General features: G+C 56.2%; 46 protein-coding genes (1 of these 46 cut by a window edge). 25 read left to right on the top strand and 21 right to left on the bottom strand.

What is annotated here, in order from left to right; all coding sequences use genetic code 11:
• On the top strand, positions 1–696 hold a 696-nt coding region (locus tag LARV_RS14115; protein WP_201785925.1), incomplete at its 5' end, for a peptidylprolyl isomerase.
• 71 nt (positions 697–767) lie between these two features.
• Here the strand turns inward: LARV_RS14115 and smc are convergent.
• The 5 genes from smc to moaC form a co-directional block, all read right to left on the bottom strand.
• Positions 768–4,373 (bottom strand): chromosome segregation protein SMC, encoded by a 3,606-nt coding sequence (gene smc / locus LARV_RS14120; protein ID WP_075074235.1) that lies wholly within the window; start codon positions 4,371–4,373, stop codon positions 768–770.
• Positions 4,374–4,405: 32 nt separating this feature from the next.
• Positions 4,406–5,128 (bottom strand): ribonuclease III, encoded by a 723-nt coding sequence (gene rnc / locus LARV_RS14125; RefSeq protein ID WP_236709982.1) that lies wholly within the window; start codon positions 5,126–5,128, stop codon positions 4,406–4,408.
• Positions 5,129–5,210: 82 nt separating this feature from the next.
• Entirely contained in the window at positions 5,211–6,314 is a 1,104-nt protein-coding gene (locus tag LARV_RS14130; RefSeq protein WP_075074236.1) for a pyridoxal-phosphate dependent enzyme, read from the bottom strand.
• Positions 6,315–6,317: 3 nt separating this feature from the next.
• Entirely contained in the window at positions 6,318–7,019 is a 702-nt protein-coding gene (locus LARV_RS14135; protein WP_075074237.1) for a molybdenum cofactor biosynthesis protein MoaE, read from the bottom strand.
• Positions 7,020–7,042: 23 nt separating this feature from the next.
• The gene (gene moaC / locus LARV_RS14140; RefSeq protein ID WP_075074238.1) at positions 7,043–7,531 is read right to left on the bottom strand and encodes a cyclic pyranopterin monophosphate synthase MoaC; all 489 of its coding nucleotides are present in this window, start codon (positions 7,529–7,531) and stop codon (positions 7,043–7,045) included.
• Positions 7,532–7,703: 172 nt separating this feature from the next.
• Between moaC and LARV_RS14145 the strand changes: the two genes are divergently transcribed.
• On the top strand, positions 7,704–8,495 hold the full coding sequence (locus LARV_RS14145; RefSeq protein ID WP_075074239.1) for a segregation and condensation protein A: 792 nt from the start codon (positions 7,704–7,706) through the stop codon (positions 8,493–8,495).
• A 33-nt stretch (positions 8,496–8,528) separates the two neighbouring features.
• Here LARV_RS14145 and LARV_RS14150 read toward each other — a convergent pair whose 3' ends face one another.
• The 3 genes from LARV_RS14150 to LARV_RS14160 all read right to left on the bottom strand — a co-directional run bounded on the left by LARV_RS14150 (position 8,529) and on the right by LARV_RS14160 (position 10,364).
• Positions 8,529–9,083, bottom strand: a complete 555-nt coding sequence (locus LARV_RS14150; RefSeq protein ID WP_075074240.1) for a hypothetical protein — start codon at positions 9,081–9,083, stop codon at positions 8,529–8,531.
• Between the two features lie 72 nt (positions 9,084–9,155).
• Positions 9,156–9,353 (bottom strand): PspC domain-containing protein, encoded by a 198-nt coding sequence (locus tag LARV_RS14155; protein WP_075074241.1) that lies wholly within the window; start codon positions 9,351–9,353, stop codon positions 9,156–9,158.
• A 66-nt stretch (positions 9,354–9,419) separates the two neighbouring features.
• Complete coding sequence (locus LARV_RS14160; RefSeq protein WP_201785926.1) at positions 9,420–10,364, bottom strand: aldo/keto reductase; 945 nt, start codon at positions 10,362–10,364, stop codon at positions 9,420–9,422.
• Positions 10,365–10,507: 143 nt separating this feature from the next.
• Here LARV_RS14160 and LARV_RS14165 point away from each other — a divergent pair, with 143 nt between their 5' ends.
• The gene (locus tag LARV_RS14165; protein ID WP_075074242.1) at positions 10,508–11,152 is read left to right on the top strand and encodes a zinc ribbon domain-containing protein; all 645 of its coding nucleotides are present in this window, start codon (positions 10,508–10,510) and stop codon (positions 11,150–11,152) included.
• A 148-nt stretch (positions 11,153–11,300) separates the two neighbouring features.
• The gene (mutS, locus tag LARV_RS14170; protein WP_075074243.1) at positions 11,301–13,901 is read left to right on the top strand and encodes a DNA mismatch repair protein MutS; all 2,601 of its coding nucleotides are present in this window, start codon (positions 11,301–11,303) and stop codon (positions 13,899–13,901) included.
• A 195-nt stretch (positions 13,902–14,096) separates the two neighbouring features.
• On the opposite strand, the gene LARV_RS14175 is transcribed toward mutS, so the two are convergent.
• From LARV_RS14175 to LARV_RS14185, 3 genes are all read right to left on the bottom strand, one after another.
• The gene (locus LARV_RS14175) at positions 14,097–14,930 is read right to left on the bottom strand and encodes a class I SAM-dependent methyltransferase (protein WP_075074244.1); all 834 of its coding nucleotides are present in this window, start codon (positions 14,928–14,930) and stop codon (positions 14,097–14,099) included.
• A 382-nt stretch (positions 14,931–15,312) separates the two neighbouring features.
• The gene (locus LARV_RS14180; protein WP_075074245.1) at positions 15,313–16,782 is read right to left on the bottom strand and encodes a DUF3536 domain-containing protein; all 1,470 of its coding nucleotides are present in this window, start codon (positions 16,780–16,782) and stop codon (positions 15,313–15,315) included.
• Positions 16,783–16,786: 4 nt separating this feature from the next.
• Positions 16,787–17,707, bottom strand: a complete 921-nt coding sequence (locus tag LARV_RS14185) for an SDR family oxidoreductase (RefSeq protein ID WP_075074246.1) — start codon at positions 17,705–17,707, stop codon at positions 16,787–16,789.
• Positions 17,708–17,868: 161 nt separating this feature from the next.
• Between LARV_RS14185 and LARV_RS14190 the strand changes: the two genes are divergently transcribed.
• The 10 genes from LARV_RS14190 to LARV_RS20605 all read left to right on the top strand — a co-directional run bounded on the left by LARV_RS14190 (position 17,869) and on the right by LARV_RS20605 (position 25,799).
• Complete coding sequence (locus LARV_RS14190) at positions 17,869–19,218, top strand: hypothetical protein (RefSeq protein WP_075074247.1); 1,350 nt, start codon at positions 17,869–17,871, stop codon at positions 19,216–19,218.
• Positions 19,219–19,236: 18 nt separating this feature from the next.
• Positions 19,237–20,379, top strand: coding sequence for a cell division protein FtsZ (gene ftsZ / locus LARV_RS14195; RefSeq protein WP_075075252.1), 1,143 nt, complete (start codon positions 19,237–19,239; stop codon positions 20,377–20,379).
• Positions 20,380–20,383: 4 nt separating this feature from the next.
• Positions 20,384–20,602, top strand: coding sequence for a hypothetical protein (locus tag LARV_RS14200; protein WP_152031803.1), 219 nt, complete (start codon positions 20,384–20,386; stop codon positions 20,600–20,602).
• Between the two features lie 17 nt (positions 20,603–20,619).
• Positions 20,620–20,841 carry a hypothetical protein gene (locus LARV_RS14205; RefSeq protein ID WP_075074249.1) on the top strand — a complete coding sequence of 74 codons (222 nt, stop codon included), beginning with the start codon at positions 20,620–20,622 and terminating at the stop codon, positions 20,839–20,841.
• Positions 20,842–20,846: 5 nt separating this feature from the next.
• On the top strand, positions 20,847–21,947 hold the full coding sequence (locus LARV_RS14210) for a hypothetical protein (protein WP_075074250.1): 1,101 nt from the start codon (positions 20,847–20,849) through the stop codon (positions 21,945–21,947).
• Positions 21,948–22,060: 113 nt separating this feature from the next.
• On the top strand, positions 22,061–22,615 hold the full coding sequence (locus LARV_RS14215; protein WP_152031804.1) for a hypothetical protein: 555 nt from the start codon (positions 22,061–22,063) through the stop codon (positions 22,613–22,615).
• Positions 22,616–22,760: 145 nt separating this feature from the next.
• Complete coding sequence (locus tag LARV_RS14220; RefSeq protein ID WP_075074252.1) at positions 22,761–23,318, top strand: YceI family protein; 558 nt, start codon at positions 22,761–22,763, stop codon at positions 23,316–23,318.
• 115 nt (positions 23,319–23,433) lie between these two features.
• Positions 23,434–23,997 (top strand): FKBP-type peptidyl-prolyl cis-trans isomerase, encoded by a 564-nt coding sequence (locus LARV_RS14225; protein ID WP_075074253.1) that lies wholly within the window; start codon positions 23,434–23,436, stop codon positions 23,995–23,997.
• A 100-nt stretch (positions 23,998–24,097) separates the two neighbouring features.
• Positions 24,098–25,057 (top strand): prenyltransferase/squalene oxidase repeat-containing protein, encoded by a 960-nt coding sequence (locus LARV_RS14230; RefSeq protein WP_075074254.1) that lies wholly within the window; start codon positions 24,098–24,100, stop codon positions 25,055–25,057.
• An 85-nt stretch (positions 25,058–25,142) separates the two neighbouring features.
• The gene (locus tag LARV_RS20605) at positions 25,143–25,799 is read left to right on the top strand and encodes a PH domain-containing protein (protein ID WP_075074255.1); all 657 of its coding nucleotides are present in this window, start codon (positions 25,143–25,145) and stop codon (positions 25,797–25,799) included.
• A 527-nt stretch (positions 25,800–26,326) separates the two neighbouring features.
• Here the strand turns inward: LARV_RS20605 and hpt are convergent.
• Genes hpt through LARV_RS14250 form a run of 3 tightly spaced genes read right to left on the bottom strand, consistent with a single transcriptional unit; the run spans position 26,327 to position 27,889 of the window.
• Entirely contained in the window at positions 26,327–26,905 is a 579-nt protein-coding gene (gene hpt / locus LARV_RS14240) for a hypoxanthine phosphoribosyltransferase (RefSeq protein WP_075074256.1), read from the bottom strand.
• Positions 26,902–27,285, bottom strand: coding sequence for a hypothetical protein (locus LARV_RS14245; protein WP_152031805.1), 384 nt, complete (start codon positions 27,283–27,285; stop codon positions 26,902–26,904). The genes hpt and LARV_RS14245 overlap by 4 nt, the downstream gene beginning before the upstream one ends.
• A gap of 28 nt (positions 27,286–27,313) precedes the next feature.
• Positions 27,314–27,889: a cytidylate kinase-like family protein gene (locus LARV_RS14250; protein ID WP_075074258.1), complete on the bottom strand. Its 576-nt coding sequence runs from the start codon at positions 27,887–27,889 to the stop codon at positions 27,314–27,316.
• 137 nt (positions 27,890–28,026) lie between these two features.
• On the opposite strand from LARV_RS14250, the gene LARV_RS14255 reads away from it, so the two are divergent.
• Positions 28,027–29,682 (top strand): phosphodiester glycosidase family protein, encoded by a 1,656-nt coding sequence (locus LARV_RS14255; protein WP_075074259.1) that lies wholly within the window; start codon positions 28,027–28,029, stop codon positions 29,680–29,682.
• Here LARV_RS14255 and LARV_RS14260 read toward each other — a convergent pair.
• Entirely contained in the window at positions 29,679–30,938 is a 1,260-nt protein-coding gene (locus LARV_RS14260) for an MFS transporter (RefSeq protein ID WP_075074260.1), read from the bottom strand. The genes LARV_RS14255 and LARV_RS14260 overlap by 4 nt on opposite strands.
• A gap of 170 nt (positions 30,939–31,108) precedes the next feature.
• Here LARV_RS14260 and LARV_RS14265 point away from each other — a divergent pair, with 170 nt between their 5' ends.
• The 6 genes from LARV_RS14265 to LARV_RS14290 all read left to right on the top strand — a co-directional run bounded on the left by LARV_RS14265 (position 31,109) and on the right by LARV_RS14290 (position 46,398).
• Entirely contained in the window at positions 31,109–32,227 is a 1,119-nt protein-coding gene (locus tag LARV_RS14265; RefSeq protein ID WP_075074261.1) for a 6-phosphofructokinase, read from the top strand.
• A 27-nt stretch (positions 32,228–32,254) separates the two neighbouring features.
• The gene (locus tag LARV_RS14270; protein ID WP_075074262.1) at positions 32,255–33,964 is read left to right on the top strand and encodes a YgiQ family radical SAM protein; all 1,710 of its coding nucleotides are present in this window, start codon (positions 32,255–32,257) and stop codon (positions 33,962–33,964) included.
• Positions 33,961–35,100, top strand: a complete 1,140-nt coding sequence (locus LARV_RS14275) for a THUMP domain-containing class I SAM-dependent RNA methyltransferase (protein ID WP_075074263.1) — start codon at positions 33,961–33,963, stop codon at positions 35,098–35,100. Before LARV_RS14270 ends, LARV_RS14275 begins: the two co-directional genes overlap by 4 nt.
• A 52-nt stretch (positions 35,101–35,152) precedes the next feature.
• Positions 35,153–36,622 carry a DUF6056 family protein gene (locus tag LARV_RS14280; RefSeq protein WP_075074264.1) on the top strand — a complete coding sequence of 490 codons (1,470 nt, stop codon included), beginning with the start codon at positions 35,153–35,155 and terminating at the stop codon, positions 36,620–36,622.
• Positions 36,623–37,009: 387 nt separating this feature from the next.
• Positions 37,010–39,964 carry a S8 family peptidase gene (locus LARV_RS14285; RefSeq protein WP_075074265.1) on the top strand — a complete coding sequence of 985 codons (2,955 nt, stop codon included), beginning with the start codon at positions 37,010–37,012 and terminating at the stop codon, positions 39,962–39,964.
• Positions 39,965–41,460: 1,496 nt separating this feature from the next.
• Positions 41,461–46,398, top strand: coding sequence for an Ig-like domain-containing protein (locus tag LARV_RS14290; protein ID WP_075074266.1), 4,938 nt, complete (start codon positions 41,461–41,463; stop codon positions 46,396–46,398).
• 112 nt (positions 46,399–46,510) lie between these two features.
• Here LARV_RS14290 and LARV_RS14295 read toward each other — a convergent pair whose 3' ends face one another.
• The 6 genes from LARV_RS14295 to LARV_RS14320 form a co-directional block, all read right to left on the bottom strand.
• On the bottom strand, positions 46,511–46,867 hold the full coding sequence (locus LARV_RS14295) for a response regulator (RefSeq protein ID WP_075074267.1): 357 nt from the start codon (positions 46,865–46,867) through the stop codon (positions 46,511–46,513).
• A 13-nt stretch (positions 46,868–46,880) separates the two neighbouring features.
• Positions 46,881–48,548, bottom strand: a complete 1,668-nt coding sequence (locus LARV_RS14300; protein WP_075074268.1) for a sensor histidine kinase — start codon at positions 48,546–48,548, stop codon at positions 46,881–46,883.
• Between the two features lies 1 nt (position 48,549).
• Positions 48,550–50,028, bottom strand: coding sequence for a prenyltransferase/squalene oxidase repeat-containing protein (locus LARV_RS14305; protein WP_075074269.1), 1,479 nt, complete (start codon positions 50,026–50,028; stop codon positions 48,550–48,552).
• Positions 50,025–50,969 (bottom strand): hypothetical protein, encoded by a 945-nt coding sequence (locus LARV_RS14310; RefSeq protein WP_075074270.1) that lies wholly within the window; start codon positions 50,967–50,969, stop codon positions 50,025–50,027. Before LARV_RS14310 ends, LARV_RS14305 begins: the two co-directional genes overlap by 4 nt.
• A 154-nt stretch (positions 50,970–51,123) precedes the next feature.
• The gene (locus LARV_RS14315; protein WP_075074271.1) at positions 51,124–52,161 is read right to left on the bottom strand and encodes a GNAT family N-acetyltransferase; all 1,038 of its coding nucleotides are present in this window, start codon (positions 52,159–52,161) and stop codon (positions 51,124–51,126) included.
• A gap of 142 nt (positions 52,162–52,303) precedes the next feature.
• Entirely contained in the window at positions 52,304–53,635 is a 1,332-nt protein-coding gene (locus LARV_RS14320) for an MFS transporter (protein ID WP_075074272.1), read from the bottom strand.
• A 265-nt stretch (positions 53,636–53,900) separates the two neighbouring features.
• Here LARV_RS14320 and LARV_RS14325 point away from each other — a divergent pair, with 265 nt between their 5' ends.
• The 4 genes from LARV_RS14325 to LARV_RS14340 all read left to right on the top strand — a co-directional run.
• On the top strand, positions 53,901–55,217 hold the full coding sequence (locus tag LARV_RS14325; protein ID WP_152031807.1) for a hypothetical protein: 1,317 nt from the start codon (positions 53,901–53,903) through the stop codon (positions 55,215–55,217).
• Between the two features lie 231 nt (positions 55,218–55,448).
• Positions 55,449–56,438, top strand: coding sequence for a diphosphomevalonate decarboxylase (gene mvaD, locus LARV_RS14330; RefSeq protein WP_075074274.1), 990 nt, complete (start codon positions 55,449–55,451; stop codon positions 56,436–56,438).
• A gap of 90 nt (positions 56,439–56,528) precedes the next feature.
• On the top strand, positions 56,529–57,617 hold the full coding sequence (locus LARV_RS14335) for a M50 family metallopeptidase (protein ID WP_075074275.1): 1,089 nt from the start codon (positions 56,529–56,531) through the stop codon (positions 57,615–57,617).
• Between the two features lie 15 nt (positions 57,618–57,632).
• Positions 57,633–57,671: the 5' portion of a HEAT repeat domain-containing protein gene (locus tag LARV_RS14340; RefSeq protein ID WP_075074276.1), read on the top strand. It continues 1,203 nt past the right edge of the window; 39 of the gene's 1,242 nt are visible here — the first part of the coding sequence; the start codon lies at positions 57,633–57,635; its stop codon lies off the right edge, out of view.

A 57,671-nucleotide genomic window follows, 5' to 3' on the forward strand; every position in this document is an offset into this window, starting at 1 on the left:
CCGGCCATCACGGAGACTCCCACCGCTGCTCCCACCGCGACCGCAGCCCCCACCGAAGGTCCCACTCCGACTACCGAACCCACCATCACCCCTTATCCAACTTCCACACCGGTAACGATGGATGGGTACAAGCAGTTGTACAGCGATTATGTGAAGACGATTTCGGATGTCAAAATTCCTGAAAGCACCTTACGGGATTTGTATCGGGCGAACCTGATCCAAAAGAAAATGTACGAGAAGGTTACCGCCGATATCACCCCGATTCAGGAACAGGTCTGGGCGCGTCACATCCTGGTCGCCACGGAAGATGAAGCCAAAGCCGTGCTGGACCGCCTGAACAAAGGCGAAAGCTGGAATGCGATTGCGGCTGAGGTTTCCACGGATACCGCCAACAAAGACAACGGCGGAGATCTGGGTTGGTTCCCGCGCGGCGTCATGGAGACTGCCTTCGAAGACGCTGCTTTTTCGATGAAAGTGGGCGAGATCAGCCAGCCGATTAAATCCGATAGCGGCTATCACATCATCCAGCTGGTCGATCACGAACAGGAACGACCGCTGACCGCTTCCATGCTCGATCAACTCAAGCAGAGCACCTGGACGAAATGGTTGGATGGCATCAAAGCCAACAAGAAGATCGAAACCTTCGACCTTTGGAAACAACTCGTTCCCACCGAACCGACCGTTCCCGCCAGCTAAGATCGTTGATCTAGAAGACAAAACGGAGCCTGAAAATACAGGCTCCGTTTTTTGTTGTTATCAATATGGCTTTAGTGAACCATGTCTTCGCTGAGTTCGTCCAACCGCAGACTAATCATCTGGCTGGCCGAATCGCGTCCCATGGTGATGCCGTAGATGACATCCGCAGTTTGGACCGTATTCCGGTTGTGCGTGATCACGATGAACTGCGTGGTCTCACTCAGTTCGCGCAGCAGGTCACAAAAACGGCCCACGTTGGCTTCATCCAGCATGGCATCCACTTCGTCCATGACACAAAACGGCGTCGGTGAAACCTTGAGCAACGAGAAGATCAGTGCAACGGCGGTCAGACTGCGCTCGCCGCCGGAGAGCAGGGAGAGTCCCTGTTCGCGTTTTCCGGGCAGGCGCGTCTCAATATCGATGCCGGTCTCGGCCACGTTTTCAGCGTCTGTCAAAATCAATTTCGCAGACCCGCCGCCGAACAGCCGGGTGAACATCTCCTTGAATTCGATCGCAACAGCGTCGAAGGTCTTTCGGAACTCCCGGCGCATCAATTCATCCAGTTCGGTGATGACCTCGCGCAAATCCTGGTCGGCTTTTTTCAAATCCCCGACCTGATTGGTCAGAAAGTCATAGCGCTCCTTGACCGAATGATATTCCGCCTGCGCTTCAGGGTTGATGGCGCCCAGGCGGCGCAACTGAGCCCGCTGGCGGCTGATGGTGTCTTCCAGTTCCGGGGAGAGCTCGTTGACCTTGGGCAGTTCCTGCACCATGCCGTCCAGCGGCAGGGGCGTAGGCCCGACATTCTCACCCGTATATTCCAACGCCACCAGACCGAAATCTTCCTCGATGCGTCGGCGCAGCGACTCAATGGATTCGCTCACGCGTGTCATTTCCAACTGCGCCTGGGTGGAATACCGATCCGCCACCGAGACGCCCTGCTGGGCGGCCATCTGGTCTCCCTGCAGGTCGCTGTATTGCTTTTCCAGGCCCGTCAGGGCCTTTTCAGCCGGCTCGATTTGTTGCTGCAGGGCCTCGATGGCCGCGTTGATCCGGTTTTCGTCCTGATGGTACTGGGCCTTTTCCTGGTCCAGTTTTCCGAGCGCGGTCTGCAATTCCACTTTTCGCTGCTGTAAAGCCTTCTGCTGGTTGCGGCCGGTATCCACCGCCTGCTGGTATTCGTCCAGGCGGCGCGAGGTATCCTTGAGGGCGCGTTCGACTACGGCCGCATTCGTCGACCAGTGAGAGACCTGTTCTTGCAGTTCATCCATCGGTAACCCGGCCAGGGCGCGGCTGTGTTCGCGCACCTGTTCGTTGAAGCTTTCGATCTCGGTTACGATCTTCTTCAAATTCGCGCCGGACTGCTTCAATTCTTCATCCGAACGCCGAATCTGATCTTCCAGACCGCTCACCTGTCCGCGTTGGAAATCCCGGCGCTGGCGAGCCTGTTCGTGTTCCAATGTGGCCTGCTGCAGTACCTGGTTGGACTGATTCAATTCCTGCCCGGCCTGGCGAACGGCTCGATCCATCTCCTCCTGCAGGGACCTTTCGCGCGCCAGGGCTTCATCGAACCGCTGGGCGGCTTCCTTGGCCTCGGTGAGCTGTTTCTCGGCGTCGGCCAGGGCGTCCTGCAGTTCCCGTTTCTGGCGTGGGCGGCCGATGACGCTGGCGCGCGGTTCGCGTCCGGCCACGATGCTGCCGTTTCCGGAGAACACCTCGCCTTTCAGGGTGACCACGCGCGCGTACGGCGGCAGGTTGGCTGCCAGGCGGCGCGCGCCGGCGCGGCTGCGCGATACCAACACCTGCCCCAGCAACAGGTGAACGGCCGGTTTCAATTCTTGAGGTGCATTGACCAATTTACTGGCCAGGCCGATCAGATCCTCATCCTTCAGATCGGCCAAATCCTTGGGGGTTTTGACCCAATCGATCGGCAGCAGTTCGGCCCGACCGTTCTCATTTTTTTCCAGATATTCCAGAGCGCTTTCGGGGTCCGTGCCGGCTTCGATGAGAATGGCATCCAGATGTTCGCCCAACGCGCCGGCGATGGCGGATTCGTATTCGGCCGGCACATCCAGCAGTCCGCTCAAAGCGCGAAATTTGCCGTTCAACTTCTTCTGGTTTACGGCCTGCAGGAGCATTCTGGCGCCCTGATTCAGGCCGGCCATGGAGCGTTCAGCCTGCTCCAGCACATCGATCTGGGCGGCAAAACGCAACCGCTCGGTTTCGAAATGCGCCCGCTGATCTTGATAACGTTTCCGATTGGCTTCGAGTTCGCCCAACCGCTGCTGGTGCTGCTGTTGGGTTTCTTCGGCCGCATGCAGATTGGTTTCGGAGCGGTCGCGGTCGCCCTTGGCCTGCGATTGTTTGACCTGCGCCTGGTGAAGGGTGTTCTCAAGCGTCTCAATCGTCTTCAACAATCCTTCGCGATTGCGCTGCAGATTGGCGACCCGGTTTTGCAACTCGTCCTGATGGGCCTTGAACTGAACCTGGCGGGTTTCCGCTCCCGCCATCTGGCGGCGCGCATCCCGCAATTTCTGTTCAATCGCCTCCCGTTCGCGCTGGCGAGCCGACAGCGCCTTCCGGGCCGCTTCGACCTGGGAGCGCGCATCGGCCAGTTCGGTTTGCAGGCGTTCCTCCTCCAGGATCAGGCCGTCCAGACGATTCTGGCGCGACTTTTCCTCTTCCTCCTGGTGGGCCAGATCGGCTTCCAGGGTATTGCTTTGCTCGACGAGCGCGCGTTGGCGTTCATCCAGCACAGCCAGCCCGCGGCTGACGCGCTCGCGTTGATTGTGCAGCTCCGCTGACTGGCCGTGCCAGCCGTTCAATTGGTCGCGCACCTGCTGGAGCTGGGCCCGAACTGCGTTTAATTTTCCTTCCACGCCGGACAACTTCTCACGCGCCTGACCAAGCCGGGTTTCCTGGGCGCGTACGGTTTCACGGGTCTGGGAAAGGTCGCGTTGCACGCGGTGCCAGTGGAAGCCGTACCATTCGCGCAGGGAGACGCGCAGGTCGGCCATGATGCGGTCGTATTCGATGGCGCGCTGGGCCTGCTTCTCCAGGCTTTTCAGGCGGGGTTCCAATTCGCTGAGGATGTCCAGCACGCGCTCCAGGTTGCGGCGGGTCTGGTCCAACCGGTTGAGCGATTCCTCGCGCCGGCTGCGGTACAGGCCGATGCCCGCAGCTTCTTCGAAGAAGCGCCGGCGTTCATCCGGTTTGAGCGACAATGCCGCGTCCACCAGGCCCTGGCCGATGATGGTGTAAGTGCGTTCCGCCAGGCCGGACTGCGCGAGAAGTTCGGAGATCTCCTTCAGGCGCACGCGTTGCCCGTTGAGCAGATATTCATTGTTCCCGTCGCGATACGCGCGGCGCGTAATTTCAACCTCGGAAAAATCGATGGGCAACCAGCCGTCTTCATTGTCGAAGACAATCGCCGCGGAAGCCATGCCGGCTCGGGGCCTGAATTCCGAGCCGGAGAAAATCATGTCCTCGGTTTTTCGGCCGCGCAGCAGGCTGTAGGATTGCTCTCCCAGCACCCAGCGCAGCGAATCGGCGATGTTCGATTTGCCCGAACCATTCGGCCCGACAACAGCGGTAATTCGTCCCGGAAATTCAAATAACGTCCGGCTGGCGAATGTTTTATACCCATGCAGTTCAAGTTTCTTTAGCCGAGAGGTCATGCAACTCCTGATGATAAAAGATGGGTCCCGGCTTACTCTACCAGCCCCAATTGCTTCAATGCATTTTGCGCGGCGGCCTTCGCGGCGGCCTGTTTGCTGTGTCCCATTCCGTTGCCCTTCACCTCACCGGTGATGAGCACGTCCACAGAAAACATCTTGGAATGATCCGGACCGGTCGCGCTGCGGGTGATGTACTGCGGCGCCGGAAAGCCCTGCGATTGCGCCCATTCCTGCAGCATGCTTTTGGAATCTTCATTCTTGTGGTTGGCCAGGATGTCATCTGACGAGGCCTCGAGCAGGGGCTCGATAAAGTGCATGACACCATCGAGGTCCGAATCCAGGTAAATGGCGCCGATCACCGCCTCGAAGGTATCGCACAACAGGGCTGGCCGCTCGCGTCCGCCGGCCGCGGTTTCACCGCGTCCCAGGCGCATCGCCCCACCCAGGTTGATCTGCTTGGCGAACTCGGCCAATTGCTCGGTATGGACCAGCGCCGAGCGCATTCGCGTCAGGTCACCCTCGTGCATCTCCGGGTAGCGGTTGTACAGCCAGGCCCCGACGACGAAATCCAGAACGGCGTCGCCCAAGAATTCGAGCCGTTCGTTATCCTCCAACGCCTCTGAATGTTCATTCAAATAGGAGCGGTGCGTCAATGCCCGGCTCAATAAGAGCCAGTCGTTAAATTTCAAATTCAAGCGGGCAGCAAGTTCTTGCGGTGTTTCACGCACACCCACCGAATTGGGCGAATTGTCCACGGGTTCCTCCCCGGAACTCAGGGGTCGCCAGCCACCTCAACCGGTTCTGGTTCAGGTAGCTTGCGATCCATCAGTTCACAAATCAAGAATGGATTGGTTGAACTTTGAAACCGGAGCCTGACAGAATCAGAATGACCGGCTCAGGTATTTTACCCGATAATTGCTTAAAAGCGGCCCAAACCAGGGCAGAAGTTGGTTCGACATAAATGCCTTTGTGGGCGAGCTCGCTGGCGGCCGGAAGGATTTTCTCTTCCGCCACCCCGAGGAAGGTCCCATCCGCCGGCGGAATCTCATTCAACAGGGCTTCCGCGCGCACCGGACGGCTCACGCGCACGCCTTCGGCTACCGTCGGCCCTTCCCGGGTCGCGTCGATGGCCTCCATTCCATGCTCGAAAGCGTTCACCAGCGGCGCGCAGGCGGCCGCCTGAACCCCGACGAAATAGGGCCGGCGTTCGATCAGGCCGCGATTTTTCAAGGCCGCAAAACCCCGCACCAGGCCCAGCAGCAGCCCACCGTGCCCCACCGGCGCGAGGATCGAACCCACCACACCGGCCTGCTCCCAGAGCTCATAGGCAATGCTGGCGATGCCGGCCAATCCAAATGGAAGATAGGCATGGCTGGCATAAGGCACGCCCCGCTGAGCCTCTTCCAATACAGCCTGCGCCGCCGCGGACCGCGGTCCCTGAATGGGACGCAATTCGGCACCGTAGCGTTCGATCTGAATCCGCTTGGGGCCGGAAGCCGATTCCGGCACATACACCCGCGCCCGCAGCCCGGCCCGCGCCGCGTACGCCGCAAAGGATGCCCCGGCGTTGCCGGAGGAATCTTCCACGGCCTCCCGCACGCCGCGCGCCAGCAGTTGGCTGACCAGCACCGCGCTGCCGCGGTCTTTATACGACCCGCTGGAATTTAAATATTCGAGTTTGAAACCGATCTTTTGTCCTTCGAATTCGTCCCACAACAGCGGCGTAAGGCCTTCACCCAGGCTGACCAACGGCGCCGCGGCGGGCAAATCGAATGCACTCCGATAACGCCACATTCCGGGCAGGCTGCGATCGACCTGATCCGGATCGAAGTCCGGCGGAGTCGCGAAATCATAAATGCCGCCGCAGTCCGGGCAGCGGTAAGGGACGCCACTGGCTGGGTAGGGATGAAAACAGGATGTGCAGTGGATGACACTCAGCATGGCTCAATCGCCTTTTTGGGGCTGGTATTTACCCGCCACCCAATCCTCGCCGTCCGGCCCGATCTCTTTTTTCCACACCGGGACGATCTCTTTCAAACGGTCGATGCCGTAACGCGCCGCCTCGAAACAGCCCGTGTCGCGGTGCGCCGCTGAGCAGGCAATGAGCACAGTGGGCGTGCCGGGGTCCAATAACCCGACCCGTTGGACGATCGCGATCCCTTCCACGGCCGGCCAGCGTTCCCGAATTTCCTCGGCCACCTGCGCCATTTTGGCTTCAGCCATAGGTTTGTAGGCTTCGTATTCCAGCCGAGCCGTCTCATGCGCCTGACCCCGCAGCGTGCTGCCGCGGACCACGCCCGTAAATACTGCCACCGCGCCGGTGGTCGGGAGCGTGACCTGCTGAACCAGGTCGTTCAGGTCCAGCACATCGTTCGTGATGTGTAAAATTGTCGGCAGACCGCTGCCGCCGGACACCGGCGGAAATACTGCGACTTCCGCCCCGTCCGGGATCCTGTCGCCGTCAAAGGCGAAATGCTGGTTGACCGATACGACCGAATTACCCATAAGCTGGGCCGTACCAGGAAACTGGCCGGCCAGGGTGGCTTTCAACGCCCCCACCGTCGAGCCATCCGGCAGGTTTAGTGTCACCTTCGGAGTTCCAGCTTTCTCTTTGAAATGTGCAAAAAAGAGGACTTGAATTTCCATGCCTTGAATTTCTCTATCTTTCTTTACTCGTTAATCACGTCGCCGCTGGTTCCACCGTGCTTTTCGACCAGACGAATATTCTGGATGCGCCCGGTTTTCTCCACGGCCTTAACCATATCGTAAACGGCCAGCGCGGCCACGGATACGGCGGTCAGCGCCTCCATCTCCACGCCGGTCTTGCCGATCGTCACCACGCGCGAGCTGATCTTGACTCCCGGCAGCGCGTCATCCAGTTCCAGGTCCACGCTGATCTGGTGAATCGGGATCGGGTGGCACAGCGGGATCAATTCGGACGTCCGCTTGGCGCCCATGATGCCGGCCAACTGCGCGACCGTCAGCACATCGCCTTTTTTCATCAAACCCTGGCGGATCAAAGCGACGGTTTCGGGTTTCAGGACGACCTCGCCGCGGGCGATGGCCGTGCGTTCGGTTTCAGGCTTGGCGGCCACGTTTACCATGTGCGCCCTGCCGGTTTCATCGATATGGGTTAATTTGTGTTCTCTTTCTGGCATAGCGCTATTATACCCTGTTCAAAAAACATTTTAGAAATTTGGAAATCGATCCGGCGGATCGTGAACCAACCATCATCCATCGATCGCGCGAATTGTTCTCATTATTTCGTGGGTTTCGGGGTCCTAAAATCCGGTCGGCAGGATCGTGACGAATTCTGCTATAATAGCCAGCGTGAGTCTCCAGGTAGCCGAGCATCAAACCGAAGGATACACGATCTCCACGGAAGTCTATGCGGGACCGTTGGACCTGTTGTTGGAATTGATCGAATCCGCGGAGCTGGATATCACCCGGCTGGCTCTGGCCCAGGTCACCGATCAATATCTCGCCTATCTGCATAAGCTGGAAGACCGCAGCGCCGCGGAAGTGTCCGCCTTTCTGGTCATCGCCGCGCGCTTGGTGCAGATCAAATCCGCCGCCCTGCTGCCGCGTCCCAGCCTGGACCTGGCCGGAGCAACTCCTGAGGACGACGGCGAAGCCCTGGCCAGACAGTTGATCCTCTACAAACGCTTCAAAGAGCTGGCTGTGTACCTCGATAAACAGGATGTAGCTGGCTTACACACCTACCTGCGCATGGCGCCGCCCCCCAAGGTCAACCTGCCTGCTCACGTCGATTTGACCGGGGTCACGCTGGCCGACCTGCTTCAGGCTGCACGGGACGTGTTTCACAGCCAGCATATGCTGGCGCCGCTCAGCCAGGTGGTCACCATGCCGCGCGTCACCATCCGCGAAAAGATCACCAAATTGCTCGAAATCCTGCGTCGGGCCGGCCAGGCCACCTTCCGATCCATTCTTGCGCCGGATTCGACCCGGATAGAAGTTGTGGTCACCTTCCTGGCCATGCTCGAACTGATCAAGCGCCGCATCGTCGAAGCCCGCCAGGATGACCTGTTTGGGGATATTTCCATTCAACCCCAGGGCGATCTTTCGGCGGATGTCGATACAGAAATCGAATTCACAGAATAACAAACGCGGAGGAAATTTCCTCCGCGTTTGTGATCACTGCGCCTTTGTTTCTTCGTCCACCTGATCGACCAACTCGTAAGGCAGCCGGGTGCTCAACCAGACCGCCATCAGGCTGATATCATCCTTGCTGTGGGTCGTCTCCGGGTGCAAAGACCGGAAGGTTTCGTCTAGCATATCGAACTGTTCCGCCTTCGGCCAGCGCGTCAAAAAACCGGGCAATTTCGTGCGGTCGGCGTCCAACGGTAAGATCGTCCAGCCGCGGGCCGTCAAGAAGTCGAAGATCTGCTGGCGCAATTCGATGTTCAATTCACTCCAGGCGGCCAGCACATTGGCGGCAAACTGTGGGCTGCGTTCGAATGCCTGAACGGCGGAACGGGCTTTGACCTGCACGGGCGCCAGGCTGCTGTTACGAAAACCCGGCACTTTGACCAACTGACGGATTTGCCCGTTCAAACGCGAACGAAGATCCGCTGGAAGCGACTCCAGGTTCGACATCACCTGAGTCAAAACCTGCTGCCGGTACTCCGGGAGCATGAATTCATTGATGGCATGAAATTGAAGAAATTGAGTTTGCTGCTTTTCATTCATGGGACCAATTATAAAGAACCCGCCCCATTTCGGAAAGGGCGGGTTCCAAAAGTCGGGTAAACAATCGTCGATTTACTCCGATGGAATGATGATCCAGCAGATCAAATACAGCAGCAGCCCGGGCACACCGCCGGGCAAGAATGTTACCAAGAAACCGAGTCGAAACCAGACCGGGTCGATACCGAAGAACGCGCCCAACCCGCCGCAAACACCAGCAATCACCCGGTCGGTGCGGGACCTGCGTAAGGCATTTCGTGTGTTATTATTCATGGATATTCATCTCCTTTTGAACGATCACACTCTATATACGCAGATTCCTTTATCGCGTTGCAATGCCTATTTTTCTTTAGCAACCTGGTCGCTGACCTGGTCCAGGCGGGCAACTTCATCCTCCGTCAGCCGCCAGCCCAGGGCGCCGGTATTTTGCTGCTGCTGCCCGGGCGTCTTTGCCCCGGCAATCGGGACCGCGCCTTTGCAGATCACCCAGTTCAACGCCACCTGGGCGGCCGTCTTGCCGGCGTGATCGGAACCGATCTTATAAAGCAACTGGATCAAGGGTTTGATGCGCGCCAGCGTGCGCTGACTGTACATGGCCGAGCGGATGCCCCGCACCGGTTTCTCGGGAGAATATTTTCCGGTCAGCACGCCCATCGCCAGCGGACTGTAGGCCAAGACCGTGATTCCCTGCTGCTGGCAGTGCTGCAAAAGGCCGTTCTTCTCGATCTCGCGGTTGAGCAGGCTGTATTCCACCTGATTTGCGGCCAGCCGAAAACCGGAACGGATCAAAGCGTTTTGGGCGCGATCCATCCAGGCCCGCGAATAATTGGAGACCCCGGCCGCCGAAATCCAGCCCGCATGCAAAGCCTCGACCAAGCCGTCCATCCAGACCTCGGGTTGAAGGGGCGGCATGGGTTGGTGGATCTGGTACAAGTCCACCCGTTCCACCCCCAGGCGTTTTAAACTGGCCTTCAACGCGCGCAGCAGAAACCCGCGCCCCAGCCGCCACGGATAGGGCATGAACTTCGTGGCTATGCGAAAATTGCAGGGGATTTCCTTGATGAATTCACCCAGCAATTGTTCCGATTTCCCCTGCCCGTACACTTCCGCCGTGTCGAAAAAAACTGTACCGTTTTCACAGCACATCTCGAATGTCGCTTCGATTTCCGGTCGCCCATATTCCTGACCGTATCCCCACAGGTACCGGTCCCCCCAGGCCCACGTACCCACCATATACTCGACACCCTGCAACACAGGATGACGCTCCGGCAATGCTTCAGTCATGCAGTCCTCCTAGACAGACTATCCTTGTTATTATACACATGCGGCCAGAAGGATTGCAGGATTTTAATATCTAATCCATGGCAGGAGCATCTTTCTTGAAGACTACGTTATAATATGCCCGTCAACCATTCTGGAGGAGACGCATGTCTGAAACCATCGAATTTAGCCGCAATTACAACGACCTCAGCACCGACAACGGTTTTCAATTCGAATTTTACTGTGACCGTTGCGGATCAGGCCACCGCACAACGTTTGTCTCCTGGACAACGGGGAACATCGCCAATGTGCTCAATACCGCATCCAATTTATTCGGGGGTGTATTTTCCAGCGCCGCCTCGGTCGGCGAATCGGTCCGCTCGTCGGCCTGGCAAAAGGCCCACGATGATGCCTTCGTGAGCGCCTGCCGTGAAATCCGCTCGAATTTCGTCCAGTGCCCGCGCTGCCAAAATTGGGTTTGCAGGAAGAGCTGCTGGAATAACAAACGCGGTTTGTGCAAGGAATGCGCACCGGACCTGGGAGTCGAAATGAGCGCTGCTCAGGCTTCGCGTTCGGTGGAGGAAGTCTGGGCGCACGCCGCGATGGCCGAAGAAGACAAGAAGCTGGCGGAAGGCAATTGGCGGGAGACCATCCGCGCCACCTGCCCGCAGTGCAACGAACCCCTGGCGACCAACGCCAAATTCTGCCCAAGCTGCGGCGCAAAGGTAAAATTCGACGACAAATGCCCCAAGTGCGGCGCCAAACTCCAACCGGGCGCAAAGTTCTGCGGGGAATGCGGTACAAAAATATAATCAAGCCATAGCTTAATCCCTGGCCCGGGCGAATCGCCCGGGCTTTTTGTTCTTTTCGTGTCTTTCGTGGTAAACCATCTTTCCGGCCAGCTTTTCGCGCAAACAAATAACCTTGTGAAAATTCCAGCCTGAATATAGAATGAAGCTCATGTCCGAAGACATTACCCCCATTCGCCAGCAGTATCTGGATATCAAACGCCAGCATCCAGACGCCATTCTCTTCTTTCGCCTGGGCGATTTCTACGAAACCTTCGATGACGATGCCGAAATCGCCTCGCGCGAACTCGACATCGTCCTGACTTCGCGCGGCGTCGCCAAAGGCACGCGCATCCCCATGGCCGGTATCCCCTACCATGCGGTCGAAAATTACCTGGCCCGCCTGATCGACAAGGGCTATCACGTCGCCATCTGCGAACAGATGGGCGACCAGCCGGTGAAGGGACTGTTTCCGCGCAAAGTCATCCGCGTGGTGACCCCGGGCACGGTCGTCGAGCCCGGACTGCTCAAAGGTGACCGCAACAATTACCTGGTCGGAGTCTTCTCGGACGAAAACCGCGCCGGCGTGGCCTATGTGGATATCACCACCGGTGAGTTCGCCGCCACCGAACTGGAGGGCGAGGATATCGCCGGGATGCTGCGGGCGGAATTGATCCGTTTGAATCCGGCCGAAGTCCTGCTGCCCGAAACGATCGAAATCCAGAATGGGTTCCCCGGGCACATCACCCACTGGCCGGATTGGCGCTTCGAGAGTGGGCGCTGCCAGGAAACGCTGCTGCGCCAGTTCGAGGCCGGCACGCTGGACGGCTTCGGCCTGCACGGGCTGGGCGATGCCATTCGCGCCGCCGGCGCCGTGCTGCAATACCTGCAGGAGACCCAGCCGACCGCGCTGCAGCTTCTGAACTCGCTGTCCACCTATTCGTTGAATGAGTTCATGACGTTGGACGCCGCCACGCGCCGCAACCTCGAGTTGACCGAAACCATTCGCACCGGCGAGACGCAGGGTTCCCTGCTCTCCGTGCTCGACCACACCACCACGCCCATGGGCAAGCGCCTGATGCGCCAGTGGGTCAGTAAACCCCTGCTCGACCCGGCCGCCATTCGCCGCCGCCAGGACGGTGTGGCGTACCTGGTGACGCAGGGCCTGCTGCGCGCCGAGTTGCGCACCGCGCTGCGCCCGCTGGGCGATCTGGAACGCCTGATCAACCGGGTGATCTCAGGTCACGCCGGGCCGCGCGACCTGACCGCCATCCGCGCCACCCTGCAGCACCTGCCCGGCGTGCTGGCCTTGTTCGCCGCGCAGCCGTCCGAGCTGGCCGATCCGCTGACGGGGCTGGATTTGTGCAGCGAGGAACTGCAACTGCTCGAAACGGCCGTCAGCGAGGAGCCGCCGGCCACGCTGCAAAACTCGGGCATCATCCGTTCGGGTTATTCCGGCGAACTGGACAACGTCATCGAAGCCTCGGGCCACGCCCGGGATTGGATCGCCAACCTCGAATCGGTCGAGCGCGAGCGGACCGGCGTCAAGAATCTCAAGGTCGGTTACAACAAGGTCTTCGGCTATTACATCGAGATCAGCAACAGCAACACCGCCAACGCGCCCCAGGATTACATTCGCAAGCAGACCCTGGTCAACGCCGAACGTTACATCACCCCCGAAATGAAAGAATACGAAGCGCTGGTGCTGAACGCCGAGGAACGCATCCGCGAAATCGAAGGCCGCCTGTTCAAGGAAATTTGCGCCCGGTTGGCCGCCGCCAGCGCCAGGATGCTTTCCACGGCCCGCAGTCTGGCCAACCTGGACGTGCTGGCCTCGCTCGCCGAAGCCGCCGCGGTCGGCAACTACGTGCGTCCCGAGTTATCTGAAGATACCCGCCTGGAGATCCGCGACGGGCGCCACCCGGTGGTCGAGAACACCCTGAGCGGCGACCGCTTCGTGCCCAACGACGCGACTTTCGAACCCGGCGAGATGGTGCGCGTCATCACCGGGCCCAATATGAGCGGCAAGAGCACCTTCCTGCGCCAGGTGGCCCTGATCGTGCTGATGGCCCAGATCGGCAGTTTCGTCCCGGCTTCATCGGCGCACATCGGTCTGGTCGACCGCATCTTCACCCGCATCGGTGCCCAGGACGAGATCCACGCCGGCCAATCGACGTTCATGGTCGAAATGATCGAGGCGGCCAACATCCTCAACCACGCCACCGCGCGCAGCCTGCTCATTTTGGATGAAATCGGTCGCGGCACCAGCACCTACGACGGCGTCTCCATCGCCTGGGCGGTGGTCGAGTACATCCACAACCACCCCGGCCTGCGCTCGCGCACCCTGTTCGCCACCCACTACCACGAACTGACCCAACTGGCCGACCTGCTACCCGGCGTGCGCAACTACAACGTCGCCGTCAGCGAAGCCGGCGGCAAGGTCGTCTTCCTGCACAAGATCGTCCCCGGCGGCGCGGACCGCTCCTACGGCATCCACGTGGCCCAACTGGCCGGGCTGCCCAAGCCGGTCATCCAGCGCGCCAGCGAGATCATGCACACCCTCGAGCAGTCCTCCGGCAAAGCGGTCAAGATCGCGCCCGGACTCTCGCAGCAGATGGCGCTCTTCCCGGAGACCAATCCAATGCTGGATGAATTGGAGGAATTGGATATCAATTCGATGTCGCCAATCGAGGCGTTGAATAAGTTGTACGAATGGCAAAGAAAATTTGGTTCAAAAGAGAAGAAGACTGATCGACCGGGGAATAAGTTGTAGGGAGTGTTCCGGAGCGATTGGTAAGTTGCCTTCCTGAGAATCCCTGCCCCTACACCACCTCGCTTTTAAATCGCCATGGGCGAGGCTTTTGCCCCGCCCATCGTATGCGCACAATGTTGAGAATGTGCTCTGAATGCTTCGAATGTCAATCTGAAGCAATACAACTTCTGACTATGTCTGAATGATCTGCAGCTGCTACTTTGTAAAAACGCCGCAGATCGTTTCTCCGCCCTCTGAATATTCCTCCCCCGCAATATCACCATAAATTTCAAATGCCTTGAAACCCGCGGGGAGGATTTCTGAGATCAGTGCATCCTTTGTAAAAAAATGATCCCAGATGTTGTAGCAATTGACCGCGTCTTCGGTTATCACAATGGATTGCCGCAGCTCGGTGTGATCATCGTCATCGTACTGATAAACGGAGTCCAATACAATATGCGGCTTTTCGCTAAAAAATCCATCTTCTCCACTGGAGAACCATGAACGGCTTTCATTTTTTCTCATCCGAGGGGTAAATACATCGAGGATGAATTTCCCATTCGGCTTTAATGCTCGATAAATTTTCTTCAATAATATTTGCCTGTCCGTAATCGACAACACGGGATAATCGCAATAGATCAAGGTTACGACATCGAACTGATCCTCATAATCAATCGTCAAATAATCCTGGTAGTAATATTCGATATTACTTTGATTGAGCGACGTCTGTTCTTTTGCGTATGCGATGGACCGTTTGGAATAATCCAATCCGGTCACAGAATATCCCGCCTTACTGAAACGCTCCGCATATAGGCCGGGGCCGCAACCCAAATCAAGCAATAACCGGTATTGAGGCGGCGGCGCAATTCGCGAAATCCAATTTACGGATTTTTCTAGAAATTCAGGTTTACGGGTTGCCGCATCCCAATTGGGATTCAGGTGAGCCTCCAGCATCCCTTTCGAGATGTGGTCATCATCCCAGAATTTGTTGGTGCTCGGAGCATACAAATTTGGTTTGGTTGTAAATTTGCCAAGTTCCTTGAACAGCATCGAATCTCCTTATATCAATCCATTTCCCCGGTAACAAAGAGGGTGAGTAAGATGTTCTGTGACATTATGGATTTGTCCAGTAATTGATATACGGATAATATTCATAAATGGTTGCATGATTAATCAACAGCAGCCGAAGATGTGGGCTGAAGCCCACCTTACAGACGATGGATGGTGCAGCGCATGGTGTTACGGCAGGGAACAGCCGAAGATGTGGGCTGAAGCCCACCCTACGGCTTGGATGGGTTTGACTCCCCTCGCTCCGGCGCTCTTACCCCCAAAATCGCGCTCTCTCGATCGAAGGTCCCCACGCCATTAGTGATCCACGTTGGAAAAAAAATGACGGGCTCCTCAGGCCGCGTCCGGGAGTCCGTCTTCTCATTCAATCCGCGTAGGCTTCACTGCTCCATTGCGGCAGCGTTCGCCTGGGCAGCGCCCAATCCTTGTAGAACTGGCTGGTCTTGCGGAACTGGCGCACGAAGATGATATCCGCGCACAACCCCGAGCGACAGCTCGTGACCGCGTGAAGCCGGTCGAGCATGCCCTCGGTCAGATCCTCGCCGCTGGCCAGCAACGTCCACCAGGCCGCCTGAGCGGCGTAGGCGACGTTATTGCGCGGTTCGATGCGGTCGAAATCCTCAAAGAACCAGCCGCACGAGGTGAACATGCGCTGGCGTTCGAACTGCGCGCGCAGGATCAAGTCCAGCGAGCGCGCCTGTTCTTCATCCAGCGGCGGCAGGACGTGTTCCCGGAGCAGATCGTCCACCCGGGTTTGCCCCAGGCGCACCCGGATATACTGGTGGCGCAGCTCCCATGGATCGCGGACCAGAGTGGATGTCACTTGCAGATAAATGCGGTCGATCTCCTGGCCCAGCCATTGCATGGCCGCGAAGAACGGCTGCTTCCAGGCGCTGCGCGGGGTGCAATCGCAGCCCGTCGACCAGCGCGCCACGCCGTGGTGGCAACTCCAGGAAGTCCGGTCATGGATGGCAATGGTCTGGGTGGCGGGATTTTCCTGCAGCCACAGTGCGGGGAAGGTTGTCCGCAGCGGCGTTCCGCTGAGCGCGCCGTCCGTCAGGCGCGCCAGGAACCGGTCGCGGAAAGGCTGGTGGTGGCCGTAGAGTTCGCCGTCGGAGGCGATGGTAAGCAGGCTGGACTGCCCTTTGCGCGGGAAATATTCCCGGCCCAGCAAACTTTGCGCGAAATCATCCGCGTTGACGGTGGCCTGGGGGTTGAAGCTCACATTCGAGCTGAGTTCGGCCTGGTAGAAGATGACTGTAATTTCCTTGCCGTTGGGCAATTCCACCCGGTACGGCCGGGTGACGTCCACGTTGGGCACGCCGGCCTGCCAGGGCGCCAGGATAGTGAACTGGATGCCGCAATCGGCCAGCACGGCCAGCGTTTCCAGGTCCACGGCGGCTTCGGGCAGCCACATGCCCTGGGGTTTGAAGCCAAAGCGTTGTTCGAAATCGGCGATTCCCCAGCGCACCTGGGTCACCTTATCTTCAAAACCGCCCAGCGGCAGGATGGTATGGTGATAAGGCTGCGCCAGCGCGTTGGTGACGCCAAAGTGCTCCAGGTTGGCGTGCGCCTGGGCAATGATCTGTTGGCTGGTATCCGGATGGTTTTCCGCCATCCAATCGAACAGGGTCGGGCCGATATTGAAACTGACCCGTTCGAACACGCCCAATTCGGCGTTCGGACGGTAGCAGCGATCGTAAATTTTTTCGTTCCAGTCATGGTAAGGTGCCGCGCCAGGTTCCTGGGGAATTTTCCCCGTCAGCGGATCCTCGCGGGTGGGTTGGTAGAAGTGCGCGTGGATGCATAACCCTAACGAATTGGAGATCGACATACCTTTATTGTTTCCTTTTTGTTTTAGGGTTCGAAACATACTTGAGATATTCGGATTGCTGGTTGAAGCGCGCCGGCATCAGGCCGAACATGCGCGGGATGGTATCCACCGGACAGGTTCGATCAGAAGACAGGTAATCCAGCCAGAATAACGATAATGGAAAATGGTGAAAGGTTTGTTCATACCAGAGTGCAAAAACGCGAACGGTCGCCGGATACACTTCGACGGGGATACGGCGCATCCCGGTGGCGTTTTCGATGATCTTCAGGATCTCACGCAACGACAGGTATTCAGCGCCACCGATCGATAACACCTGATTTTCATAAGCGTTGCTTTCCAGGGCCATCAACATGCAGGTCACCAGGTCTTCGACCCAGATCGGCTGAACCAGATGGCCGCCGTCGCCCGGCAGGAAGAAAGCGATCGGCAGCATGCGCATCAGGCGTGTCAGCCCGCTGAACAGGTAATCGCCGGGTCCAAAAACGGCTCCACTGCGAAAGATCGTGTAAGGAACGCCGCTGTGGACAATGGCCGATTCGGCCAGGGCCTTGGCGCGCAGGACCGGGTAAGCAGAGGCTCGATCCGCCCCCAGATGGCTCAGGAAGAAGAAATGCTCAATGCCGGCCTGCGCTGCGGCCAGCGCCACCTGGTGAGTTCCTTCCACATCCACCTGGGTCAAATCCGCGCCGGTGCTTTGATGTTCTGCGCTGGCCAGATGAAACACGGTGTCCACCCCCTTCATGGCAGCCCTCAGCCCGCGCTCATCCAGTAAACTACAAACGGCCACCTCGACCGGCACACCTTTGGGCAATGCAGGCGAATTTGTAGATGGCCGCAGTAAGGTACGTACGGGTTTTCCCATCGACACTAGCTGGCGCACCAATTCGCGTCCGATAAAACCCGTGCCACCGGTAACAAGAATCATTGAATGAAATTATATCAGAAGTACAAAAATGAATCAGTAGAGCTCATCATCAATCAAATCTTACAATCTTCCTCTCTTTTAAAACCGAAAAAATCCTTCAAGGGCGATTTCTCTGGCATGCTAGTTGCACCTTAACGAGCAGTTCATTCAGCGAGGACAATATGGATGCATCTGATTTGACCATCGATTACCAGAACCGGCTCGGCTGCCATTATTTTCAAGATACGAAACATTTCCGAGAAATCGATTTACAGACCTGGCTGCCGCCTCTCAAGAAACTGGGCGCATCCTGGCTGGTTTTGCAAGCAGAGGGTGAACGAGCCGCCATTCCCGAACCCTTTATCAGCGGGTTATTCGAAGCAGGCATCCAACCCATTTTACAAATGTCCATGCCGCTCGGAACTGCCATCGATATGCCCGGATTCGAATTGTTGTTCGGCGCTTATGCGCGCTGGGGTGTACGCCACGTCGTCCTCTTCGACAGCCCGAACAGCCGCACGGCCTGGCCATGCGGCGGATGGACGCAGCAGGGTCTGGTCGATCGTTTCCTCGATCGTTACCTGCCGCCCGCCAACCTGGCCCTCCAATCCGGGCTCACCCCGGTGTTTCCGCCCCTCGAACCCGGCGGTAACTTTTGGGACACGGCTTTTCTGCGTCTTTCGCTGGAAGCGCTCGAACGCCGCAAGCAAACCGGCCTGTTGGATCATCTGATGCTGGGCGCTTACGCCTGGACGCACGGCCGCCCCCTGGATTGGGGCGCCGGCGGTCCGGAACGCTGGCCCGAAGCACATCCGTATTTCACTCCGGACGGCGCACAGGATCAGCTCGGTTTCCGGATTGGCGACTGGTACCAGGCGATCGTTCAGACCGTGCTGCAAAAGCAGGTCCCGCTGATCTTATTCGGCGCTGGTCTGACGGGTGATCCGATTCACTCCCGGGAAACAGCCGGCGCCCCTGAAATGGTCGATTTATATCTGGAAATTGCCAATTTATGCGCCGGAATCACCAACGCTGAAGCGGAACCGGGTGAGACTTCCCGGGAACCCCTCCTGGATCAGGTCGTGGCCTGTAATTTCTGGCTGCTGAGCGCCGAGGAAGCGGATCCCTGCCAGAAACAGGCCCTCTTCGACGCGCAAGGTACTCCTCGCCCGGCCGGCCAGGCGCTGCTGGACTGGGCTGAAAAGAACCACTTCACAGGTTCCAAGGACAATGCGGACGCGAAAGTTGTTCCCGCCGGCATCCGCCCGATCCACCATTATCTCCTGCTGCCCAGCTACCCGGACGGCATTTCGGATTGGGATTGGAACGTCATCCGCGGTTTCGTCAAGAAATACCAGCCCACAGTGGGCTTTCAGATGACCGAAGCGGCTATTGCCGAACAGGTAACCCTGGTCGGGAGCGACAAGGCCTTCAGCGAGGACGATCTGGATCAACTTCGCCATGCCGGTTGCCAGGTCGAATGGATTCGCGGGGATGGCATGAGTATTGCAACACAACTGGCAGAGAGGTAACACACCATGAACATAACGATGCCCGCAAAACCCATCCAGCAAGTACCCCTCAACGTCAAACCGCCGGTATTAAAAGTGATCGGTTTGGGTGGCGGGGGGTCCAATGCCATCAATCGCATGATCGAATTGGGATTGTCCGGAGTCGATTTTATCGCCGCAAACACCGATGCCCAGGCTCTGCGAAATTCGCTTGCGCCAGTCAAAATTCAGCTCGGCCCGCAGCTCACGCGCGGATTGGGCGCCGGCGGCAACCCCGAAATGGGTGAAGGCGCCGCCGAGGAAAGCATCAAAGAACTCAAAGCCGCCATGCAGGGCGCCGACATGGTCTTCCTGGCAGCCGGCATGGGCGGCGGGACCGGCACCGGTGCGATCTCGATTGCCGCTCGGGTGGCCCGTTCCCTGGGCGCGGTGACCGTCGCGGTCGTCACCATGCCGTTTGCCTTCGAAGTCGGCCGGCGTCAGAAGAACGCCCGCGCTGGCCTGGCCAAGCTGCGTCCCTTCACTGACACACTCATCAGCATTCCAAACGATCGCCTGCTCAGCATCGCCCGCCCGGATCTGACCCTCGAGATGGCCTTCCGCCTGGCGGATGACGTACTGCGCCAGGGCATCCAGGGCATCACCGAACTGATCACCGAACCCGGGCTGATCAACGTCGATTTCGCCCACATCCGCAAGATCATGCAGATGGGCGGCGGCGCGCTGCTCTCGATTGGCATCGGTGAAGGTGAAGGCAAGGCGCGCAAGGCCATCGAATACGCGCTGCATCATCCGCTGCTGGAATCGATCAACCTGGAAAACGCCAACGGCATCATCGCCAATTTCACCGGCGGATCGGATTTGACTTTCTTCGAGGTGATGGACGCGCTCAACGAACTCCAGAACCGCACCAATGGCCAGGCCGAGATTGTCCCGGGCGTCATCAACGACGACCGTATGCACGACCGCACCCAGGTCATTCTGATCATCACCGGTCTGGGCGCCACCGCTATGCCGGTTTCCCTGCAGCCGCAGCCGGCCCAGGCCCAGGCTCACCCGGCCGCTGCGGAGGAAAAGCCCATTTGCGTCGGCACATTGCCCCAACGCGAATCCGTCGAGGCCGGCGTCGGCGCCGCCTCTGATCTGGATCTGCCGGCATTCATGCGTCGCCGGGTACACTAACCGTATGGAAAAATCATTGGTTTCTGCGATTTGCAAACAGGTCTACCGCCGTTTTCCAGAAATGGAAGGGCGGCAGCCCAGAGTTAAGGCTCAAGGAGAGGAACAGGTATTGCTGATCTTCTCTGCGAAGGTCGCCAGCGAAAGCGGACATTCGATCGAAAAAACGGTTCGCGTTGTTGCCAACAGCGGGGGCAAGATCATCAAAATGTCCGAATCTCGGTGAAAAAAAGAGGTAGTAACATGAACATTAATGTCCCAATCACCCAACGCGTCGAAATCTTATTCTGGGATTTTGTGATCAATACTCTGACGAAATCCGAATTTGTGCGCCACAATCTGCCCCGGTTTTATCGATTGCTGGAACCGCGGGCCGTTCGCCAGGCCATGACCTGGATTCTATGCGCCTCAGCCGCAGGTTTTGTTACCGGACTCGTCGCCAATCTGTACCTTCTCACGAGGTAAAACCGATGCGTCTTCGCTGGCCGGTCCTCTTCCTCATCCTGGTCGTCCTGGTTTCGTCGATCCATACACAGCCCGTTCAGGCCGCTCGGGGCATCCCCGGTTCGGCCGAGTTCGGTTTTGGCGCCCGCCTGAACCTGTATGGGTCGCAATTCGATCAGGCATTGCAACTGGCCGGCACGCTGCGGTTGGATTGGCTGACCATCGACCTTGCCTGGGCATCGCTCATGCCCGATCCAACCGTGGCCATCGATTTCACCCGGCTGGATCAGGCCATGCAGACCGCGGCTCAAAATCAAACCGCCGTCATGCTGAGCATCACCCAACCACCGGCCTGGGCGCTGACGTCCCAGGGACCCAACCCTAATCTGGCGGCTGTGTTCGTCCAGATGTTGGCGGCGCGCTACGCCGGCACGCTTCAAGCGGTCGAATTCTTTCCGAGCGCCAACACGCTCACCGGTTGGGGGGCAGCTCCCGATCCGGCGGCTTATTGGAATGCGTTTTCAAGCGTGCGCTCGAAGCTTCAGGAAAGCGGCATATCCCTGGAATGGATCGCGGGCGGCCTGGAAATCACCAAGAATTCAAGCTCCGGCTCCATGGATGAATTGGATTTTTTGCGAGGCCTGTACCAGGCGGGAGCGGCCGGCAATCTGCCAGTCGTCAGCCTGCGCTATTCCGAAATCACCGGCCAACCTTCCGATCCAACTCAGGATTCTGAAAAACGTCTGCTGCGGCGGTATGAAGCCATCCGGCAGGTCATGACGGATAACAACCAGGGAAATTGCCTGCTCTGGATTACCCATCTTTCCGTACCTGATGGTACAATCAATTCAGGGGAAACAAGCACAAAAGACCCGAACCAACAAAGCAACTGGTTGACGCAAGCTGCCACACAGCTTCGTGCGCAGCTTTACATCGGCATGGTTGTTTTTGCCGATCTAAACGCAGTCGATTCATCGCAGCCAACTTTCAAGGGGGCCAACCTTTCTGCCGGTGGCCACCCTTTTGCCAAGACCCTCCGAGAGATCATTCAGTATAATGACCCCGGCGATCTAGGTAACCCGCCAGGTCGAGCAAAGAACGGTGCATTTACCAAACCCCGATCCTGACCATGCGAAAGATAGGAATTTTCCTAGCACTCCTCGCTTTCTTGCTCTTCGTCTTCCTCGGTTTTCATGTTGCCGAATTGTTCTCTACTGCCGGTGTAGGACAATCTGGCAATTTGGCTGCCACGGCAGGCGAGCAGCAATATAATTTTTTAATTGTGCACGTCGACCAGCTCGACAGTGATCATCCTGCCCTGATTTCGGTTTGGGTTGCCTTTACCTACCTGGCCGATCCGGCCAGCATTTCGTTCCTGCCCATTTATCCCACCAACCGAAACGGTGAAATGGACCTGGCGGCCCATTTTTCCCTCTCCAAAGAGAAGACGATTTCCACTGCTTTTCTTGAACAATTACAAAAAGAATATAACCTCCAGTGGTCGCATGTCGTAATGATCGACCAAAAAGGCGCCTCCTACTGGACTCGTTTTTTGACCGGCGCTGAATTCTCGCAGACTCTGGATTCAGATAATCAGACCCTGCTAAAACCCGAAATCGACCTGCTGGGATCTCTTTGCAGTGCATTGCGCGAACGTGGATCGGGAGTCTTGACCGGTTTGGAATGGAATCAAGTCATCCCGGATCATTTGCGAACGGATATTTCCCTTGATCAGGTGATCGGGGAGTGGGACAGAATTCAAAAAAGCGGCTTGTGCGACGTATTCGGACAATAAGATAGCGGGTTCCGAAATTAAGAGTTCGATGATAATTTCGGAGATATTTTATCTTTTTATTGACTTTTAAAACAATTCGTCATATACTATCCTTATGTTATCTGAATAATAACGATATGTGATCATAGCACAAGGAGTAACTATCATGACTTGGAAAATTGACAACGCCCATACGGTGATCGAATTTGCCGTTCGCCATATGATGATTTCCACTGTCCGGGGGCGCTTCGAACGCTTCGACGGGAATGTCGACTTTAACGAAACAAATACCGCCTCTTCGAGCGTGGACGTCAGAATCGAAACGGCCAGCATCAACACCAACGAACCTCAGCGTGACAATCACCTGCGCTCCGCCGATTTCTTCGAATCTGAAAAATATCCCTATCTGACGTTCAAAAGCACCCGAGTCGAGCAATTGGACGACACGACAGGGCGCATCTACGGCGACCTGACCATCCGCAATATCACCCACCCGGTCGTGTTGGAAACCGAATATAACGGCCAGGCCAGGAGCCCCTGGGGAAAGTTCAGCGCCGGATTCACCGCCAACACCAAAATCAACCGCAAAGATTGGAATCTGGTTTGGAATCAAACCCTCGAGACCGGCGGCGTGCTGGTTGGCGATGATATCAAGATTCACATCGAGCTCGAGGTCATTAAGGAGATTCCGGAAGTCGTCAGCGCAAGTGAGAGGAACAATTAAGGAAGTAATTTTCCAACAAAGCAACCAAAACCGGCAGACATCTGCCGGTTTCATGTTATAATGTCGCGTTCGCGCAAACCGCGATTTGACGGTTTAATCAGAAATGGAGTACCCCTTGAACGAAAGTGTAAAACCCACCAAAATCGAAAACGACGTCGTCGTTATCATGGACTACTCGCTCACTGTTGACGGCGAGGTTGTGGATTCATCCGAAGAAGGCGGGCCGATTGCCTTCCTTCAAGGACGCGGGAATATCATTCCCGGGCTGGAGCGTGAACTGGCCGGCATGGTCATCGGTGAAAGCAAAAGTGTCACCGTTCTTCCGGCCGACGGTTATGGCGAATTCGAACCCGAAAATCTCGTCGACGTTCCCCGCTCCGAATTTCCGGCGGAAATTCCGCTGGAAATCGGCACCGAAATTCAGGTTGCCATGGACGACGGCAGCGAAGACACGGCCATCATCAGCGATATCAAGGACGACTCGATTCAGCTCGATTTCAATCACCCGCTGGCCGGCAAAACCCTGGATTTCCAGGTCACCATCACAGACCTGCGGGCGCCCACGGATGAAGAACTCGACCACGGCCATGTTCACGACGATGATCTCGATGAATGGGATGACGATCTGGACGACGAAGAGTTCGACGAAGAAGAAGATGAAGAAGACGAACTGAAATAAAGCCTTTTTGTCGACTCTGACAGGCAGCCAACCGGCTGCCTGTTTTTAATTCCATTCAACTGCGCTATACTCATTCTATCTTTCCTGGCAGGAGAACCCCATGCTATCCGCAGAAAAAGAACCAATCTACGCTTCAGACCCGGTCTTGAAGTTCACCTGGGTCGTTAAGGTTCGGGGCGCGTCTCCGCAATCAGACCAGGTCAGGCAGGCTCGCCAGGAAATTCCGACCAGCCCCCGTGTTCAGGCCATGCTGGCCGGGCGAGACGAACAGGGAAGGCTTCCTTTCCACCCATACCAAAAGTGGTTGGGAGCTCACTGGGTGCTTGCGTTGCTGGCCGAGTGGGGTTACCCGGCCGGAGATGACACGTTGTTCCCCCTGCGCGAGCAGGAACTGGCCTGGCTGCTTTCGCCCACCCATCAAAAGAACATTCGCCACATTGCCGGTCTCACCCGTCGCTGCGCCTCTCAAGAAGGCAACGCGCTGTATGCCCTGCTCACCCTGGGGCTGGCGGACGAACGCTGCGATGAGCTGGCGCACCGCCTGGTTGCCTGGCAGTGGCCGGACGGGGGCTGGAATTGCGACAAACATCCCCGGGCATCGCACTCCTCATTCCATGAATCGTTGATCCCGCTGCGCGCGCTGGCGCTGCACGCCCGCCTGACGGGCAATGCCGACTCACAGAATTCGGCCGAACGCGCGGCTGAGATTTTTCTTTCGCGGCGTTTGTTTCGCCGCCTGAAAGACGGCTCGGTGATCGACCCGCATTTCCTGGAATTGCATTATCCGTTCTACTGGCATTACGACGTCCTTTTCGGGCTTCTCGTGATGGCCGAATGCGGCTGGATCCACGACCCGCGCTGCAAGGAGGCTCTCGATTGGCTCGAATCGCGCCGCCTGCCGGATGGCAACTTTCCGGCCGACGCGCGCTGGTACACTGTCACGCAGCGCGAGGTCAGCGGCCGTTCAGCCACCGATTGGGGCGTGACTTCCGCTAAAGTTCACAATCCATTTGTGAGCGTCCTGGCGCATTTTGTTCTAAAGGCTTCCGGACGCGGTTGACCCGTCGCATTGCGAAACTGCCCGGAACCGCATATACTTGATTTCGAATTGGCACGCAAACTCGATACCAGGATGGAGATTTCTTATGGCCAGCACTTATCTGAAAAGCCTTTTGGGTGAAAATGAAGAAGTCCTGTTGGTCTCCCGGCAGCACTCGTTCGTCCTGTTCAAGAACATCCTGCTGGAATTGATCGCGATCCTGATTGTGGTGGCCGTTGTTTCGGTCGCCCAGTTTTATTTATCCGATTATCCGATTCGCTATGGATACTTCCTGGTCATCCTGCCCATCATCAGTATGTTGCGCGAATATATGATCTGGTGGAACCGCCAGCTCGTCATCACCAACCGGCGGGTCATCCAGATTTCGGGCATCATCAATAAGAACGTGATCGATTCTTCGCTCGAAAAAGTGAACGACGTCAAAATGGTCCAATCTTTCTGGGGACGCCTCTTTCGTTATGGGAATGTTGAAATCCTGACCGCCAGCGAACTGGGCGCCAATATGTTCAAGAAGATCGGCAACCCCATCCGCTTCAAGACCACCATGTTGAATGCCAAATCCCACCTGGAAATGGAGCAGGCCGGCGCATTCCTGGATAAAGTCAACGATCTCGAAAACAACGAGACCGCCCCGTCCGATATTCCGGCCCTCATCGAAAGGCTCGGCGCGCTGCACGAGAAGGGAATTCTCACCCTGGAAGAATTCGAGAAGAAGAAAGCCGAATTACTCTCCAAGTTATAGTCATTTTGTCGAAAAAGGCGTCTGCGCTCCAAATTCCATAACCGAGGTTATACGAATGAAAACATGTTCCTAGAAAATAGGAGAATAATAATGGAAAATATCATTAGAAACCTTAAACTTGTCTATACAACTGCAACAATCACTTGACTCGGATTGTGAATATCACTAATATGAAAGTGCAGGGAGTTCAGAGGGATTGGATCGCTGGCATTCCTGAAAATCTGAACTGCAACGTACGAAACCCGTAAGTTGAGAATCGCAACGAGCATAAACAGATTAACATCTCTCAGCAAGGAAACTTCTTGAGGAAATCTCTAATCCCAGATTCTCACATCAAAATGAGAATTCTCGGTCAGGAGAACCCATAGAAGTGGAGCGAAGAGAGATCCCCAGAAAGAATGAGCGAGCCTCATATCCTGATGAAGGAATTAGGCAAAAGCAAATTCAGGGAAGAATGTCAGGCACTAGATTACTTTGAACCCCTGCACTTTTCACTCCTGGAGCGAAGAACTCCAGGAGTGTTTTTTTTACAATTTCGGGCTGAAGACCCCGGGTTTCAGCAATCCAACAAAAGGCAAATTGCGATACTTCTCGTGAAAATCCAGGCCATACCCTACCACAAAACGGTCTGGAATATCGAAACCTTTGAATCGCAGTGGTATATCGATCAGCCGTTTGGTCGGTTTGTTGAACAGTACGCAGACCTCCAGGCTGGCAGGTTGGCGCGCCTTCAATGTGCGCAGCAGATAATTGAGCGTCAGGCCGGTGTCGATGACATCTTCGACAAAAAGCACGTGCCGTCCTTCGATCGGCGTTTCCAGGTCTTTGACCAGCCGCACCGGGCCCTGTTTTCGCGAATCGCCGCCGTAGTTGGCAACCGAGAGGAAATCCACCTCGGTTGCAATCGGCAGGGCGCGCAGCAGGTCGGCCATAAAGAACAACACACCTTTGAGGACGCCCACCAGAACCGGGTTCTTGTCTCGATAGAGTTCGCTGATTTCGCCAGCCAATTCACCCACGCGCTGCTGGATCTGATTTTCAGTCAACAGAATTTCGCTGATATCCGGGGATAGATCCCCAAATTCTGGAGGGTGAATGCGGCTCATGGAACTCGTTGTTGCGCCTTCGTGCCCATAATCGGAATAGCTTCTTCGGCCAGGCCATATTTGATCATCATATCCCGCAGTTCGCGGCGTTTGAGAAGCTTGATGTGAATTTCCGGGTAGAGCTCTCGCATCAGGCGCATGCGCCGGTTCTTGTATGTCGCCAGGTGCGGCCGCAAGGTGGTCAATTCGATGTACAAATTCTGCTGGGGCAGGTAGAAATCCGGCGTGAATGCTTCCACCACCCTGCCCTGTTCATCCCTCACCAATGGGAACGAGCTGGGCTCGTAGACCCATTCGATGCCGTAGAAGTCGAGGATTTTTGCGAAGGTCTCCTCGATGGGGCCTGCAAAGATAGGCTTATCCGACTCCGAGATACTCAATGCCGGGCTCCTGAAATCGACGGTCAATTTACTCCCCCCCTTGCGTATCGATCGCCCTGGCAGCCATACAGATCAATTCACAGGCCGCCTGCGAAGAAATCCGTCCGGTGTTGATCACCAAATCATAAAGGCTGGGATCATCCCAATTGACATGATAATGGCGCTTCAGATACTGGCGGCGGTGTTGGTCGCTGGCTTCGATCTGAGAGCGGGCAGCTTCATTGGAAATGTGTTGCCGTTCCATCAGCCTTTGAACGCGAAGGTCCAACGGCGCGATCAGCCGGACGTGCAGCGTCCCCGGGAAATCCGCCAGAATCCGCTGCCCGGCGCGCCCGATAAGCACCACGTTCCCCTGCGTCGCCAGTTCTGTCACGACAGCGTCGACGGCATGGACATAAGCGGCAGAATTCTTCGCCGTCGGATTGAGGCCCAACAATCCCAGTTCATCGATCACGGCCAGGGCCACTTCCGGGGCACCCGCCCTCTGGGCCGCCTCGTTGATCAATTCCCGCCAGACAACGCGGTAACCCAAACAATTGGCAACCAGGTTGCCGACTTCGAAACCCAAACTGCCCATTTGACGCGAGATGGTGATAATGGCCATAATCCACCCGTATCCTCATTGATTATAGCATAGGCAGCCGATCGATTGTCTATACGACTTTGACGGACCCTTCTCCGTGGTAAAATAGAATATGTATTCTACAAAACCGGATGCTCACCGCATGCTATACTAAACCCATGATTAAGAAAATTGCGCTCCTCCTCGTGTGGATCGGGGTCGCCTTCTCGCCGGCTCTATCGTGGAGTCCGGCTCAAGCGGCAGCATCCGGCCAGACGGAGGACGGTTGGGAGGTCCTGACCCCGGGAGTCGATTATCGCGAATTTACCCTTCCCGGTCCGGTGCGGGCCTATGTGGTTCGCATGGCGATCAAGGACGACCCGGACGACCCGGTCGACATCACCCTGGAAAGCGCAATCGGCCGCGGTTACCTGGGCGGGCTCGAGACCGTGCGTGGCATGGCAGCCCGGTATGATGACGCAATCGATTATTGGGGATCCGAATGGGGCAACCGCAGCGATATTCTGGTTGCCGTCAACGGATCGTATTTCGGAGGGTCGGATACGCCCGAAAATGGCATGGTGCAATCCGGCTGGTACGCAAAGCGATTCGACAACCTCAATGGCGGCAGCGGTCTGGTCTGGACCCTGACGCGGCAGGTATTCATCGATGACTGCGTCACCCACCGGCCTGAAAAACAAATCCTGCATATCGATGGCGACGCCACCGCCGGATTTTCGATCACGGGCATCAACACCTCCCGCTCAGACAATGACCTGATCGTCTACACGCCTCAATTTGGCGCGCGAACCCCGGACCAGACCAACGGTGTGGAAGTGGTCGTCAAAATGACCCGGCCGCTGCTGATCCTCCCCTACTCGACCGGAAATTCGACCTCCGCTGTGATCGGAAAAGTAACTGAAATCCGCGAGGCGGCTGGATCCACGTTGATTCATTTTGACGAACTCGTCCTATCGGCCGGAGAAAACCAACGCGAAGCATTGCTCTCTCATCTGAACATCGGATCTACAGTATTGTTCAATCAGGAAATCACCAGTCTGTCCAGGGATTGCGGTACACCGGTCGATCTCCCCTGGACGAAAGCCTATACCAGCCTGGGCGCTGCGTTCCATTTGCTCGAGGACGGTAAAATCTATACCCCCGCGCAGGATACCACGCGCGCTCCGCGGACCGCCCTTGCCTACGATCCAAATTACATCTACCTGATCGTTGTCGACGGCCGTCAACCGGATATCAGCGTCGGTATGACATTCCAGGAGTTGGCCGGATTTATCCGCGACACGCTCGGCGCTCAGGATGGCGTTGCCCAGGACGGCGGCGGCTCATCGACCATGGTCGTTAACGGCCAGGTGGTCAACCGTCCCAGCGACATCTGTTACACCGTGTTTCTACCCCTGGTGTCCAGTTCGGGCACCAATTCCATTCCCAACCCCACTCAAACCATTCCGCTGGAAGAAAAATTCGAGCCCAACACCCGCCTGCAGGCCGGTTGTGAACGGCGCGTGGCAAACGCCATCCTGATTGCCCGAGTCCTGCCCAGGGAATATTCGAAGACCTCTTTTACCGGCAGCGACCTGGTATTTACAACCACGGCGACGGCCCTGCGCACCGGGCCGGGCACCAACTATCCTGGCTTTGCCGCCATCCCGGCCGGAAATTACGGCATTCTTTTGGATGATCCCGAATTCGACGGCATCCGCGCCAAGGGAACCTACTGGTGGAAGATTTCCATTCTGGGGAAAATCGGCTGGATCGACGAAAAGGCCATTGCCACGTTGGCGCCGCGTTTTTCGTTCTGGCCGTTTCAGCATTAAGCCGGCTTGATGCCCGCCTGAGCCCTGGGCATCCAGATTAGCATCAACACCGCCGCGATCAACGCCATCCCGCCGCCGAACACGAACGGCGCAGATGGGCCAAAACCCTGCCAGGCTCCGGCTCCCTGCCAGAGCAGCCCGGCGATGAGTGAAGCCGGGAAATCCAGGATGCCCAACACCCCGTTATAGGTCCCATAAGCCGTTCCGCGGAGTTCTTCAACCACCAGATCGGCAACCATGGCTTTCGTCGTTCCGTAGGTCAGGCCATAATAAATTCCGTAGATGATATACAGCACCACCACATGCCAGGCGGACTGGGACAAGGCAAAACCGAGGTAGATCAGGCCGTAGACGATCCACCCGCCGACGATCATCTTCTTGCGGTCGATCCGATCCGATAGGCTGCCGGCCGGGGCAGAGATCAGGGCATACACCAGGTTGAAGGCAGCCAGCATGGCCAGGATGCCGATCACGCTCACCCCGCGTTCCTGCGCGCGCAGCACCAAAAATGCATCCGACGAATTGCCCAGGTCGAAAATGCTGACAATCACCATGAAAATCACGAACGGCTTGCCCAGGGATCGAAACGCGAATTTTGGCGCTTCGTGTTTTCCCTTGATCGCGACATCTCGGGCGCCGATTGCCAGTGAAAGGACGGCTATGACCGCCGGGATCAATGAAATCCACACGATCGTATGAAACGTCGATACATGTAGCGTCTGGATATTCTTCTGCGTCAACCAGACCACCAGCATGGCAATCAACAATCCAATCATCGCTCCCGCGGTGTCCGCAGCGCGATGAAACCCGAAAGCCATGCCGCGGTGTTGGGGTTCGATCGAATCTGCCACCAGCGCATCGCGCGGCGCAGTCCGCACGCCTTTGCCGACCCGGTCCGCCCAACGCGCGCCCGCCACTGTGCCCCAGGTATTTGCCACCAGGAAGAACGGCTTGGAAAGCGCGGAAATTCCATACCCAAGCACGGCCAACCATTTTCGGCCGCCGATTTTATCGGACAACCAGCCCGAAAACAATTTCAAAACACTTGCGGTTGCTTCGGCAACGCCCTCGATGACGCCGATCAAAGCCGTTTTTACCATCAGATCGTTCGCCAGAAAAAGCGGCAAAATGTTGATGACCATTTCACTGCTGATATCCATAAAGAAACTGGTGAAACTCACGGCCCACACATTCCGCGGCAGTTTTCGGAGGGTTATTTTATCCTCCACCCGTTCACCATTTCCGGCATTATCCATAATTCACCTCGATTATTTCGACTGAATTCTTACGATTGTACTGCCACTCCTTAAGAATGATCGAAATATTCCAATAAATCAGAAAAGTCATCGATTGAAAATCCAAAGCCGACCTGAATACCGGAATTCAGGTACAATAAACAAGATCGAGTTGAACTGGGAGGGTAACCATGACAGGAAAACGCATTGGCATACTCACCGCCGGGTCAGACAGCCCGGGATTGAATGCAGCCATACGGGCCATCGGCAAAGCCGCCTTGAGCGAAGGCTTCGAACTGATCGGTTTCCAGGATGGTTTTACGGGCCTGTTGGAAGACCGCACCATTCCACTGGAAGCCTCGGCCCTCTCGAACATCCTGACCGCCGGCGGCACCATCCTGGGCACCAGCAAAGATCGACCTCATGAGATGGAGGAAACCCACGGCCCCGAGCATGTTCAATCTGCCATCGATACCTATCACCGCCACAAACTGGACGGGTTGGTTTGCCTGGGTGGGCGGGATACCCAAGCCAGCGCTCTATATCTGTTGCAGCGCGGCCTGAAGGTGATCACCCTGCCCAAATCGATCGAAAACAATATCGCACTGACCGAAACATCGGTCGGTTTCGATACCGCGCTGGGCATCGCCGCCGAAGCCATCGATCGCTTACACAGCACGGCGCACTCCAATCACCGCATTATCGTCGTCGAAATCACCGGCCACACCACCGGATGGTTGACGCTGGGTGCCGGTATTGCCAGCGGCGCGGATGTCATCCTCATCCCGGAGATTCCGTACAACATGGATATCGTGGCCGAGGCCATCCTCAAACGCAGTCGGGCCGGAAAACGCTTTTCACTGGTCGCCGTCGCCGAAGGATCGCGTTCTCAGGATGACGTCGCTTTCTATGAACGCAGCCTGCGTCTGAATGCCAGCCGACGCAGCGGCAAGGAAGCGGTGAAAGCCGCGGCGCGGATCGAAAAATTGGAGGAACAATTTACCGGAAACACCCTCCTGCTCGCGAATCGGCTTGAGCAGCTCACCGGGCTGGAAACCCGCACGACGATTCTGGGTTTCCTGCTGCGCGGTGGGACGCCCTCGGCCACCGACCGCGTGCTGGCGACCCAATTTGGCTCCGCCTGCGTCTCTTATATCGAAGAGGATCATTACGGTATCATGGTCGCGCAACAAGGTGGAAAAATCACGGCTGTGCCATTGGAAGATGTGGCCGGCAAAATCAAAGCGGTTCCCACCGACCATCCCTGGTTGAAAGGTGCCCGCCGCGTGGGGACCAGTCTGGGAGATTGACACCGTCTCTCGAATTAAAGGTGACTCGTGTTTTTACCGACGACGAAAGAAGAAATCAATCAGCTGGGCTGGGATCGGCCGGACATTGTACTGGTCAGCGGAGACAGTTATATCGACAGCCCGTTTATCGGGATCGCTGTCATTGGCAAGGCCCTTACCCGGGCAGGTTTTCGGGTAGGCGTCATCGCTCAACCGGACGTTCAATCGGATCACGATATTACACGCCTTGGCGAACCGCGCCTGTTTTGGGGCGTGAGCGGCGGCAGCGTCGACTCGATGGTCGCCAACTATACCGCCTCCGGGAAAAAGCGCCACAGCGACGATTACACCCCCGGCGGCGACAACAACCGCCGGCCCGACCGGGCGGTGATCGTCTATTCCAATCTGATCCGCAGATATTTCAAGAACACCGTCCCGATCGTGTTGGGCGGCATCGAAGCCAGCCTGCGGCGCGTGACCCATTATGATTTTTGGAGCAACCATTTACGGCGTCCCATCCTTTTCGATGCCAAAGCCACCTATCTACTCTACGGTATGGCGGAGAGCTCAGTGATCGAACTGGCGCGCTGCCTGCAAACCGGCAGTGATCCATGCGGGCTGCGGGGCCTGAGTTATATCGCCGGATCGGCGCCCGATGGTTACTTGCAAATGCCGTCGCATGAGGATGCCCTGGCGGAGAAACGTGCTTTCATCGAGCTCTTTCACATGTTCTACCAGAACAACGATCCCCTGAACGCTCGCGGATTGTGGCAAAAGGTCGGCGACCGGGTGCTGGTGCAAAATCCACCCGCCTATTATCCGGACCAGGCGGACCTGGACGCTGTCTATGCGCAAGGGTACGAACGCGAGCAGCATCCGTATTACGCCGCTCAGGGCCCCGTGAAGGCGTTGGAAACGATCCGGTTCGCCATATCCACGCATCGGGGCTGTTATGGCGAGTGTAATTTCTGCGCCATTGCCGTCCACGAAGGCCGCACGATTCGCTGGCGCAGCGAGGATTCGATTCTGGAAGAAGCCCGCCAGATCACCGCTCACCCGGCTTTCAAAGGCTACATTCAGGATGTGGGCGGACCAACCGCCAACATGTACGCCATCGAGTGCGCCAAAAAGCTCAAATTGGGCAGTTGCCCCGACCGCCGCTGCCTGTATCCGGAAATCTGCCCGGCCTTGAAGATCGATCACAGCCGTCAGATTGCGCTGCTGCGGAAGATTCGCGCCATTCCCGGCGTCAAGAAAGCCTTCGTGGCTTCCGGCATTCGCTACGATATGATCCTGAACGATCGACAGCACGGCCGGGATTACCTGAAAGAAATCGTTGATTTTCATGTTTCCGGGCAGCTCAAGGTTGCGCCGGAGCATACCGTCGGTTCGGTGCTCAAACGCATGGGCAAACCTGCCCCGTATTCTGTGTTGGAATTCAAGAAGATGTACGATGAGTTGAACCGGGAAGCCGGGCGCGATCAATTTCTGACTTATTACCTCATCGCCGCCTACCCGGGCTGCACGGACGCGGACATGAGGCAATTGCGTGAATTTGCCGGCGAAAGGCTGCACATTCATCCTGAACAGGTGCAAATTTTCACCCCCACTCCATCGACCTACGCCAGCCTGATGTATTACACAGAGATGGATCCCTTTACCCTGGAACCGCTCTTCATCGAAAAAGATCCCGCTCGCAAGGAACGCCAGAAAAATATCGTGGTCGATAAATTCGAAACCCGAGGCCACCGGCAATGAGTGAACTGTTTGCCGTTTCGGCGCCCGGATTGGCGCAGTTTACCGCCGCCGAACTGGCTGCGCTCGGCCTGAAACCGTCGATTTCCGCGGCGCTTGGCGAGGAAGGCGGCGTTACGTTTCAGGGCGGGCAGCCTGAGATTTACCTCGCCAACCTCCACCTGCGCACGGCCAGCCGCGTGCTTCTCCGCCTGGGGGATTTCTACGCGGCGGCATTTTCGGAACTGCGTAAGAAAGCTTCGCGTCTACCCTGGGAAACCACCCTGCGCCCCGGACAATCCGTTGCGCTGCGCGTGACCTGTCACCAATCCAAACTGTATCATTCCGGCGCCGTGGCTGAAAGGGTGGCCGGCGCCATCGGCGACCGGTTGGGGAAACCCGCCCAGGTCGTCAGGTTCGACGAAGACGATGCGGAGACTCCGGCCCTGGTCATCGTGCGCCTGGTCAACAACCAGTGCAGCTTCAGCCTGGATACGTCCGGGGCGCACCTTCACCGGCGCGGTTACCGCCAGGCCGTCGCCAAGGCGCCTTTGCGCGAGACTCTGGCCGCCGGATTGCTGATGGCCGCCGGTTACACCGGAGAAACACCCTTCCTGGACCCATTTTGCGGCTCAGGAACCCTGCCCATCGAGGCGGCTATGATCGCGCGCCGCATGGCGCCCGGCCGGCTACGCCGGTTTGCCTTTATGGACTGGCCGGATTTCGACCTAAACCTCTGGAAAGAAACGGTTCAAAATGCCGAGGCGCAAATAAGAACCGGAAATCCGCTCATCCAGGGATCGGACCGGGATGCCGGAGCCATCCAAATGGCCCGGGCGAACGCGGACCGTGCCGGTGTTCTTGAATCGATCGAATTCAGCCATCAGGCCGTCTCGGCCATCCACCCGCCGGCTGTCCCCGGTTTTGTCGTTACGAATCCTCCCTACGGTGTGCGGGTGCGCTCGGCGCACGACTTGCGCAATTTGTATGAGCAATTCGGGAAGGTTTTGCGCCTGAACTGTCCTGGCTGGCAGGCGGCCATTTTATGTTCAGACAATATACTTTTAGGGCATATTGGGTTAACATATAACCAGCACTTCTCATTCAATAACGGCGGCATCCAAGTGCATTTAGCCTGCGCAAAAGTTCCAGGTGCATAGAAAAAACCATTACTGACCAACGTGCTTTGCTTAAGGGTTCTTTGGAAATCCAATGAAGAAAATACTCTCCTCCCCACTGGATAAATTCCAGTTCTTTGCTATTGTGATAATCCTTATTCTGCTGGTACCGCTGGTCCTGTACGGATACATCGGAATTTTCACACGCTATGTTGCGGATGATTATGAAACCGCCGGCGCCCTGGCGCGCGCGGGATTCTGGGGCGCCCAGCAGTACTGGTACCAGACCTGGTCAGGCCGGGTATCTTTTTTCGCACTGGTGACCCTGGTGGAAATGATCGGCATCCAGGCGGTTCCATTCCTGACCGCGGTCTGCCTGACCCTGTGGCTGGTGGGGCTCTTCTGGCTTTTCCGCCAGATTTGCTCGCACATCGATATTAAGCATCCCATTCTGGTAAGTTGGCTCGGCGCCAGCCTGGTGATTTTTGTAACCCTGCGCAGCCTGAACCAGATTCACCAAATTCTCTTCTGGCAAACCGGGCTTCTGACCTACGTGACCTATTTGATCTTCCTGACATATGCCGCCGGTCTGTTTACCTGGCGCATCCGAAACAGCGGACAAAGGCCGGCCACGTTCTTCGACTTATTGATCAGCCTGATCCTGGGATTCGCCCTCGGTGGATTCTCGGAGGTTTCGATCGCCTTGCAGATTACCCTGCTCGTATTCGGCCTGGGGCTTCTCTTCATTTATTCCAGGGTGTCTTTCCGAAAAAAAGCACGGGGGATTCTCCTGGCTGCCCTGGTTGGGTCCTTTTTATGCCTGGCGGTTATGGCCCTGGCGCCTGGTAATTCCGTCCGCATGGCTGATTTCCAGACCAGACCGGATTTTGCCAGCCTGTTGCTCAATTCATTGAAATTCTTGTTTACTTTCCTCGGAGACTGGATCGATAAACAACCCATCCTGGTCGCTCTGACCCTTCTTGTGCCCGTGATCGTTGGGATCTATACGGCCGGGGAGGATCGCACGAGGCTGGAGAGCACCGCTCGAGATCGCAGGCTGACCATTGCTTTGAGCGTTTCGATCCTGGCGGTCTTTTTCTTCCTCTGGTCGGGTTTCTTCACCTGCTTTTTTGTAATGTCCGCCCCGCCGCCCGACCGGGCGCTGGTCATTCCGCAATTCGTGATGGTGGGTTTCCTGGCTACTTGGGCGTACCAATGCGGCCGGTTATTATCGCAATCCATCAATCCTGCCCAGGCGACACCCCGTTTCTGGAAACTTCTGGGGACGATAACCTTATCCATCTGCCTTTTACTGGGCCCGATCTACGCTTCCGCCCGCATCGCAGGGACGATCGGGGAATCCCGAACCATCGCTCTGGAATGGGATGAGCGGGATGCCATCATCCGCGCGGCAGTTGCGCGTGGAGAGAAGACCGTCACGGTCTGGTATTTGCAGGATCTCAATCGATTGGGCGATTACAGCTCCGATCCGGATTTTCTGGTGAACCGGGCCGCGGCCGATTATTATCATCTGGACTCGATCCTCGCGCTGGATAAGGAATAATCGATATCAAATTACAAAAGTCAATCGATTTACATAATTGATTTTTTTGATATTTCCTGTAGAATATTTTTATCCCATTTGATTCGATTTTGATGGACTGAAATGGTTGGTCATGCCATTCCATTTCGTCTGTCGAGATCGATCGAAAATATCCAATATTTTTTCGGCGATGAAGCGTTGACTGAATTTGGTCGCTTAGCACCCTGAGGGGGGAGAGGTCAACGTGGAGCCAATAGCGAAACCGGCTGATTTCAGTCGGTTTTTTCTTTTCCCAACGAAACATCCCAACCCCTTTTTCCAATCCAACGGAGGTGGAGATAACCCAAAGTCGCCAATTGGTTTTCAAAGAACAAATCGGTCCCATTAACAAAGCCAATAGGAGAAAAAATGAACAAGGGAATTCGCGTTCTAAAGATCGCAACGATTTTGATGCTTGCCTTTGCATTCGCTTTTAGCGGCACGAGCCAGGCATTTGCTGAAAATGCCGGTCATGGAAATTCCGTTGCAAAAACCGGCGACGGGGTGTACGTCGTTCGCATGGCCGACGAACCGGTTGTGGCCTACGAGGGTGGAATTCAGGGTTACAAAGCCACCAAACCCGAACACAACCAAAAGATCGACCCGTTCAGCGATGTCGTTGTGAAGTACGTCGGCTACCTGAATGGGCGACATGACGCCGCATTGAACGCAGTCGGCGGCGGCCAAAAGTTATATGACTATACTTATTCGTTCAACGGCTTTGCCGCTCAACTTACACCCGAGCAGGCCATCAAAATGGAATCCGTCGCCGGCGTGCTTTCGGTGAGCGCGGATGAGATTTTTGATGTCGACACATCCTCGACGCCAACCTTCCTCGGTCTCGATGCCGTTGGCGGGCTTTGGGATCAACTGGGAGGCGTGGGCAGCGCCGGGGATGGCATCATCATCGGCCTCATCGATTCGGGCATCTGGCCTGAAAGCGCATCCTTCTCGGACCGCACCGGCCTGAACGGGAATGAGACTCAGGACGGCAAGCTGGATTACCAACAAATTCCCGGCTGGCACGGCAAATGCGTACCCGGAGAAGAATTCAACGCCTCGCTGTGCAACCAGAAATTGATCGGCGCCCAGTATTTCAACGCATCCTGGGGCGGCGATGCCGGTATTGACGCGCAGCGCCCGTGGGAGTTCAACTCCGTACGCGATTATAACGGCCACGGTACCCATACCTCTTCGACCGCTGGCGGCAATAACGGCGTAGTGGTAACCGGTCCGGCGGCGGTTTTCGGAACGATCAGCGGCATCGCTCCGCATGCCCGCATCGCCATGTACAAAGCTCTGTGGTCGACGCAGGACGCCTCCACGGCCAGCGGATCGACCTCCGACCTGGTGGCAGCCATCGACCAGGCTGTGGCAGACGGCGTGGATGTCATCAATTACTCCATCAGCGGCACACAGACGAATTTCCGCGATCCGGTGGAGATTGCCTTCCTGTATGCGGCGGACGCCGGCATCTTTGTCGCGGCTTCCGCGGGCAACAGCGGCCCCACCACCTCCACGGTGGCGCATCCCAGCCCATGGATTACGACCGTCGCGGCCGGCACGCATAACCGCGTCGTCACGGGCTCAGTGACCCTTGGCAACGGCGCAACCTACACGGGCGTTTCTTTGGCTGCGGCTGCCGTTGGCCCCGCTCCTCTGATCGATTCCGTCGCAGCCGGGCTTCCGGGCGCTGATCCGACCCAGGTAGCTTTGTGCTACTCGAGCCTGGATGGCGGAAATGTGCTCGACCCGGCCAAGGTTGCCGGAAAAATTGTCATCTGCCAGCGCGGGGTGACGGCCCGCGTCAACAAGAGCCTGGCCGTCCTGGAAGCCGGCGGAATTGGGTTGGTGCTGTACAACGATCCCGATAGCACCCTCAATGCCGATTTCCATTCCGTCCCAACCGTGCATGTCGACCGGGCCAGTGGTCTGGCCATCAAAGCCTATGCCGCCACACCGGGCGCCACGGCGACCATCAACCAGGCGACCATTTCCTACACTGCCCCCGCGCCCTATACGGCATCCTTCTCATCGCGCGGCCCGCTCATTGCCGGTAATGGGGATTTGCTCAAACCGGACGTGATCGCTCCCGGACAGGATATCCTGGCGGCGGTTTCACCGGCCAGCGGTCCTGGTTTGGACTTCAATCTCTACAGCGGCACTTCCATGTCCAGCCCGCATGTAGCCGGTCTGGCCGCTCTGCTCATGGATCTCCACCCGGATTGGACGCCGATGATGATCAAATCGGCTCTGATGACCTCGGCTTATGACATCCTCGACGGCCCGAATACCCATCCGTTGGTCATCTTCCGCCAGGGCGCCGGCCACGTTCGGCCCAACAGCGCAGCCGACCCGGGCCTGGTTTACAACTCAGGCTGGAACGATTGGTTCGGCTTCCTGTGCGGCACACAGTTGCCAACCTACTTCTGCGCCAACATGGGCATCGATGTCATCGATCCAAGCAATTTCAACACTGCATCCATCGCCATCGGTGATCTGGCCGGTGTCCAGACCGTGACCCGCACCGTAACCAACGTCGGCGGCAAGGAGACCTACACGTTCTCCTATTCGGGCCTGGCCGGCATCACAGTTGCGCCCTCGATCAGCAGCTTCACCATCAATCCGGGCGCGAGCCAGGATTTCGATGTGACCTTCACGACGGCAGGCGCGGCTCTTAATGCTTACGTGGGCGGTTACATTACCTGGACCGGCGACAAGGGTCATGTGGTGCGCGTCCCGGTCGTTATCAAACCGGTGGCGCTGGCTGCACCCGTGCAGGTATCCGGCAGCTATGGTGTCACGTTTGGCTACACGGGACCGTTCACAGCCACTGCCCGTGGTCTGATCCCGGCCGTAACCGGCGACGATGAGATCTATACCGGCGAATCGCGAGGTTACACCGTGGTCATCCCGGCCGGCGTTACTTATGCGCGCTTCTCGCTGTTCGACGCCAATGTCAGCCCGGCGAGCGACCTGGATCTGTATGTATATCGTGGCAGCACCCTGGTGGGTTCGAGCGGCGGCGGGACATCCTCTGAGGAAGTCAACCTGTTAAACCCGACCGCAGCCACATACACCGTGGTCGTGGATGGCTACGCAACCGGCAACCCGTCGACGTTTACCCTGTTCTACTGGCTGTTGGGTTCAACCGCGGCCGGCAATATGACCGTTTCGGCCCCCTCGACGGCCACCACCGGCGCGACCGGAACCATCAACCTGACCTTCAGCGGATTAACGCCCGGCGTTAAATACCTGGGCAGCATCGCTTACAGCGGCGCGGCCGGTATGCCGAATCCAACGATCGTGCGCGTCGATCCGTAAACCTGATCTTTACCTGGCTTGTTGCGGGCTCTGCAGAAAACTGCAGAGCCCGCTGTTTGCACCGGCCCAGTGTGCTGGATGGATGAGATGGTCCGATTTACCCTAAAAGCAATTAATTGTAAAAATCGATCCGAAATTTGAATTGACAAAACGAAACGGTTAGGCTATTCTTGGTTGACCAATGTTAGTAAGAATGGCATTGTAATTTACAAACAGTCGCAGTTTTCTTATGGGGAATCTCATATGAAAGACTGCGAATATTTTTCGACACATCTCGAAGAAATTTCCCGGAAGCATCCAAGGGGATATTTCAGATACCTGCAATGATCGGAAACCCTACAAGACTCACCAGACCGTCCGTCCACATCGCTTCCTGGGGAAGCCGTATTTACAATCGGTAAAGTAGAAGTCTTTTATCGTCCAACAGATCAGATCGATCTTACTCCTATTGGTATCAGGCACTTATTTACAACTCCCATGATTGATTCAGGATGCTGGTTCCTGAATTCAACGCAGCAGCGAACGCTCTGCTCCATCCGTTAACGTCGGTCTTATCGCAACCCCATTTACGATGAAGAGGAGAATGAACAATGCAAGGGAAACGATCGAGGATCCTGAATCTGGCCGTTCTATTGGCCATGCTCCTGTCGTTCATGACAGGGCCTATCGGAACCACCTATGCTGCCAGTAACCATTCGAATGCTGCAGCGCCCTTAAGAGCTGCCTTTACTACCGGGAATATCGTGGTTTACCGGGTTGGCAATGGCACAGACGCATTGGTTAACACGGGGAATCCCGTGTTTCTGGATGAGTATCAACCGAATGGAACATTAATTCAGTCCATTGTGATGCCAACGGTTGCGGATGGCGCCAATCGAGCTTTGGTTGCCAGCGGTACAGCCACCTCTGAAGGTTTGATCACTCGATCGATGGATGGTCAATATATCTTATTAACTGGATATGCCAGCACATATACCTCTTCTCTTTCAGGCACTACTGGCACAGCAGTCAACCGGGTAATCGGACGGGTGGATGGAAATGGCAACATCGACACGACTACTGCGTTGCCAGATTTTGCCTCTGGAAATACACCACGCAGCGCAATCAGCACGAACGGAACGGACCTTTGGTTTGCAGGCGGTGCAGGTGGGACGCGTTATACAACCCTTGGTACTACTTCTGCTTCGACTCAAATCAGCTCTGCGCCGGGAAATATCCGTCAGATAAATGTGTTTGACGGGCAATTGTATATTTCCTCAGGGGCGAGTGGTTTTCGTATGGCCAGTGTCGGAATAGGTATTCCCACTGGATCACCCACGACGACAACCAACCTTCCAGGCATATCAACGAGCGCAGGAAGTCCATATGGTTTCTTCTTTGCAGATTTGGATGCAGGAGTCGCTGGGGTTGACACGCTATATATCGCGGATGACACGTCTAGCACAGGAGGTATTCTTAAATACTCCCTTGTCTCTGGCAATTGGACTCAAAATGGCGTGGCCGGGATTGGTTCAGATTTTTATCGCGGTCTGACCGGCATTGTCAACGGCACCACTGTCACGTTATATGCAACCCGCAAGGGTGGAAATGCAGCCATAGGCGGCGGTGAACTGGTCTCTCTGGTGGACGGCGGTGGATATAACGCTGCATTCAGCAGCTCCACACCGACCCTTCTGGCAACCGCTGCCGCTAACACCGCCTTCCGCGGTGTGGCGTTGGCTCCAGTAGCCTCCGGTCCGGCAGACAGCGCGCCCATCGTTTCGAGCACAACCCCGGCTAATAATTTGGGAAATGTGCCCGAAGGGGATAGTATCACGGTAACCTTCAGTGAAGATGTCACGACCACTGCGGCCGCTTTCACGATCAACTGCGGCGGTGCGGACCAACCCTTCACGTTCAGCGGCAGCGGGGCTACCTACACCCTTGACCCCAACGCTGATTTACCGTACAGCCAGACCTGCACCGTCACGGTTACCGGCAGTGGCGTGACCGATCTGGACGAACCCATTGCTCCGATGGCAGCCGATTACTCCTGGAGCTTCACGGTCGTCGATCTGGCGCCCTCGGTCACCGGAGTCGTTCCGGCGATCAATGCCACCAAAGTGGCGGTGAATACCAATATCAGCATCACCTTCAACAAGGATGTCAGCACCTCGGATGCGGCCTTCGCGCTTGCTTGCGATGGTACATCTCAGCCTTTTGCATTCAGCGGTAGCGGCGCTGCCTACACCCTCGACCCGACCAATAACCTGCCGTACAGCCAGGTTTGCTCGGTCACGGTCACCGGCAGCAGCGTGACGGATCCGGACACGAACGAGCCCATGGCGGCCGATTACACCTGGAACTTCACCACCATCAATGATCCGGACGCGATCACGCCCATCGCCGAGGCGCGCGCGGCCGGCGCGGGTTGGACCGGTACGATCCAGGGTAATGTAACCACCCCACCGGGAATTTTCCGCTCGAATGGATTCACCATTCAAGATGCCACGGGCGGTATGTACATTTTCTCCGGCAGCCTGACCCTGCCTGCACTTACTTTGGGGGACGTGGTTAAAGTAAGTGGAACAATCAAGAATTACAACGGAATGCTCGAAACCGACCCGACCACCAGCGTGACCTGGATCGATTCCGGAAGTGTTCCAGACCCGACCCCAATCGCCACAGGTTCTGTGGTCAGCACTCAGGGCAAGCTGATCAGTGTCACGGGCACAGCGACCTGGACCGGAACACCCACAAACCCACCTTCAGCGAATTTCTCGATCACACTCGATGATGGCTCCGGCCCGGTGATCGTCTATGCTTACAAATTTGCGGGACTTGACCTGACCAAATTCACATCCGGCCAACAATTACGGGTGATTGGATACAGCAGTTATTACAAGACTTCGACCAGCGAATCTGCTCAGATTTATCCCCGCTATCAGAGCGACATCATCGACATGAGCGCTCCAGCCGTAATAAGCACTATCCCGGCCGATGCGGTGACGGATGTCAGTCCTTATAAGCCACTGAGCGCTGTGTTCAACAAGGCCATGGATCCATCCAGCCTCGACTCGACCAGTTTCAGCCTCAGGGATTCGACGGATGCCCCGGTAAGTGGTACGGTTACCTACGATCCGTCCACGTACACCGCTTCATTTACGCCGAACGCAGCCCTATCCCCAACCTCTACCTACACAGCCACCATCAGCACGGCTGTCAGGGATAGTCTGGGGGTTACGCTGGCCAATCCGGTCGTCTGGAGCTTCACCACGGGTGAATTGGACAGCACCTCGCCCACCATCAGCGATCGTTCTCCAGCGCCTGACGCAACCAATGTTCCATTAAGCACCAAGATCGTCGTCACCTTCAGCGAGGAGCTGCATGCCAGCTCGTTGAATACGAGCCATTTCGTGCTGACGGATTCCTACGGTCAGGTAGCGGCGAATTTGAGCTATGATCCCATCGCCCACACCGTAACGCTGGCTCCTGAGACAAACCTGCTTCCGACCACGGAATACACCTTCAGGGTCACCGGGAATACCGCCGACCTCGCCGGAAATACCCTCGGAGACGACGATAGCTGGACCTTCATGACCTCGGTCGAACCGCCCATGCAGGTATATTTTGGCGATCTGCACAACCACACCAGCTATTCGGATGGTTCGGGCACCCCGACCCAGGCATTGGCTGCAGGAAAGGCCGCCGGGTTCGATTTCATGGCCATCAGCGACCATTCGTACGCGATCGATGATACCGAATGGGCAAACACGCTGCAGGCGGTCAATGATGCCACTACATCTGACTTCGTGGGTTTGCGCGGTTTTGAATACACCCAGGGCGCCGAAGGCCACATCAATGTGTGGAACTCGGAGCGGCATGCCACTCGCACCAGCGTAGCCGGCTGCACCTATTGCGACTACACTCCCAACCTGGAAGCCGGCCAAACCGTAACAGGGTTTTACCCATGGCTGGTCGCCAGCACAACGACGGCCCTGGATGAGGCGGGCATGGTCATGCAGTTCAACCACCCGGGTTGGATCAACTTCAACGACTGGCGCTACCATCCTGAACTCTCCGGGATCGCCCGCCTGGAAGAAGTTGGAAATGGCAGCAGCACGTCCTATGTCTTCTCTGAAAACGAATACATCCGCTCGCTGGATTACGGCTGGAAATTGGGCGCCACCAATAACGCGGATACCCACTCGCCCAACTGGGGCGTGAATACCGATCACCGCACCGGCGTGCTCATGACCGAATTGACCAAGGCAGCCCTGTTGGATGCCTTGAATCAACGCCGCACATTCGCCACTGAAGATAAGAATTTCAATTTAACCATGAAGGCAAACGGGGCCTGGATGGGCTCTGAAATCGCCAACTCGGGCAGGATTCAATTCGATATCAATGGTTCGGATCCGGACAATGAAGCCACCGCGTCGGTCCAAATCATCACCGACCAGGGTAAAGTGGTCGACTCGACCCAACCCGCGCAGGGCAATTTCACCTGGCAGCCGGTGGTGAATGTCAGCACGGGTGTCCACTATTTCTACGTCAAAGTCACCCAGGCCGATGGCGACCGCATCGTCACCTCTCCAGTTTGGACTCTCGGAACCGAAGATATCGCGATCTCCGATGTCGTCATCCAACCCACCATTCCCACAGTTTACAGCCCATCGCTGCTGACTGCCCGCGTCACCAACCGCGTGGATTCCAGCCGGACTGTGAACGTCGTCATCAAAGTCAATGGTGTAGCGTTGGGTTCGGCCGTGGAAGTCACCGTGCCGGCCAATGGGGATGGTTATGTCAACTTCAGCTGGCAGCCCACAGAAATTGGTGATGTGACCGTAACGGCTGAAATTGGAAATGCTCCCGCGGGCGACAATCCCGACGATAACAGCGCCTCCCTAAACCTGACCGTGACCGATGAGCACCTGCCCTTGATCCTGATCGATGCGGGCCACGGCAACGTCAACGCTTCAGGCCGCGACATGGGCCCCTTCATCGACGACCTTTCGGCCCATCAATTCAACGTCCTCAAGAATCTGGATGAATTGACTGCCAGCGATCTCAACCCGGACGTCGTCAAGCTGTTGGTCATCACCGCCCCGCAAACCGCCTACACTGCAGCGGAACTTGAATCCATCGCCAATTTCGTCAATGCCGGCGGGAACCTGCTGCTGTGTGGTCTGGCGGATTACACTGGCAAAGTACCCTGGGCAGATACCGTTGCCAACCGAGAGAATGCCATCCTCGATCGCATCGAAAGCGCGACCGGGCAAACGATCAACATGCGCATGAACGACGACGAAGTGATCGATGGCAACACCAACAATGGCTACCCATTCGGCGTGATCTGGCAGGATTTCCCATCCGCCGATACCACTGGCATTGGTGTGAACGTCGAAAATGTTTCCACGTGGAGCCTCAACTCGATCCGCGGTCGCAGCGTTAATGACCCGCTCACCGCTGACACTCCGGGCGTTCAGATCGTGATGCAGGGCGACCTGGATGAGGGTTATACTGCTGATTCCTGGAAGAACCCCTTCCACACCAGCAACACCAGCGCCGACGGCGCTAACGACGCCTATATCTATAACCCGACCTGGGTATCGCCGGCCACCAAACCGGCTAACGCGATCCCGCTTCCGGGTGCAGCAGTGACCCAGCTTCAAAACGGCGCCGGGCGCATCATGCTCTACGGCGACAGCAACGATCCCTTCACCATCTTCGCTTACACGGCAGGCGATGGCAAGCAGAATGAGCTGTTCAACCTGCAGTCCATCATGTGGCTGCTGGGAACACCGCTGCAAAAGTCGACCATTGCTGAGGCACGCACCCAGACGATCGAGGATCAACCCGATAACTTGAATCGTCTGGTCTGGGTCGAAGGCAATATCACTGCTGCGTACGGCGAGTTCTTCAACGTGCTTTATGTACAGGATGCGACGGGTGGCATCACAGTCCACGCTCCCGCCGGCGATATCGATCCAACCGCATTCACCCGGGGTACGCACGTGCGCGTCATCGGCACCATCGATACCTACAACGGAGATACGGAAATTCAATTCTTCGAGGCCGAAATGGTCCAGGTGATCGATTCCACCCATACCGATCCGGCACCAGCGGCGCTCAGCACACACACGGCTTCAGCCGAAGCCTCGGAAGGCTGGCTGGTAACCGTCACCGGTGTGGTGATCCAGAAGATCAGCAATGATACGATCATCGTCAATGATGGTACCGGTCCGGTCCGGGTGTTCCTGGATGGATATAACGGTACCTTCGACGACATTCTGGTCTTCGATCGCGTGCAGGTGGTCGGGCTGGCTTCGGAAGACGGCGATGGATCGCGCATCCGCATCCGCAATTACAAATTCCATCCTGGAATCGCCGATGATGTGACCGTTTTGGGGCACACCGAATACACTCTTTATCTTCCCATGATCGGAAGATAATTCCGGGAAAGAACAGGAAGTAACAAACAAAATGGGTGAGCAGACCAACGCTCACCCATTTTATGTTTCGTAATCGATAAACTTTGCTACATTCGGATAAAAACCCGACGAATCAGCGCAGACGGGCGCTCAAATCGCGCAGTTGGGCAAAACTGATCGGCTTGATGAGCACGAAATCGGCGTCCTCTGCCAGATCGCTCATCCGTGGATCGGCAGTCGCAATGATCACCTTGGTGTTCTTCAGGCGGTCGTCAGCGCGAATCTTTGCCAGAATCTCCAGACCGCTTACGTGCGGCAGGTGCAGATCCAGAACGATCACAATCGGCTGACACACGTCCAGCTCATCCATGGCCACCTGCCCATCGCGAATGGTTTTCGTATCGAAGCCGGCCAGGCGCAGCGCTTCGGTAAAAATGATCGCGAGGTCTTCATCGTCTTCGATGATCAGTGCCTGTTGTAAGGATTCCATGTGAGTAACCTTTCTACGCTTGCTTGATGGGCAGAATAATGGTGAATAATGTCCCGTGTCCCGGTTGGCTGGTCAGGTGAATTTCCCCGGCCATCAGCGTCACCAGGTTCTTGACGATCGTCAATCCCAGGCCAATCCCACCGTGCTGGCGGGTGGTCAGGTCTTCGATCTGGCCAAACGGGTCGAAGATCCGGCCTTGCTGGTCCGGGGCAATCCCGATCCCAGTGTCTTTGACTTCGATCACCCAGTGTGCCGGATCGGGAGTAAACAACCGGATCCAGATTCCTCCGGTTTCCGTAAATTTGATTGAATTTGTGACCAGATTGACCAGAATTTGCTGTAGCCGGTTCGGATCCCCATACAGCGTCGCGGGCAGGCCCTCACCAACCTCAATCGACAAAGTCAGACCCTTATCTTTTACGATCGGGTCCATCACCCCACGCAAACCTTCCACCAGGTCCTGAACTTGAAATTGCCGCTCGACCAGTTTCATTTTTCCGGCTTCGATCTGAGCCTGATCGAGCAGGTCATTCACAAGCCCGAGTAAACGCTTGGTGCTGTTCATGATCCGGGTTACGATGTTGTTTTGTTTTTCAGTCAGCGCGCCAAAAGCATGCTCCTTCAACATCTCACTATATCCCTGAATGGCGTTGAGTGGTGTTCGAAGCTCATGTGAAACCATCGCCAGGAATATGCCCTTCAGGTTCTCGACTTCCGCCTCGTGCGTAAAGTCGCGGAATACGGCTACCTTACCAATGTGTTCTCCATTGTTGTCGATCACCCGGGACGCATTCAACGAAAAAGTGAATTTTCCCCACTGGATTCGAACATTCGACTTGTATTGGTCGGGATTGTCGAATAAATTAGTGACATCTTGATTGCTCGCCGGGGATAATTCAGAAAGTCGGCTGAGATCGGTAAAATGTTTGCCGATCATTTCTTCCGGTCGGGTACCCAAATATCGCCCGAGCGCGGCATTGGCGACGATGATCTGATCCTGATTGTCGAACACCAGAACGCCGTCTGCGATACCTTCCAGGATGGCGTGAATGCGCCCCGCCTCTTCGCGCTCGCGGGTCAGCGCCTTGGTCAGGTCGAGCGTCTGCTGTGCAACGCGTTTATCCAATTCCCGGTTCATCAAGCGCAGTTCGGTCAACACCTGTTCGAGGCTGCGCGCCGACAACCACGCGATCAGGGCAATCAACAGAAAACCCAACACGGCCGGCAGGTTCGGATCTATCCTCAACCGGAACGCGATCCCGATGATGATCGCGTCGCATAGCGCTGCATAGGCGAAACTGGCCCTCGCCCCCACCAGCATGCTTGCCATGATGATCGGGAAGGAAAAAGAAAAGAGTGTTCGACCGGTGGCAACCTGCTCCGGGCTGTCGCTTAAGGCCATGACAACAGTCACCAGAACCAGGAACAGGTGGCTGGCAATATACCCTGAGTTCGGTGATCGGTTGATCAGGTAGATTAACACAGTTCCCAGCAGCATGGCCAGGCTGCCATAGACCATGGCGCTGGTTTCCTGGCTCAGATGATAAATCGACAGCACGACGATCAGGGTTATGATGCATAAAGTCGAAACGCCCAACAGCAAAATGTTCAATAACTTTCGCCGTCGAGCTCCATCCGGGTCAGTGACCGGAACCGTGAGGATCTGGTTCAGGAAGGACATATTATTCCCCCTTCTTCTCCATTTCTAACGCACTCGATATTGCAGAACGGACGACAAGTTCCGGCAAGTACAAGCACTTGCCGATCCACAGCGCCGGGTAAGGTGGATCTTGATGCTCTCTTAACCAATCAGCGCCTCGTTTCAATGCCTCTCTGACGGCTTCCGCATCATGTCTTCGCCAGACACACAACGCCTGCATCGAATAAGCCGTCTCTTCCGCGGTTGGAATACAGAACCCCCACGCGCCATCCGGACGCTGAGTCTTCAACAGCCAGGCCACCGTGGGTTTGACCAGCTCAGGCGCATAACCGGCGCAGGCGACCACGGCATGCGCCGACGCATAGTACGGAGAAACGTGCCACTTATCTTCCCAGTATCCCGACGCGTTGCGGGTCTCCGCCAGGAATTGCAGGATCTTCATGACGGCCGGGTGATCCGCAGCAAATCCGGCGTGCCGCAGAGCGCCCAGAATGTGAATATTGGCGCTGACCGAAGGGTTGGCTTCGTGCTCGAAACAACGGAACCACCTTTCCTGTTCATAAGACAGCAGGGCCTCGACGTCCGCGGGACGCCCAAATCGCGCCAACACCTCGCACACCAGGCCGGAATCGTCGCCATCCTTGGGAGTGTAGCCCGCCGCCCAGCCGATTCCCCGGCCCGGTTTCCAGGCTTTTTCAAGAAAATCGAGCTGCGGCTGGCACAGATGAAGGATTTCCGGGGTATCGAGTCCCGCGAGAGCCAGATTCCAGAGCACCCAACCCCGCTCGAACACATCGAATGGAGCCACATTCGGCGCCCCTCCGTCCGGGGTGATCACACCGCGCAGGTATTCCAAAACCCCAGAGTCCGCCTGAACGTATTTTGCCAGATAAGCCGTCGCCGAAGGACTGTGGCCAACGGAACCATTGGCTTCCTTCAGATTTGCCAGGTCCAGCACTTCCTGCATATCCGTCCCGGCCATTTCAGCCGAGAAGGCCGCCGAGATATATCGGTTAACCTTTGCGCCGCCCATCGCCGAGAGCTTGCGAGCTCTTTTCTTCTGCAACCGCCCGAGGATCCGGTCGCCCTGGTGCGAGATGATTTTCAAGTTCTCGGCTTCGCTAATTAAGGTCGGCACGATCAGCTCGAACCCGACCGTTGCCCCATTCGGGTCGCTCGTCATCTGATTCTCAGCCTGATTGGAAATATTCTCCAGCGCGATCAATCCCTTATCGATCTGTTTGCGGTCGAGCGCCCGGCGTCCACGATAAGTGAGCGCGATCATTGCCGAAAGCGTGCAGACGACCCTGTCATAGTAATTGTAAAGTTCGGAAGTTCCCCAACTGCCATCTTCAAGCTGGTGTTCGTTGATCCATTCGAGCGCGCAGTTGCTGATATCGTAATCCAGTTCGCCCAGTCGGGCGATCCAGGCGGTGTCGTAAACCGTGCTGGTCATATGACCATGGTCTGCGCTTTCGAGAAGAGCTGTGAAGTCGTTCATCGATGTTCTCCAGGATTGGGTGTGGTGTCAGAAGGCCAGGCTTCTTCGGGGATCGGGTACCAGATTCCGCCCATTAACTCGCCCAATCCCAGGGTGCGTTCGTGATTGGCGGCATAAAAGCTCTGCATCCAGGCCAGATCATCTGGGGAAAGGGTTTCATAATCTGGCTCCGGAGTTTTACGGGTGAACAGGTGATCGTACAGAATCTGGCGGAGCTGGCGCGCCGTGAGGTCCAGGGATGGACTGACCGTGAAATAGAGATCTTCATTACCGGTCGCGAGTAACGGCATATCGAACGCGCTCAGCCGGTCAAAGCCGATGAAAAAACTGACCGGATCGACGTATTCGCCATAATACATCTGCACCAGCGTGCGCCGGTCGGGCGCGCACCGGTGTTCCTGGTAATACCGCACGCTGTATTCAGCGATTTGTTCGCTGGGGTCATTCGCGAACATGCCGAAGAACAAACGGTTGCGATCGTGAGATCGGGTCTTCTCGGCGATTTGTTCGAATTGTTCGATCAGGTACGCATACGGTGTGTTCGCCAGGTTACGCCGGCAATCGCCGTAAAAGCGGACTCGGACCTGATAATCCTCATAGAATTGCAGGAAATGCGGTTCTGTCACCAACCGCGAAATTCCATGAACGGCCATCTGGATATAGTCATCCCCGCGTTCCAACAGGTCGGCTCCAAAAATCGGAGTCAGCAGGGTGTGCACGCCATGATCGAAGAACAGCCGGTACATGGCGATGTGCTGCTGCTCCATGACATGCAGATACGAATCACCGTCCGCATCGAACTGGCCGTCCATCACCTTCAAAAGATACCAGCGCCGCGTACCGTTGATCGGGAAGACACCTACCAACGGTCCCCCGGATTCGACCAGGCGAGCGGCTTCTTCCACAGGCAAATTCTCGAAGGTCAGTTGATCAATGTTCACGGGTTCCCCCTTCCCCCATTCGCTCCCAAATCTGGTCGAATTTTCGTAGATAATGCGGGGTCATGGAGTGGAAAATCCCTACCGGATCAAGAGTGCGTATCGATTGCGGAATCCTGATGATCATATGATCCTTCATGCGTCTTTTTGAATGATATTATGGACGGCCCAGCATAAGCCCCAGGCGTTGGAGAATGGGCCCTTGGCTGGAAAATGTCAGGTGATTGTTATCTTCAAGGGTAAAGCCGAGGTGTTCCTTAAATGGATAAGCGCCGCTGCCCCCGCGCAGCGCCCGCGCCTGATGCGCAATCGCGTTCTCGATGGCCGCGTACATCAACTGGAAATATACGTATTCCACCCGGTAATCCAGGCCCAACAGAGTGGCCAGGTGCACCCGGTTGTCGTTGAGAATCAAACCGCACCCCACCAGCCGCCCATCCTGGCGCGCCGACAGCCAGGCTGTGTTACCTCCAGAAGCCTGTTCGAGCAGCGCTCGCGCCCAGGGCTTGGGCATGGACTGGTGCCGTTTTTCGACGGCCCGGACGAGCGCCAACGCCTCTTCCAGATCGGATACCCGGTCTTGAACCGTAACTTCGATCCTGCGCGCGGCCGCCTGATTCCTGTGCCGGCGATAATCCTTGTAGGCTGACTTCGGCAGGCCATGCAGGTATTCGGCGAAATTGGACTGCCCAAACGTCAGGCAGGTGCCGGGGTCGTCAATATCCACCCTGAGGAAACTCAAGCCTTGCCAGTCTTCATGCATGGCGGGCAGATCCAGGTAATCAAAGGCGGTGAAACTGACCCTTTGCTTCGCCGCAAGCTCGACGATCGCCATCGAGATCAACCGCAGCGCTTCAGCGCGGCGGCTGTCCTGCGGCAGGATCAGGCCTGACCAGTCCGCCAGCGGCGAGCGGCATAACAGCAACGGCCGGAAACGGAAAAACAGGCTGGCAGTCAGGCGTTCAGCAGCCGATGAAAGCGGCAACTGTTCCTGGCGCGACAGCCAAAACGTGGCGCGCGCAATCAGCTCACCGGCATCGTACACCAGGACGTACCATCTGGGAGCGGGCGCCAGCACAGACTCGCCGAATTGATACCAGTTGTAACTGGCAAATGGGCGATCGGCGCTTAACCGATCCCACTCTCCTCGGTCTACCTCTGCAATGCTCGTTACGATGCGGACGTCTGGTTTCACGATATTGAATGTGTATGATTATTTATAGGAGTAACATAAGGATTGTAATCGGAAGGCGCCAGGGAAGTCTTATCAAAATTGTAGAGTGATTTCAATTTGACTGGATCCCATTTCTGACCATATCCCTTCTGTAATCGCCCGGTTAATCCTTTTCGTTCCCCTCCAGAACCGGGAATTTCCGAAAAATCAGGAACGCTCCGATCAGCAGCCCGCCGCCCACGATTCCCACCAGGCGGACGCCCAACGGCCCGTGCGGATCCAACTGGCTGCGTCCGAACAAAAGCAGCAGCGGGAGCAGCGACACAGCCAATCCGCTGCAGAGTTGGTCGAATACCCCCCACATTGCGTAATACGAACCTTCGCGCCGCTGCCCGGTCATTTTCTGGTCGAAATCGGTGACATCGGCGGTGATCGCTGCCGGCAGCACCTGCGCGCCGGTCATCGCGACCGCCACAAGCGTCATCCACAGGATACCTTGCGCCAGCAGCGGAACCGGAAGCCCATCTCCAATCAACGCCAGCAGCGGAAGAATCAGCCCGCTGGCCAGCAGCGAAATCGAAAAAACCAGCTTCTTGCCCTTGCGTTGACTGAGCCAAGTGACAAGCGGATAACAAAACACCGAAACGATCACCGGCGGCAGGTAGAAATACATCGCGTTGGCTTCGGGCTGCCCGCATAATTCCGTCACGATGTACGGGATGACCTCGATCATGAGCGTAGAGGCAAACCAGAACAGTCCCCAGGAAATCAGGAAGACCTGGAAAGGCCTGTTCTTCAGCGTGATCCTGGTGCTCTTCCAGAAATCCAAACGGTCCTCAGTGGGAACGTGTGTATTCGGTTGTTCCCGCAGGACCAGGAACGGGAGGACCGAGCAGAGGATCGCAAACCCGGCGTAGAGCGCCGCCATGCCGGCATACCCGACCTGCTCGATGAACGAACCCACGAACCCGGTCAGGACGACCCCCAGCATTTGAAAGCCCGACTGCCAGGCCGAAATGCTCACGCGCTGTTCGTTTTTCGGCGCGATCTCGGGCAGCAGCGCCTCGAGCGGAATCTGGCGGAAGCTGTAGGCCAGGTTGAACAGCAGCAGGATCAAACCGACGTAAACCAGGTTCCAGCCCGATTCGTGGGCAACCGGTGGAACCCATAATAAAAGAAACAGGCCGGGCAGAAGGAGAGAAGCTACCAGCACATACGGCAAACGCCTGCCCCAACGCGTGCGTGTCTGGTCCGAAAGGTAACCGATCGGCAGCGGCGCCAACAGGTTGATTGCCCGGGATACGAATTGAACTCCGCTGAAAAGCGCCAGCGGGACCATCGCGGAGCCCTTACCGGCCGGCGGCAGGTAGAAATACATCAGCCAACCGCTCATGACGCCCCATAATAACGAACTGCCCAGGGTCAGGCTGCCGTAGGCAATGTTCACCCACCCGGTCGGAAACGAGCGGCGCACGGTTTGAGAGTCTTCGGTCATCGATGCAGAGTTCCTGGTTGACTCAAAAGATTGATTTTGGAAAAGATCGTTCCATTATATCCCTGCGATGATCCTGCCGATGTTCATGAGGAACTGACTAACGAAACCGTTAATTAGGATATATCCATTCTTCTTTGTTATCCAGTAACCTTGTATCTAAATTCAACGCGGATTCATATTCAGCAAATAATTCATGATAAATCATGAGTATAATAACTCCCACGCAGCATCATAAATGTGTCAACGCAGAGGCATGCTCATCAATATGCTTAACCGCACATGGCAATTTACCCTCGATAACATTTCCCACCAAGTAATTCTCAATTTTAGCTTATCCCATCATTACAGACTCCAATTTGATGGGAAAACAATTTTCCAAAAAAGCATCCTAAAGACGATTGAACATTACCAAACTCTGGAAATTCCCGGTCACCAGGTTGAAATTGGAATCATACCGGGCGTTTTTTCAAACGAAGTATATTTACGCGTGGATGATGAATTTATCTCTCCCCTCGGCAACAGGAAATACAAAATTGGCAAAGAAACAAAGAAGAGATTTGATAACTTGGAGAACTGGAGGAATCTCGCAAATACCCTTGGTTTCAATTTTTACGCCAATCCAAATATCGATCCGGCTTTACGATTTCGCCTAGTTGGACATTTTTTTAATTTACTCGTGATTATTTTCCCAGGCCTTAAGAATTATCGAAACACAATTCTACCGGGTGTATTTGTCGGGATTCAACATGCGTCAATGATTGAAGAGCAGATTAAATCCGTGAATAAATCTGAGGATCTTATTCAATTTCAGAAGAAATTAAAGATCGCAAAGGATGAATTCGAAATTTCCTCTACCATGACAGTCCTATTTATCCCGGACATTAGAAAAAGAACAACTTCTCAGCGCGCTCAAGTTATCAAGGATTTTTTGTCGCTGATGGCCCGATATTTGAAACCAGGCATGGAAAAATGTGAGGGATTAGAATGCAAGAAGGGATTGAAAGAACCCCTCCACCTTGTTTTTATCAATATGATTCCTTACTTGATGTGTTCAGATTGCATTTCGCAGATCACTGAAATTGGCAAACGGAAGAAAGCTGAATACGAAAAACAACCAACTAATCTGAAAATCGGTATCATTAATGGCTGTATGACTGGTCTCCTATGTGCCATTGGCGGCGGAATGCTTATTGCGTTTGTGCAAAAATTGGGCTTTGCTTTATGGAGCGCATTCTCTGTCTTCTTGGTATTCATGCTAGTCAACAATGTAATCGTAAAGGCATTAACTAAATGGACCAATTTCAGTATGCTAGCCAGCCTTATTATTACCGAATTATCGATCTATTTGGGAATATTCCTTGGCAGCGTGGGAGAAGTAATTCTAGGACAACAATTCAGTTTTTCTTGGAACGAAATATTGGAACGCTTTCTGGAATTTCTGAACACACCCGAGTTCCTCAGCATAAATATCACTTTTATAATTTTTTTGATAATTCCACTTTCCATTTACAATTCGATTAATCACAGTAAATCGGTTACGAGGGCATTCTCGCCAGATGTTGAAGTGATAACCGATCTTTGATGATCACGGTCTCTGACCGTGCGACACTTCTTTCCTGGCCTCCGATCATATCCCTGCTTTCAAAATATCCATGCCCACCACTTACCGGCCTGCATATTTTTATTCCTGTGATAATTTTCGTCATCTTTGCAATTTTTGCAACCCGTTCATCACTCCATTTCATTGCAGCCGCTGACCCCTTGACACGCATGGTACACTTTCTATCGAGAACAACGACAAGGTGGGCACAGAATGTCATCTTCACAGGCCACAGCCATCGCGCATCCGAACATCGCATTCATCAAATACTGGGGCAACCGCGATTCCCTGCTCCGCCTGCCCGCCAACGGTTCGATCTCGATGAATCTGGGCGGGTTGGAAACGCGCACGACGATCGAGTTTTCGCCCGAATTCAGCATCGATACGCTGGTCATCAACCTCCAGCCGGTCTACGGCGCCGGGTTGGAGCGCGTGGTGAGTTTTCTGGACCGCGTTCGGGGCATGGCCGGCCAGACATGGCGCGCTCACGTCAGCAGCAACAACAACTTTCCGACCGGGGCGGGCATTGCCTCCTCGGCCGCGGCCTTCGCCGCACTCAGCCTGGCGGCTTCGCATGCCATCGGCCTGAACCTGGATGAAGCCGGCCTGTCGCGCCTGGCGCGGACGGGTTCCGGTTCGGCCTGTCGCTCGGTGCCGGGCGGCTTTGTCGAATGGAAGACCGGCAGCGGAGACGCCGATTCGTACGCCGTCCGCATCGCGCCGCCCCAGCATTGGGCGCTGGTGGATCACGTGGCCATCGTGCGCGCGGTCAATAAACCGGTCGGTTCGACGGAAGGGCACGCGCTGGCCGGCACCAGTCCACTGCAGGCCGCCCGGGTGGCTGACACGCTGCGACGAATCGAGATCTGCCGGGACGCAATTCTAAACCGCGATTTCTCCGCCCTGACCCGCATCATCGAACAGGACAGCAACCTGATGCACGCCGTCATGATGACATCCCAACCGGCGCTGTTCTACTGGGAACCGGCTTCGATCGCGCTGATGAAATCCATCCCGGTCTGGCGGCAGGAAGGGTTGAATGCCGCCTACACGCTGGACGCCGGCCCGAACGTGCATATCATCAGTCCGGCGCAAGATTCGGCTGCTGTTCAGGAACGGCTGAACGCGTTCCCCGGTGTGAAGAGCGTGCTGGTGGCGCCGGTGGGCGGTCCGGCCCGCCTGGCGTCCGGCGCCGAAGAATGAGAGATCCCTCATCTATTTCGACGTCCATTCTCAAACAAGTTATAATGTAGAGAGTTTTTAGACAAATTCACACTGCTGAGGTTTACAGCAATGGATGCTATTGGTTCGACACTCCTTCGAATCCTCGAGTTCATTCTATCGCTTGGGGTTCTGATTTTCTTACATGAACTCGGACATTTCCTGGTCTCCAAGATCTTCAAGATCCAGGTCGAGGAATTCGGTTTTGGTTTTCCACCCCGCCTGGTGCGCTTGTTTCGCATTGGCGAGACGGACTTTACCCTGAACTGGATTCCCTTTGGCGCGTTCGTCCGTCCCAAAGGTGAAAACGACCCGAGCGTTCCCGGCGGACTGGCAAATGCCGCTCCCATCAAACGCCTGCTCGTGTTGTTAGGCGGACCGGCCATGAATATCCTGACCGCCATCATCCTCTTCACCGTGATCTACGCGCGCGTCGGCGTGCCGGATATGAGCAAAGTGCTCGTCTCCTCCGTGACCGCGGACACGCCCGCCCAAACAGCCGGCATGCAGCCGGGAGATATTTTCGTCAGCGTGGATGGTCAGCCGGTTGGCAACGCTTCGGAATTGCAGAGCCTGATACAGTCCAAGCTGGATCAGCAAGTAACCTTCGTACTCCAGCGCGGCGACCAGCAAATTATAGTGACCGCCACGCCGCGGAAAGACCACCCCACCGATCAGGGCCCCCTGGGCGTGACCCTGGATGTGCCCTACAAAAACGGCACACCCATCGAAGCCGCCGCGCTCGGGGCCAATATGGCCTGGTATCAGAGCAAGCAGTTGATCTCGCTGCCCATCCAACTGATCAAAGGCACGGTGAGCGCCAGCCAGGCTCGCCTGGTCGGTCCCCTGGGGATGTACGATATCTATGCGCAGTCTCGCCAACTCGATCAGGAAAACACCGGTTCTTCCTCCCCGGTCGCAACCGTGAATACCCTCTGGCTGCTGGCGAATATCTCGGTCGCGCTGGGCATCACCAATTTGCTGCCCTTCCCGGCGCTGGATGGCGGGCGCATTCTGTTCGTCCTGCCGGAATTGCTCTTCCGCAAACGCATCCCGGTCAAATATGAGAACACGGTCAATATGATCGGGTTCATCCTGCTGTTGGTCCTGATGGTGGTGATTACCACCCAGGATATTCTCAATCCGATTGCTTTACCCTAGTCGTAAAGGAACTGTATGGTTGACGCTCTACCTAAAAAGACCGATTCATTTCAA

This window comes from Longilinea arvoryzae (assembly GCF_001050235.1).
GTDB classification, from domain to species: domain Bacteria; phylum Chloroflexota; class Anaerolineae; order Anaerolineales; family Anaerolineaceae; genus Longilinea; species Longilinea arvoryzae.

Coding starts and splice junctions, on each gene's coding strand:
- smc (WP_075074235.1), bottom strand. CDS start 4,373: ATGACCTCTCGGCTAAAGAAACTTGAACTGCATGGGTATAAAACATTC.
- LARV_RS14130 (WP_075074236.1), bottom strand. CDS start 6,314: ATGCTGAGTGTCATCCACTGCACATCCTGTTTTCATCCCTACCCAGCC.
- LARV_RS14135 (WP_075074237.1), bottom strand. CDS start 7,019: ATGGAAATTCAAGTCCTCTTTTTTGCACATTTCAAAGAGAAAGCTGGA.
- moaC (WP_075074238.1), bottom strand. CDS start 7,531: ATGCCAGAAAGAGAACACAAATTAACCCATATCGATGAAACCGGCAGG.
- LARV_RS14150 (WP_075074240.1), bottom strand. CDS start 9,083: ATGAATGAAAAGCAGCAAACTCAATTTCTTCAATTTCATGCCATCAAT.
- LARV_RS14155 (WP_075074241.1), bottom strand. CDS start 9,353: ATGAATAATAACACACGAAATGCCTTACGCAGGTCCCGCACCGACCGG.
- LARV_RS14160 (WP_201785926.1), bottom strand. CDS start 10,364: ATGACTGAAGCATTGCCGGAGCGTCATCCTGTGTTGCAGGGTGTCGAG.
- LARV_RS14165 (WP_075074242.1), top strand. CDS start 10,508: ATGTCTGAAACCATCGAATTTAGCCGCAATTACAACGACCTCAGCACC.
- mutS (WP_075074243.1), top strand. CDS start 11,301: ATGTCCGAAGACATTACCCCCATTCGCCAGCAGTATCTGGATATCAAA.
- LARV_RS14175 (WP_075074244.1), bottom strand. CDS start 14,930: ATGCTGTTCAAGGAACTTGGCAAATTTACAACCAAACCAAATTTGTAT.
- LARV_RS14180 (WP_075074245.1), bottom strand. CDS start 16,782: ATGTCGATCTCCAATTCGTTAGGGTTATGCATCCACGCGCACTTCTAC.
- LARV_RS14185 (WP_075074246.1), bottom strand. CDS start 17,707: ATGATTCTTGTTACCGGTGGCACGGGTTTTATCGGACGCGAATTGGTG.
- LARV_RS14190 (WP_075074247.1), top strand. CDS start 17,869: ATGGATGCATCTGATTTGACCATCGATTACCAGAACCGGCTCGGCTGC.
- ftsZ (WP_075075252.1), top strand. CDS start 19,237: ATGCCCGCAAAACCCATCCAGCAAGTACCCCTCAACGTCAAACCGCCG.
- LARV_RS14200 (WP_152031803.1), top strand. CDS start 20,384: ATGGAAAAATCATTGGTTTCTGCGATTTGCAAACAGGTCTACCGCCGT.
- LARV_RS14205 (WP_075074249.1), top strand. CDS start 20,620: ATGAACATTAATGTCCCAATCACCCAACGCGTCGAAATCTTATTCTGG.
- LARV_RS14210 (WP_075074250.1), top strand. CDS start 20,847: ATGCGTCTTCGCTGGCCGGTCCTCTTCCTCATCCTGGTCGTCCTGGTT.
- LARV_RS14220 (WP_075074252.1), top strand. CDS start 22,761: ATGACTTGGAAAATTGACAACGCCCATACGGTGATCGAATTTGCCGTT.
- LARV_RS14230 (WP_075074254.1), top strand. CDS start 24,098: ATGCTATCCGCAGAAAAAGAACCAATCTACGCTTCAGACCCGGTCTTG.
- LARV_RS20605 (WP_075074255.1), top strand. CDS start 25,143: ATGGCCAGCACTTATCTGAAAAGCCTTTTGGGTGAAAATGAAGAAGTC.
- hpt (WP_075074256.1), bottom strand. CDS start 26,905: ATGAGCCGCATTCACCCTCCAGAATTTGGGGATCTATCCCCGGATATC.
- LARV_RS14250 (WP_075074258.1), bottom strand. CDS start 27,889: ATGGCCATTATCACCATCTCGCGTCAAATGGGCAGTTTGGGTTTCGAA.
- LARV_RS14255 (WP_075074259.1), top strand. CDS start 28,027: ATGATTAAGAAAATTGCGCTCCTCCTCGTGTGGATCGGGGTCGCCTTC.
- LARV_RS14260 (WP_075074260.1), bottom strand. CDS start 30,938: ATGGATAATGCCGGAAATGGTGAACGGGTGGAGGATAAAATAACCCTC.
- LARV_RS14265 (WP_075074261.1), top strand. CDS start 31,109: ATGACAGGAAAACGCATTGGCATACTCACCGCCGGGTCAGACAGCCCG.
- LARV_RS14275 (WP_075074263.1), top strand. CDS start 33,961: ATGAGTGAACTGTTTGCCGTTTCGGCGCCCGGATTGGCGCAGTTTACC.
- LARV_RS14280 (WP_075074264.1), top strand. CDS start 35,153: ATGAAGAAAATACTCTCCTCCCCACTGGATAAATTCCAGTTCTTTGCT.
- LARV_RS14285 (WP_075074265.1), top strand. CDS start 37,010: ATGAACAAGGGAATTCGCGTTCTAAAGATCGCAACGATTTTGATGCTT.
- LARV_RS14295 (WP_075074267.1), bottom strand. CDS start 46,867: ATGGAATCCTTACAACAGGCACTGATCATCGAAGACGATGAAGACCTC.
- LARV_RS14300 (WP_075074268.1), bottom strand. CDS start 48,548: ATGTCCTTCCTGAACCAGATCCTCACGGTTCCGGTCACTGACCCGGAT.
- LARV_RS14305 (WP_075074269.1), bottom strand. CDS start 50,028: ATGAACGACTTCACAGCTCTTCTCGAAAGCGCAGACCATGGTCATATG.
- LARV_RS14320 (WP_075074272.1), bottom strand. CDS start 53,635: ATGACCGAAGACTCTCAAACCGTGCGCCGCTCGTTTCCGACCGGGTGG.
- LARV_RS14325 (WP_152031807.1), top strand. CDS start 53,901: ATGCTTAACCGCACATGGCAATTTACCCTCGATAACATTTCCCACCAA.
- mvaD (WP_075074274.1), top strand. CDS start 55,449: ATGTCATCTTCACAGGCCACAGCCATCGCGCATCCGAACATCGCATTC.
- LARV_RS14335 (WP_075074275.1), top strand. CDS start 56,529: ATGGATGCTATTGGTTCGACACTCCTTCGAATCCTCGAGTTCATTCTA.